This is a genomic window from Stenotrophomonas sp. NPDC077461 (assembly GCF_049545475.1).
Lineage (GTDB): Bacteria > Pseudomonadota > Gammaproteobacteria > Xanthomonadales > Xanthomonadaceae > Stenotrophomonas > Stenotrophomonas nematodicola.
On the sequence record NZ_JBMWDO010000003.1, the window covers coordinates 267,024 to 322,564 of the forward strand.

The window sequence follows — 55,541 nt, forward strand, 5'->3', positions numbered from 1 at the left end:
GGCGTCGGGTCCAGCGCGCTGATGCGCACCGACACGCAGTCGTAGATCTTCTCGATCTGGCGACGCAGTGTTTCCGGCGGTCGGGTGCTGTCCACCACCAGCTGCAGGTGCCAGCGGCCATCGTCGGCGGCATTGGGCGCACCGGCGATCGCGCGGGGCGCGAAGCCGCGCCGTTCGGCCATGCCGATCACGCGCAGCAGCGCGCCCTCGGCCGGCGTCAGCACCAGGTCAAGCCGGTATTGCATTGGGGGTCTCCTGGGTCTGGTGGGCCGGGTTGCTTTCCAGCATCGTGCTGTTGGCGTTGTTGGGCGGCACCAGCGGCCATACGTTGGCGCGCGCGTCGATGGCCACGTGCAGCAGCGCCGGGCCCGGCTGGGCCAGCAGTGCGGCCAGGCCGCCCTCGACGTCATCGCGGGCATCGATGCGCGTGGCCGGAATGCCGAACACCTGCGCCAGGGCCGCGAAATCGGGGTTGTCGGACAGGTCGATCTCGCTGTACCGCTCGGCGAAGAACAGTTCCTGCCACTGGCGAACCATGCCCAGCGAACTGTTGTCCAGCAGCACGATCTTCACCGGCAGGCGGCAGCGCCCGATGGTGGCCAGCTCCTGCACGTTCATCATGAAACTGCCATCGCCTGAAACCAGCACGACGGTGCGGTCGGGGCAGGCGAACTGCGCGCCCATCGCGGCCGGCAGGCCGAAGCCCATCGTGCCCAGCGCGCCGCTGGTCAGATGGTTGCGCGGGTGATTGAAGCGGCAGTGCTGGGCGACCCACATCTGGTGCTGGCCGACATCGCAGGCGATGATCGCGTCCGCCGGGGCCAGCTCGCTCAACCGCTTCAACAGCGCCGGTGCGTAGATGTGCCTGCCGGGTGCGTCATAGCGCGGCGCGAAGCGTTCGCGATGGCCGGCACAGCGCCGGCGCCACGCCTCCTGGGCCGGCACGGGTGCAGTCAGGGCGGCGGTCAGGGCGCGCATGGCAGTGCCGACGTTGCCGGGCACGGCGACATCGGCGGTGCGCAGCTTGGAGATCTCGTAGGCGTCGGCATCGATGTGGACGACCCGCGCGAACGGCGCGAACTCGTTCAACTTGCCGGTGGCGCGGTCATCGAAGCGCGCGCCCACCACCACCAGCAGGTCGCTCTCCTGTACCGCCATGTTGGCGGCGCGGGTACCGTGCATGCCCAGCATGCCCAGGTAATGTGGATGCTGTGGCGGCAGGGCACCCAGGCCGCGCAGGGTCAGCACGGTGGGAATCGCGGTGGCGTCGACAAAGGCACGGAAGTCCTCGACGGCATCGCCCAGCGCCACGCCACCGCCGGCATAGATCACCGGCTTTTCGGCCGAGGCGATGGCGGCGATGGCCTGTGCGATCACATCGGCCTGCGGTGCCGGCAGCGCCGGCACGGTGGCCGGCACGTGGGCGGGCAGGTGCGATGCATCGGCGACCTGGACATCCTTCGGCAGGTCGATCAGGACCGGGCCGGGGCGCCCCTCGCGGGCGATCCGGAACGCGTCGCGGACGACCTGCGGCAGGTCCTCGACCCGGCGCACCAGCCAGCTGTGCTTAACGATCGGCAGGGTCAGCCCGAACACGTCCAGTTCCTGGAATGCGTCGGTGCCCAGCAGCGGCGTGGCGACCTGGCCGGTGATGCAGACCATTGGTACCGAGTCCAGCATCGCATCGGCAATGCCGGTAACCAGATTGGAGGCGCCCGGGCCGGACGTGGCGACGCAGACGCCGACCTGGCCGCTGGCGCGCGCGTAGCCATTGGCCGCCAGGGCGGCGCCCTGCTCGTGGCGTACCAGGATGTGCTTCAGCCCGGAATCCACCAGGGCGTCGTAGAACGGCATGATGGTGCCGCCCGGATAGCCGAACAGCGTGTGCACGCCCTCGGCTTCCAGGGCCTGCGTCAACCAGCGTGCGCCGTTGCGGGGCGCGGTGCTGTGTGCGGAGGTGTTCATGCGGTGACCTTTGCGAAAGCGGTGGGAGAGCCGCGCGGTTACGCGGCTTGACTTTGCAGCCAGACCATCTTGGCGCGCAGTTCCTTGCCTACCTTCTCAATCGGGTGCTCCAGGTCGGCCTGCTTGAACCGGGTGTAGTTCGGCAGGCCTGCTTCGTACTCGGCGACCCAGTTCTTGGTGAAGGTGCCGTTCTGGATGTCGGTCAGTACGTCCTTCATGCGCGCCTTGGTGCCGGCATCGATCACCCGCGGGCCGCTGACGTAGTCGCCGTACTGCGCGGTCTCGGAGATGAATTCCAGCATGCGGGTGATGCCCCCTTCGTAGAACAGGTCCACGATCAGCTTCAGTTCGTGCAGCACTTCGTAGTAGGCGATTTCCGGCTGGTAGCCGGCTTCCACCAGCGTTTCGAAGCCGGCCTGCACCAGCGCCGAGGCACCGCCGCACAGCACGGCCTGCTCGCCGAACAGGTCGGTCTCGGTCTCTTCCTTGAACGTGGTCTGGATCAGGTTGGCACGTGCACCGCCCAGACCGGCCGCATAGGCGAGCGCGTACTCGGCGGCCTTGCCGCTGCGGTCCTGGTACACCGCCCAGATGCACGGCACACCACGGCCGATTTCATACTCGCGGCGCACCAGCGCGCCAGGACCCTTCGGCGCGACCAGCACCACATCCAGATCCTCGCGCGGGGTGATCATGTTGAAGTGCACGTTCAGGCCGTGCGCGAACAACAGCACCGCGCCCTGTTTCATGTTCGGCGCGAGCACGTCCTCGTAGAGCTTCTTCTGCACCATGTCCGGGGTCAGCACCGCCACCAGGTCGGCGTCTTTCACCGCATCGGCGGGCGCTTTCACGGTAAAGCCGTCGGCCTGTGCCTTGACCTCGGTCGGGCCACCCGGACGCAGCCCGATGACGACATCGAAACCGGATTCGCGCAGGTTCAGCGCGTGCGCGCGGCCCTGGCTGCCGTAGCCGACAACAGCGATCTTGATCTGGGGCAGGTCGTTGGTGCTCATGGGAGAGGTTCCTTGGAGGTAAGAAAAAAGACGGCCGGCGGTCTCAGGGACACGCCGGCCGGTCAGGGGAAGCGGCGGCACGCGCATCGCACCGCCCACACGTGCCCGCCGCGCAGGCGGTGGGCGTGAATCGGGCGGCGGCGGGATGGCGGGTCATGGCGGAAGGCGGCTCGGAAGGAGGAGGAGGAGGGAATCGAGGGGCTCTGAAACGAAAAAACCCGCACCTGGGCGGGTGCGGGTTTTTGATGGATACCTGGCAGTCTTGCTTACACGCCGGTCCGTCCCGCACCTGTTGGCTGGGTAATAAGTACGAGGACAAGGAGCGAACGGATCGAGGCCGCGCCGGGATCGGCGTGCTGGATGGATTCGCGAATGGGCGTGTGGCGCTGCAACATGTGATCGAGAAAACCACAGCGGTTTTGGCACTGTCAACCTTTGCGGCAACATTTCCAACGGTTTCGGCTGTATCCAGTGCAAAGCCCCGCCGCGCAAGGATGGTTGCGGTTGAAAGCGTTCTGGTGAACCGGAATTCACTATTTTGCGATGCGGATCTGCGCGGATTCGCCCCGCTTTCCACTGTCGTGCATGACCATTGTCGGATGTCCGCGCCGGGCATCTGCGGCGAGTATCGAGGCCGCTGCCACCCACCAGGAACTCCCGTGCCTTCAGCCCTTGCCCGCGGCGTGCTCACTGCCGCCCTCCTGTGCGCCCTGCCGGCGCTGTCCCCGGCGGCCGACCGTGTCACCGGCCATCCCTTTGCCACCCGCTCGGAAGTGATCGCCCCGCACGCGATGGCGGCCACCTCGCAGCCACTGGCCACCCAGGTGGCGCTGGATGTGATGAAGTCCGGTGGTTCGGCGGTGGATGCCGCCATCGCCGCCAATGCCGCGCTGGGGCTGATGGAGCCCACGGGCAACGGCATCGGCGGCGACCTGTTCGCCATCGTCTGGGACCCGAAGACGCAGAAGCTGTACGGCTACAACGGCTCGGGACGGTCGCCGAAGTCGCTGACCCTGGCCGAGTTCCAGCGCCGGGGACTGAAGGAGATTCCGGCGACCGGGCCGCTGCCGGTGTCGGTCCCGGGGGCGGTGGACGGCTGGTTCGCACTGCACGCGCGCTTCGGGCGCAAGCCGATGGCCGAGAACCTGGCGCCGGCCATCCGCTACGCGCGTGAGGGCCACCCGGTGGCCGAGGTGATCGCCTACTACTGGGACCGCTCGGTGCCGCGCCTGTCCAGGTATCCGGGCTTCAGCGAGCAGTTCACCATCGACGGCCACGCGCCGCGCAAGGGTCAGATGTGGCGGAACCCGAACCTGGCCAACACGCTGGAGAAGATCGCGCAGGGCGGTCGCGATGCCTTCTACAAGGGCGAGATCGCGCGGACTGTCGGCGACTACTTCAAGGCCAACGGTGGGTACCTCAGCTACGACGACCTGGCCAGCCATCACGGCGAGTGGGTGGAGCCGGTCAGCAGCAATTACCGGGGCTACGACGTATGGGAGCTGCCGCCCAACAGCCAGGGCATTGCGGCGCTGCAGATTCTCAATGTGCTGGAAGGCTACGATTTCTCGAAGATCGCCTTCGGCTCGCCCGAGCATGTGCACCTGTTCGTGGAGGCCAAGAAGCTGGCGTTCGCCGATCGCGCGCGCTTCTATACCGATCCGGCGTTCCATCCCGCGCCGGTGGACCGGCTGATCTCCAAGGGCTACGCGGCCGGGCGGCGCACGCTCATCTCGATGGACAAAGCGTCGCGTGAAGTGCAACCGGGCACGCCGAAGCAATTGGAGGAGGGCGACACGATCTACCTGACCGTGGCCGACGCCGACGGCATGATGGTGTCGCTGATCCAGTCCAACTACCGTGGCATGGGCAGCGGCATGGCGCCGCCGGGACTGGGCTTCATCCTGCAGGACCGCGGCGAGATGTTCGTGCTGCAGAAGGACCACCCCAATGGCTACGCGCCGGGCAAGCGCCCCTTCCAGACCATCATTCCGGCGTTCGTCACCAAGGACGGCAAGCCGTGGATGAGCTTCGGGGTGATGGGCGGGGCGATGCAGCCGCAGGGCCACGCACAGATCGTCATGAACATGGTTGATTTCGGCATGAACCTGCAGGAAGCCGGCGACGCGCCGCGCATCCAGCATGAAGGATCGACCGAGCCGACCGGGCAGGCGACGGCGATGAGCGATGGCGGCGAGGTCAACCTGGAGACGGGCTTCCCGTACGAAACGGTGCGCGCGCTGATGCGCAAGGGCCACCGGGTGGTGTTCGCCGATGGCCCCTATGGTGGCTACCAGGCGATCCTGCGCGATCCGGAGACGGGCGTGTACTACGGCGCTTCGGAAAGCCGCAAGGACGGGCAGGCGGCGGGGTACTGAGTCCCCGCAGGTGGCGCCGACTGTTGGTCGGCGGCTCCCGGTCGCGGCGCTGATACAGCCATCGTGCTGCAGCCGGGTAGAACCCGGCTCTACGGGTGATGCAGCCGGGTAGAACCCGGCTCTACGGGTGATGCAGCCGGGTAGAACCCGGCTCTACGGCGCGCGGGCGGCTTCGTCGCGGGTTTCTTCCTGCGCGGCGATCTCGCGTTCGATCCATTCGTCCATCATCCGCCGCGCCCGCTGCGCGCGGCGGCGCTGCAGCGCGTACTCCATGTCGAGCACGCGGTACAGCGACCACATCACCAGCAGCATCAGCACCGCGAACGGCAGCGCGGCGATGGTGATCATGCCCTGCAGCGCCTCCAGGCCGCCGGCCAGCAGCAGCACCCCGGCAATCAGCGCGATGGCCACGCCCCAGGTCATGCGCCGCGACAGCGGCGGGTCGCCGGCCTCATCGGTGGACATGCTGGCCAGCACCAGAACCGCCGAATCGGCCGAGGTCACGAAGAAGATGATCAGCAGCACCAGTGCCATCACCGACAGCACCGTGGGCAGCGGCAGGCTGTCGAACATGGTGAACAGCACGGTCTCGTAGCCATTGCCCAACGCCTGCGCCAGATCGACGTGGCCGAAGATCTGCGACCACAGCGCGGTGCCGCCGAACACCGAGAACCACAGGAAGCCCAGCACGCTCGGCGCGATCACCACGCCCAGCACGAACTCGCGGATGCTGCGTCCGCGCGACACGCGGGCGATGAACGAGCCCACGAACGGTGCCCAGGCGATCCACCACGCCCAGTAGAAAATCGTCCAGTCGGCCACCCAGGTGCTGCCCGAGAACGGCGACATGCGCAGGCTCATCGTCACCAGCTGGTTGAGGTAGGAGCCGATCGTGGTGGTGAAGGTGTCGAAGATGAAGCCGGTCGGCCCCAGCACCAGCACCAGCGCCAGCAGCAGCGCCGCAAGGGCCAGGTTGATGTTGGACAGCCACTTGATGCCACGGTGCACGCCGCTGGTGGTGGAGGCCATGTACATCACGAAGGCCACCGCGATGATGGTCAACTGCAGCGGAATCGAGGCGCGCAGACCGAATACGCGTTCCATCCCGGCGGCGATCTGGATGGTGCCGAAGCCCAGCGTGGTGGCCACGCCGATCGCGGTGGCGACCACGGCGGCCACGTTCACCACGGTCCCCATCCAGCCACGGTGGCGTGCGCCGATCAGCGGTTGCAGCAGGTCGCTGATCTGGCCACGTCCATTACGGTTGAACTGGAACCAGGCCATCGCCAGGCCGATCAGCGCATAGATCGCCCACGGATGCAGGCCCCAATGGAAGAACGCATAGCGCATCGACGCACGCGCCGCTTCCATGCTCTGCGGCGCCAGCCCCTCTGGTGGCTTGACGAAGTGCGAGATCGGCTCGGCCGCGCCCCAGAACACCAGCCCGATGCCCATGCCGGCCGCGAACAGCATCGACATCCAGCTCGCATTGGAGAAGTCCGGCTCGGCATCTTCGCCGCCGATGCGCAGCGACCCGAAGCGGCCGAACGCCAGATACATCAGGAACGATAGCGTGATGAACACCACCAGCAGGTACAGCCAGCCGGTGCTGCGCACGATGTTGGACAGGCCAAGCTGCACCACGTCGTTGAACGGGCCGGGCGCGATGCCGGCAGTCAGGACGAGCAGCGCGACCAGCGCGATGGAAATGCGAAACACCATGCAGGGGCTTCTCCAGGAAAAGGGCGCGAGCGGATGCTTGCAGTCTCCAGCGGCACGACGGCGACAACTGGGGCGAAGCCGGACGAAGGCCGGTCGGCGGGATGCCACGGCATCGGGTTCAGCCCGATGGTCCCCTGCGTGGGCGCAGCGCCAGGCGCCAGGCAGCACGTCACGGGGGTGGAGATCCTCGCGGGGCGATACTAACCGCGCTGACGTAATGAACCCGTTCACAGCGGTGGCAACGGCGGTGTCGATGCACGGGTCTTTGTGGTCTAATTCGCCTCGAAGCGGGGGTACCGAGGCCATGTGGCCGAGGTTGAGACAGTCCCTTCGAACCTGATCCGGTTGATACCGGCGTAGGGAAGCTTCGCATCCGCTGATGCATTGCGCCGTAGGGTCCCCACGCCCGCAGACCGCCCGCAGTGCGCCCGTCGTGCGCCGCCGTTTCGTCCCTTTCAACACGGATTTCCCGTCACGGACCGCCGGTCCGCGCCCGGGGTCCAAACAGGACGATGCCCGATGAACGCACCGCTTTCCACCCTGCAGCAGCAGGCCCAGCAGCTTTCCGGTTCGGTTACGCGACCGATCCCCGGTTCGCGCAAGATCCACGTGCAGGGCTCGCGCAGCGACCTGCAGGTTCCCATGCGCGAGATCGTGCTGACCCGCACGCCGACGTTGTTCGGCGGCGAAGAGAACGCGCCGGTCACCGTCTACGACACCTCCGGCCCGTACACCGATCCGGCCGCCAGCATCGACCTGTCGACCGGCCTGCCGGCACTGCGCGCGGCGTGGGTGGCCGAGCGGGGCGATACCGAAACGCTGGCAGCCCTGAGTTCGGCGTTCGGCCGGTCGCGCGACACCGATGCGCGCCTGGATGCGGTGCGCTTTCCGTCGCGCACGCTGCCGCGCCGCGCCGTCGCCGGCGCCAACGTCACCCAGATGCACTACGCGCGCCGCGGCATCATCACCCCGGAGATGGAGTTCGTGGCGATCCGCGAAAACCAGCGCCTGGAGGCGATCGCCGATGCGACGCTGCGGCGGCAGCATCCTGGGCAATCGTTCGGCGCGTCGATCCCGGCCATCATCACCCCCGAGTTCGTGCGCGACGAGATCGCGCGTGGCCGGGCCGTGCTGCCCAACAACATCAACCATCCGGAAAGCGAGCCGATGATCATCGGCCGCAACTTCCTGACCAAGATCAACGCCAACATCGGCAACAGCGCGGTGTCCTCCGGCATCGCCGAGGAAGTGGAGAAGCTGGTGTGGGCGATCCGCTGGGGCGGTGACACCGTGATGGACCTGTCTACCGGCAAGCACATCCATGAAACGCGCGAGTGGATCATCCGCAACTCGCCCGTGGCGATCGGTACCGTGCCGATCTACCAGGCGCTGGAGAAGGTGGACGGGCGCGCCGAGGAACTCACCTGGGAGATCTTCCGTGACACGCTGATCGAGCAGGCAGAGCAGGGCGTGGACTATTTCACCATCCATGCCGGCGTCCTGCTGCGCTACGTGCCGCTGACCGCCGGGCGCGTCACCGGCATTGTCTCGCGGGGAGGCTCGATCATGGCCAAGTGGTGTCTGGCCCATCACAAGGAGAACTTCCTCTACACGCATTTCGACGACATCTGCGAGATCATGAAGGCCTACGACGTGACCTTCTCGCTGGGCGACGGACTGCGCCCGGGCTGCATCGCCGATGCCAACGATGCCGCACAGTTCGGTGAGCTGGAGACGCTGGGCGAGTTGACCAGGATCGCGTGGAAACACGACGTGCAGACCATGATCGAAGGCCCCGGCCACGTGCCGATGCAGCTGATCAAGGAGAACATGGACAAGCAGCTGCGCGAATGCGGTGAGGCGCCTTTCTATACGCTGGGGCCGCTGACCACCGACATCGCCCCCGGTTACGACCACATCACCAGCGCGATCGGTGCGGCGATGATCGGCTGGTACGGCACCGCGATGCTCTGCTACGTCACCCCCAAGGAGCACCTGGGCCTGCCCAACCGCCAGGATGTGCGCGACGGCATCATGGCCTACCGGATCGCGGCGCATGCATCGGACCTGGCCAAGGGCCACCCGGGTGCGCAGGTGCGCGACAACGCGCTGAGCAAGGCGCGCTTCGAATTCCGCTGGGAAGACCAGTTCCACCTGGGCCTGGATCCGGAGAAGGCCAAGGAATTCCATGACGAAACCCTGCCGAAGGACGCGCACAAGCTGGCCCATTTCTGCTCGATGTGCGGCCCGCACTTCTGTTCGATGAAGATCACCCAGGACGTACGCGACTACGCGGCGGGGCAGGGGCTGGACGCACAGGCGGCGCTCGACGCCGGCATGGCCGAGAAGTCGCTGCAGTTCCGCGACCAGGGCGCCGAGGTCTACCGCCCGCAATGACGCGGCGGCCGGGGGGGCAGCTGCCCCCCCGGCATCCTCATGCGTTCGCCCCGGCAACCGCGCTAAGCTCGGCGCCGGACGGCCAGGGGCGGGAAACACGATGGCGATTGCGCGCAGGACCAAATGGCTGGCGATGGCACGCCGGCACCCCTCGGCGTGGTTGCTGGGCGTGCAGCTGCTCGGCGTGCTGCTGTACCCGGCGATGGACGAGGCCGGCGCCAGCCGCGCGCTGTTCGGCGCCTTCGGCATTGCGGTGCTCGGCCTTTCCCTGTGGGTGGTGCGGCGCAGCCCGCTCGGCATGTGGCTGGCGCTGGTACTGGCGATCCCCTCGGTGGTGTTTTCCATCGCCGGCGCGCTGCTGGAGCGCCCCGGGCTGATTACGACAGCGCAGCTGCTCGAATGCCTGCTGTACTTCTATACCGCCGGCAGCCTGACCGCCTACATGCTGCAGGATCACAAGGTGACCCGCGACGAACTGTTCGCGGCCGGTGCGACATTCACATTGCTGGCGTGGGCGTTCGCGTTCGCCTTCGCGGTGTGCCAGCAGTGGTTTCCGGGGAGTTTTCTCGCCACCAGCGAGAGCGAACTGCGCACGTGGATGGAGCTGCTTTATCTCAGCTTCAGCTTGCTGTCCGGGGTAGGGTTGAGCGATGTCGTGCCGGTGCACCCGCAGGCACGCGCGCTGGTCATGCTGGAGCAGTTTTCAGGCGTCATGTACGTGGCGCTGGTGGTGTCGCGGCTGGTGGGACTGACCATGCTCAGGCATGCACGAAACTGAATCCCACCTAAAAATATCGCGCCCGAAGGCGCGAATGCTGAATCAATTTATGGGAATTCGTCGGCGAGAGAGAGCCTGTTGTCGGCCACGCGCGTAGGCGCGGTTAACCGGCATAGGCTAGTATTCGCGCGCTTCGGTTTTTTTGCTGTTTGCGCTGATGCCTTGTGCGGAATCTGGCGGTTCGTTCGATCTTTCCTGTGGAGATGAATGCAACGCTGCCGTCGAGCCGGCATTCACCTGTGTCGCCTGGAATGATCAACAACGAAAGTGAGCCACCTTCCGCCGACGTGATGAAGATCGGCGACTGCACCGTCATTCTCTCTTCGCGGGAAGTCATGGTGGCAGGCGCACTTCGGCCACGACGCCTGACTCCCAAGGCACTGGGGGTGCTCAAGGCGCTCATGCGCGCTCCGGGCGCGGTGGTCACCCGTGATGAACTGTTTGCCGAGGTGTGGCCCGATACGCTGCCCACCAACGATGTGCTCACCCAGGCGGTGACGCAGCTGCGCAAGGCCTTTGCCAGCGACGACGACAGCGGCACCGCCTACATCGAAACCATCGCCAAGACCGGCTATCGCCTGCTGGTGCCGGTGAGCGTGGTCGAGACCCCGTTGCCGCCCCCGCCCGTAGAGGCCGAGGACAGCCAGGCCATGCCGGCGTCGGCCGCCGCGACCGACGCCGGGGGAACGCTGGCCGCGCCGGCTCCCATTGCGTTGCCACCGCGCCGCAGCCGACGCGTACGGCGCTACGTGCTGCTGGCCGTCGGTATCGCCATGCTGGTGGCGCTGCTGGTGATGGCCGCGCTGCTGGTGCAGCGCGAGCAGCCCCCCTCGGCACTGGACGCCGCCGTCGAGGACGGCACGCGCATTACCGGCAGCCCACAGCGCCCCTATCGCCTGATCACTGCAACCGCAGGGTTTGAGACCTATCCAACGCTGTCGCCGGACGGTTCCCAGGTGGCGTATGAAGCCGACATGGGCGTGCGTGAGGGCAGCACCATCAAGGTACAGACCGCCGGCAACACGCCGGCGCGCGCGCTGGTCGAGACCCCGACGGGCCAGTCCGACCGCTTCCCGAACTGGTCGCCGGACGGGCGCGACATCGCCTTTGCGCGCTTCGGTGCGGAAGGCAGCTGCGAGGTGCTCATCGCCAGCGCGACCGGTGGTGCGCTGCGCCATGTGACCCGCTGTGACGGCACCGAACTGCTCAGTTTCGACTGGACGCCGGACGGTCGCGGCCTGATCTTCGGCGCGCTCTCCGGCGCGCACGCCCACCGTGGCATCCGGGTGCTGGACATTGCCAGCGGCCGCTGGACCCCGCTGGCCTACGACACCGGCGAAGACGACTTCGACTATGCCCCGCGTTACTCGCCGGATGGTCGCTGGATCGCGTTCGTCCGCAATCCGCAGGTAGGCGACCTGTGGCGGATGCCGGCCAGCGGCGGCACGCCCGAGCAGCTTACTGACGATTCGGCCGAGATCCGTGGCTGGAGCTGGCGCGGCGACAGCCGCCACATCGTGTTCGGCCGACGCGTGGACAGCGAGGCGCGCCTGTACGAACTGGATACCGAGAGCCGGCTGTTGCGGGATGTCGGCCTGGATGACGCGCAGACGCCGGCGGTGTCGCGCAACAATCGCATGCTCGCGTTTGTGCACCGGCGCGCCCAGTTCGGGGTGTTCCGCGTGCCGGTGGGTGCCAACGGCCCGGGTACGCCCGAGCGCCTGTTCCCCTCCGGTGGGCGGGATGCGCAGCCGATGGTGTCGCCGGATGGCCGCCAGCTGGTGTTCTCCTCGGACCGTTCCGGCAGCTTCGCGCTGTGGTGGGCAGACTTGGAGCGTCCCGATTCGCTGCGCCCGATCGAGGGTCTGCGCCCCGAGGCACGCCAGGCACCGGACTGGTCCGGCGACAGCCATCGCCTGCTGGTGCTGGGGCGCGACGACCATGCCAATCCCTCGGTCTATGAAGTCAGTCCGCGCGATGAACAGGCACTGCGCCTGCCGTTGCCGGTCACGCAGCCGCTGCAGGCGTTGTACGGCGAAGACGATCAGCATGTGCTGGTGATCGAGCGCGACGGCCAGGAGCGGATGCGCCTGCTGCTGTTTGATCGCAGCACCACCGACTGGCGCCTGCTGGGCAGCATTGATGGCGTGTCGCAGGCGCGCTTCGACCGCAGCGGTCGGCGCGTGCTGTTCACCCGCCTGTCGGCCGGCGGACTCTGGTCGGCCGATGCGCGGTTGTCGGCCGGCAGCATCCGGCAGGTCAGCGAAGACCGGCCCACGCGCTGGCGCTACCGCACCTGGAGTGTGGCCGGCAATGGCAGCATCGATTACCTGTCCAGTCATCGTGACTGCGCCACGCTGTTCGCGCGGTTGAGTGCCGGAAGTGCCGGGGTCGAGCACTGTCTCGACCGTGCACGCCTGAGCGCGGGCAACGGTTTCAGCGCCAATGCCGGGGGCGATGCCGTTTACGTCGCGTTGGCGGTGGCCGATGGGGCCGATATCGGCGTCATGCCCCTGCCCAGACAGACCCCGTCGCTGTTCCCGGGGTTCTCCAGGTTGCTGTTTTTAAAGGGAAATGACCCTTCGTGATTTCTTCGTGTCAACGTCGTCGCGAATTCGGATGAATCTCGCCGGGAATTCCTGAGAACGCCGCCCGACTTGGCAAAACTGGTGGCCAATCAAGGCAAACTCCGGTGCAGTCATGCGTCAGCTCTCCTTGGCCGATCGTGGTCAATCGCTCTCCCTGGACAAGATCGTCGACGACGGCCCGCTGCCGACCTGCCTCGGCGTGGCGCGGCTGGGCAGCCTGCAGACCGCGGGCAACACGTTCACCGTATGGATGCAGCTGCGCGGCAGCGCCTGGGTCGAATCCAAGGAAGGCCGGTTCCGTCTTCGCCAGCGCGAGTGGATCGCCTTCGAGAAGGAATCGCGACCGATGGTGCAGGCCGGTCGCGATGGCCTGTGCATCGGCCTGAGCCTGGCGCCGGAAGCGCTGCGCGCGCTCGGCGAGCTGGCCGACTGCGGCCTGTACGCCGGCCGCGGCAGCATGAGCCGCGGCGAAGTGCGCGTGGCGTTGCGGTTGTGGCGCGATGCGCTGGCCAGCGGGCAGCCCGCGCAGGCGCTGCGCCCGGTCCTGCTGCACCTGGCCTCGCTTCAGCACGGCATGGCCACCGGGGTGCAGCGCTGCCCGGGACGTTCGCGCTCGCGCAAACGCCAGGTGTTCGGGCGCATGCAGCGCGCGCGGCTGTATCTGGAGGGCAACAGCCACCGCGTGGTGCGCATCGGTGAACTGGCCGAGCTGACCAATTTTTCCAGCTGGTACCTGTCCAAGACCTTCCAGAGCCTCTACGAGGAAAGCCCGCAGTCGCTGTCGGCCCGTCTGCGTCTGGAGCGCGCCGCTGATCTGCTGCGCGATACCGACATGATGGTGGGTGAAGTCGCGGCCGCCAGCGGATTCGACAACTGCTGCAGCTTCGCACGGGCCTTCCGCGCGCGTTACGGCCAGTCTGCGTCGCGCTACCGCGAAGCCATTGCGACCTTGCCGCCAGAATCGGCAAAGTCATCGGTTGTCTCACGCAAAAAATTCGCTGCAACGCAATCGTAACTTTCCGAGGCGTTTTAACACGCTACTAACGTACCTTGGAGAGATTAATGAATTTTCGTACTCCCGCAGTGCGGCTGGGCCTTCTGCCCGCCGGCATTGCGCTTGCCCTGACGCCGACCTTTGCATCGGCGCAGGAAGCGGGTGGCACGACCGATCTTGACCGCATCTCGGTCACCGGCTCGCGTATCCGCCAGGCCAGCATGGAAACCGCCCAGCCGGTGATCGCGCTGCAGCGCGCCGACATCGAGAAGCAGGGCTTCACCAGCGTTGCCGACATCGTCCAGAACCTGTCCGCCACCGGCTCCCCGGCGATCAGCCGCGCCGACGCGCTGTCCTCGGGCGAAGAAGTGGGCGGCCAGTACGTCAATCTGCGCAACCTCGGTCCGGAGCGCACCCTGGTGCTGCTGGACGGCAAGCGCATGGGCGTCAGCTCGGGCGGCTACACCGACCTCGCCTCGATCCCGACCTCGGTCGTGGAGCGCATCGAAGTCCTGACCGACGGCGCTTCGGCGATCTACGGTTCGGATGCCATCGCCGGCGTGATCAACATCATCACCCGCAAGAACTTCGACGGCCTCGAAGCCAGCGTCTACAAGGGCCAGTACGGCCAGGGCGACGGCGACAAGACCACCTACAACTTCGTCTACGGCCAGACCGGTGAACGCGGTTCGGTCACCTTCGGCGCCGAGTACAGCGAAGAAGAGCCGGTGCTTGCCAAGGACCGTCGCTTCAGCGCCTACGCCAACGGCTACCGTCATCCGAGCCCGACCGCCGATGACAGCAATGGCTGGAGCGCGATCACCGAGAAGGGCGTGCTGGTCACCCCGGGTGGCAACTACGTGCTCAACCCGGGTGGCGACTCGAGCGACTTCGGCGACTACCACGCGCTGACCAACGACGACCTGTCCAACCCGTCGCAGCAGATGTTCCTGTCGACCGGCATCAAGCGTCGTTCGGTGTTCACCAACGGCCAGTTCGATTTCACCGACAACATCCGCGGTACCGCCAGCGTCCTGTACACCGAACGCGAAGCGCTGCAGCAGATCGCCGGCTACCCGTACCGTTCCGGCGCGTACGACACCGCGATGTCGGCCAACAGCGTCTTCAACCCGCTGGATACCGACGTCGACTTCATGCGTCGTACCTGGGAAGTGCCGCGTCAGACCAAGTCCGAGCTGAACACCTTCCGCTTCAGCGGCGGTCTGGAAGGCTCGTTCGAGTTTGCCGACAAGTACTTCGACTGGGATGTGGGCTACGTCTACAACCGCAACAAGGGCGTCAAGACCGGCACCGGCAACCTGTTCATCCCGAACGTGCGCAATGCCGTCGGCGCGTCGTACATCGATGCCAACGGCGTGGCCCAGTGCGGCACCGCGGCGGCGCCGATTGCCGGCTGCACCCCGTGGAACCCGCTGCTGCCGTACGGCTCCACCGCCGATGGCTCGCTGTCGAACCCGGATCTGCAGAAGTACCTGTTCCTGCCGACCCACGACACCTCGGTCACCACCAGCAAGGTCTACAGCGCCAACCTGAGCGGCGCCATCGCGACCCTGCCGGCCGGCGACCTGTCCTTCGCCGCCGGTTACGAGCACCGCGAAGAAGACGCCGAGTACAACCCGGACGCGCTGCTGCAGTCGGGCCTGAGCACCGACCTGTCGGGTGCGCCGACCGCCGGCGGCTACAAGCTGGACGAGTTCTACCTGGAACTGAACGTGCCGATCCTCGCCGATCTGCCGTTCGCCAAGGAACTGTCGGTCGACATGGCCGGCCGTTACTCGGACTACAACACCTTCGGCGACACCGTGAACAGCAAGTTCGGCCTGAAGTGGAAGCCGACCGACGACCTGCTGGTGCGCGGCACCTACGCCACGGGCTTCCGTGCGCCGACCGTGGCCGACCTGTACGGCGGTACCTCGCAGACCTTCGACAAGTACACCGACCCGTGCGACACCCTGTTCGGTGCGGCCGTGCGCAACCCGGAAGTGGCTGCACGCTGCGGCGGCGCAGTGCCGGCCAACTTCCGTCAGGAAGCGTCGGGCGGCATCGATGCGACCGGCCCCGGCTCGCAGTCGAACTACGCGTACCTGTCCGGTTCCAATGACGCGCTGCTGCCGGAAACCTCCAAGACCTGGACGCTCGGCCTGGTCTACAGCCCGAACTTCGTGCAGGGCCTGGACGTCAGCCTGGACTGGTGGAAGATCCGCATCGACAACGTCATCGCGGCGGAGTCGGTCACCTCGATCCTCAACCAGTGCTACGTGCTGAACAACGCCAACGCCTGTGGCCGCGTCACCCGTGATGCGGATTCGGGCCAGGTGGTCGATGTGACCCGCAGCCTGATCAACGCCGGCTACCAGGAAACCGCAGGTTACGACCTGGGCGTCCGTTACCGTCTGCCGGAACTGGCGATCGGCAACTTCGTCATCGACTGGAAGACCACCTATGTGGACTACCTCGAGTACAAGCGCGACAACGAAGCTGAAACCGCCGTCGAGCAGCACAACGGCTGGGGCACCGGCGACTGGGGTGCCAACTTCCGCGTGCGTTCGAACCTGAACGTCGATTGGAGCTACGGCAACTTCGGCGTCAACTGGGGCGTGCGTTACTACTCCGGCCTGAAGGAAGAGTGCTCCTATGACCGCGATGGCGGTCCGGAGTGCAACAACCCGACGTACTCGTCGGATTACACGCTGGCCATCCCGGTGCGCAACACCGGTTCGAACACGTTCCACGACCTGCAGGTGCGTTACACGACCCCGTGGAATGCCACCGTTTCGGCCGGTGCGAACAACGTGTTCAACCACGAAGGTCCGCTGATGTACAGCCAGCCGAACTCGAGCTTCGCCTACTACGGCGGCTTCGATATCGGTCGCTTCTACTACCTGAAGTACACCCAGCGCTTCTGATCCATCGACGCACTGGTGCAGCACAGGGAGGGCGGACCGCAAGGTCCGCCCTCTTTCTTTTTGATCGCCTCATCCGCTTGAGGGTGACCCACTGAGCGCGCCGCAGACAAAAAAAGCGCGCCCCTGCGGACGCGCCTTCGGGTGCCTGCGTGCGGCGGCGCCTCAGGCGTCGGCGGCCACCAGCCCCATCAGAGCGTTGGCATGATCGCGCCACTGCGGCAGCTTGTTGAGTACGCCGGCGCGCTGCAGGTATTCCTCGTCGACCGGATCGCCGTTGATCAGCGCCAGTGCGACGTGCACCGCGCCGGTCACCCAGAAGCTCCGGGTGTTGGAGCGCTGCGGCTGCAGGTGGAAGGCGACCGCTTCGATGATCGGCATCGGCAGGCCCCACAGGCCCAGCAGATATGCACCGGCTTCGGCGTGGCCCGGGCGGTCGTCGCCGTCGGCCGCGTCCACCCGCTCGTTGCGCACGCCCGGCAGCAGCAGGCCGATGTCGGCGAGCAGGGCGGCCGTGGCGCCCAGTTCGGCGCTGGAGTCCGGCAGCAGCTTGGCGGCCAGGCGCGAGGCCAGCAGCGCGCGCTGCTGCAGCGAGTTGCGCTCGGCACCGGACAGCGGCTGGGCCGAGAAAACTTCGCTGGCCAGGACCAGGTCGCGCAGCGTCGACAACCCCAGCCGGGTCACTGCGGTACGCAGGTCGGAGATGATCCGGCCACTGTTGAAGAAGGCTGAGTTGGACAGCTGCAGCACCTTGGCCGCGATTGCCGGGTCGGCGGCGACCAGCTTGGCGACGTCGGCGGTGTCGGTGTCGTCATCGTGTTCCAGCGCCTGGGTCAGGCTCAGGTACAGATGCGGCGGCGAAGGCAGCTTCTCGATCCGGCCGATGGCACTGCGCAGGCGTTCGCTGTCAAGCAGCTCGCGCAGTTCTTCCAGGCTGGTCAGGGCTTCCAGCAGCACTTCCGGCGCCAGCGGCATCGGCAGGAAGCGGTGCGCCACCCCGATCAGGCGGGCCGGCGGCGGACGGGTGCCCACGCTGGCTTCCACCAGCGCGATACGGATGGTTTCCGGACGAAGCGTACGGATCTGCCCCAGCAGCGTGGTCGCGGTGAGATCCGGCAGAACCGGGCAGACAATCACCGCATCCACGGGCGAGCCGGCCACGATGCTCATCGCGCCCTGGCCATCGGCGGCGGTCAACGGTTGCCATTCTTCCCCAAGATCGGCAATGAACTCCAGCAGCTCAGCCGACAGGCTGGCCTGGTCCCCAACAAGCAGAATGCGCACGACACTGTCCCCTGGCTGACCACGGTGAAGCGCACCGTGGACGGTGTGAAGAGACGCAATGTACCCAATCCGGCACAAATAGTGATGTGCCGCATTCAAAAAACGTGATGCACATCGCTCCGGCGGCGAGTGCCGGAGCGATGTCGTTCAGCCTCAGGCGTTGCCGTTGAGGTAACGCTGATGGGCGTCGATCAGGATCTGCTTGGCCTCGGCGGCGCCGCCCCAGCCATCCAGCTTGACCCACTTGCCCTTCTCCAGGTCCTTGTAGTGCTCGAAGAAGTGGCCGATGCGCTCCAGCCAGTGGCTGGACACCTGCCCGATATCCTCGACATGGGCGTAGCCGCTGAAGATCTTGGCGATCGGCACGGCCAGGATCTTTTCGTCGCTGCCGGCCTCATCGCTCATCTTGAGCACGCCGACCGGACGGCAACGCACCACCGAACCCGGCACCAGCGGCAGCGGCAGCACCACCAGCACGTCGGCCGGATCGCCGTCGCCGCACAGGGTGCTCGGCACGTAGCCGTAGTTGCAGGGGTAGCGCATCGGGGTGGACAGGATGCGGTCGACGAAGATCGCGCCGGTTTCCTTGTCCACTTCGTACTTCACCGGCTCCGAGTCCTTCGGGATCTCGATGATGACGTTGATTTCTTCCGGCGGGTTCTTGCCGGGCGAGACGAGTTCCAGACCCATTGAGGTGTGCTCCGAGAGGGGGATGTTGGCGTACAGCCCCCCATTTTATGCCTTTGGCGGGCCGCGTGCAGGTCGGACGGTACCCACCGGACGTGGCGGGGCATTCCGACGCTGGCGCGCGGAGCGTGCTTATCGGCGGGATGAGGCTGAAGGCGCAGGGTAGGGCCATCCCCCTCTGGAGACCCCGATGGTCATTGCCTGCTTCCGCCTCCGCTGGCCGCGCCTCTGCCTTGTTGTCCTGCTCGGGCTGTGCCTGGCCGCCCCCCTGCAGGCCGCGGGCCCGCGCTTCATCGACCTGGCCGCGCGGGTCGGACCGGATGAATCCGCCGACGACACCGCCTACCACGAGCTCAACCGCTGGCTGATGCTGGAGTTCAACGATCTCTGCGAGGACTTCTTCTGCGAGGGCGCCCATGACAACTACCGGCCGTTGCGCCTGGCCTGCGTGGTGGATACCCGCGACGACACCCTGACGCAGTGCCGCTTCCCGGTATCGGCCAGCCGCGACCACATCGACCCGGACACCGGCGCGCTGCGGACCGAGGTACTGCACTGGCTCTGTCCGCTCCCCCTGCCGCGGCGGCTGCCGGTGGCGACCTTCCTGGCCGCGATGGACTGGCAACCCGACAGCTCCGGCCACCTGTTCAACCCCCTGCCAGGCACAGGTCGCTCGATGTTCGAGTTCCTGCGGGACTGCCTGCCTTGATGCCTGTCCTGCGGTGCCACGTCCCGGGCATCGCCATCCACGGAGTCGTTCGATGATCGCCAAGCCCCTGCTGCTGTTGTCCGTCCTGATGGCCGCCCCTGTCGCGCCGGCCGCTGCTGCCGCACCGCCAACCCATGTCGACCTGGTCGACTACCCACGCTCCCAGGCGAATTGGGACGCGTTCCACGACCTGCGCCGGCGGTTGATGGCCGGCTTCGACGATGTCTGCGCCGACACGTTCTGCGAGGGAGCGTACAGCGATTACGAAGCCTTCCAGCTGCGGTGCTCCGTGGCGGCCGGCACCGGCACCGTCAGTGACTGCCGCTGGGCCTTCGCGGCCAGCCAACTGGAGGTGGACGGCGCCACCGGCGCCATCCTGGCCGATCAACCCACCTGGCTGTGCAGCCTGCCCATTCCGCCGGGTACCACGGTGGAGACCTTCTTTGCGGCACTCGAAGGCCCGAGGGCGATCTTCCGCAGGCTGCCGGGTGCGCAGATGTCCATCTTCGAGTCGCTGGGTGACTGCCTGCGCTGACCGTGCCGGGGTGCAGCGCCCATGCGTCCTGGTTGCAGGGCAGGTAGCCTGTCGTCATGGATTCGCTCACTGCTGCCGCCGCGCGTGCCCTTGCCAGCGGCGACGCGCTTGCCGCCCTCAGGCACGTCGCCCTGCGGGAGGACCCGCCTGCGCTGGCGTTGCGCGGGGTGGCGCTGGCGCAGCTGCAGGACTGGCCTCGGGCGCGCGAGCTGCTGCAACGGGCCGCTCGCGCGTTCGGTCCGCAGGAAGCGCTGGCGCAGGCCCGTTGCGTGGTGGCCGATGCGGAGGTAGCGCTGGCCCTGCGCGAGCTCGGCGGATCGTCGCGGCCGCTGCGCGCGGCGGCCGCCACGCTGGCGGCACGCGGCGACGGCACCAACGCACTGCAGGCCTGGCTGGTGCTCGCGCGGCGCGAGGTGCTGCTCGGCCGGTTGGCCGATGCACGTGCCGCGCTGGACCAGCTGGACGGGCAGCCCTTGCCGGCCCCCCTGGCCGCGATGGCCGAGCTGACCCACGCCGAAGTGGCGCTGCGCACGCTTCAGGTCGCAGCGGCACGCGCGGCCCTTCAGCGCGCCGGCGAAGCGGCCGCGCATGCGCGCATCGCGGCCTTGCAGGGCGAGGTCGAACGCGCGTGGCACACCCTGGACACGCCGGCCGCGCGCTGCCGGCGCGGCGGCCAGTGGCAGGCGTTGACCCTGGACGGCGTAGCAGCGCTATGGGACGCCGATGCGCTGGTGGTGGATGCGTGCCGGCGCGGGGTGCATGCCGGTGCGACGGGCCGCTCGCTGGCACGCCGGCCGGTGCTGTTCGCGCTGCTGCGGGCGCTGGCCGAGGCGTGGCCGGGCGATGCCGGGCGTGACGCGCTCATCGGCCGTGCGTTCGGCATGCGCCATCCCGATGACACCCACCGCGCGCGGTTGCGCGTGGAGATCGGCAGGTTGCGCGCGCTGTTGCAGCCGTGGGCACGCGTGGATGCAACGGCGGCCGGCTTCGTGCTGCTGCCGGCGGCGGCGCGCGAGGTGGTGGTGCTGGCACCACCGCGCGACGATGCGCAGGACGCCCTGCTGGCGTTGCTCTCCGACGGGGCGGGTTGGGCCAGTTCGGCGCTGGCGCTGGCGCTGGGCACCAGCCAGCGCAGCGTGCAGCGCGCCCTGGCGGAGCTGGAGGGCGCCGGACGCGTGCGGGCGGTCGGGCAGGGCCGCACCCAGCGCTGGCTGGCGCCGCCGCTGACCGGATTCACGACGATCTTGTTACTCCCTGCCACGCTGCCGATTGACTAGGGTCGTGGTCAGGTCCCCCTCCCGTGCGGGCCAGGAGAACACCATGAACACGCACACCACGCTGTCCTCTGACACGCAGACCGTTCCCGTGGCCGAGGTACTGGCCGAATACGGACCATTTGCCGGCGCGTCCACCATCAACGGCGTGAGCCACGACGGGCGGCATGTCTGGGCGGCCACCGGCGAAGCGCTGGTGGCCTTCGATCCTGACACCGGCGCGGCGGTCCGGCAGTGGCCGCTGACCTGCGATGCCGGCACCGCGTTCGACGGCACCCACCTGTACCAGATTGCCGGCGCGCGTATCGACCGCATCGACCCGGCGACCGGCACCGTGCTCGGCTCCATTCCCGCCCCCGGCGATGGCACCGATTCGGGCATGGCCTGGGCCGAGGGCAGCCTGTGGGTGGGGCAGTACCGCGAACGTCGCATCCACCAGATCGACCCGCACACGGGGGCGATCCTGCGCACGATCCCGTCGGACCGCTTCGTTACTGGGGTCACCTGGGTGGACGATGCGCTGTGGCATGGCACCTGGGAAGATGGCCGCAGCGATCTGCGGCGGGTCGATCCGGCGACCGGCGCGGTGCTTGAGCGTCTGGACATGCCGGCTGGCAAGGAGGTCAGCGGGCTGGAATGGGACGGCGCCGGGCGCTTCTACTGCGGTGGCGGCAATACCGGGGTGGTGCGCGCGGTGCGGGTCCCCGGCCGCAGCTGAGGCGGGGCGGGCGGGCAGCGATCGGGCGGCCCGCCACAAACGTGACGCATTCTCATTTGCGGGGTAACATGCCGCGCCTCATGGCGGCCGGTGGCTGCCATGTTCCTGCCGTCCGATCGTTGCCGTGTCCGCCGCCATGTCCACCAACGCCTCCACCCTCACCGAGCTGCTGATCCGCGAACGCCCGGCGCTGCTGCGCCTGGTGCAACGCATCCTGGGCAGCGACGGGACCGCCGAAGACGTGATCCAGTCGGTATGGTTCAAGGCGCGCGGTGTGGACAGCGCGCAGCAGATCGACAACCCCCGGGCCTACCTCTACCGGTTGGCCACCAACCTGGCCACCGACCACGGGCGCGAGCGGACCCGCCGTACCCGGCTGCTGGCCGAGCACTATCTGTGGGGGCCCGATGAGGTGCTGTCCACCGAAGAGCAGGCGATGGCCCAGGACGAACTGCAGCGGGTGCTGCAGGCCGCCGAGCATCTGCCCGAGCCGACCCGCACCATCTTCCGCCTGCATCGGCTGCAGGGCATGACCCAGGCCGATGTGGCGCGCCGGCAGGGGGTCTCGGTGACGACCGTGGAGAACCATGTGCGCACGGCGCTCCAGCGTCTTGCCTGGGCCCGCGCCGGGCGCTGACACCGGGACCTGTACCCTGTCTTGGGGACGCGCCGCCCCCGTTCGTCTTGTTCCTGATGATGCCCGACGGTGTCGTCGCTTCATCCGCCCCCCGATCGCGCAGACCGCCAGCCATGAGCCCGCAGCAGCCCACCCCGCCGTTTTCCCCGCCCGCGCCCGTGGCGGAGCAGGCGCGCGCCTGGATCACGTGGTTGGCCTCGGGGGCGGCTGACGACCCTGTGCGCATGCAGGCCTTCGAGGATTGGCTGGCCGAGCCGGGCCACCGCCACGCGTTCGAGTACGAGCGCCAGCTCTGGCGCAGCGTTGGCCCACGTCCCGTGGCAACGGCACCGATCACAACGCGCGCACCGCGCCGTTCCCGTGGGCTGCGTCTGGGCGTGGCCGCAGCGGCCGTGCTGGCGCTGGCCTGGTGCGCGCCGGAAGCCTGGTTGCAGCTGCGCTCGGACCACCGCACCGGCATCGCCACCGAAACCGTGGCGCTGCCCGATGGCAGCCGCGCGGTACTCGACGCCGATTCGGCGATCGCGGTCCACTTCGATGGCAGCACCCGCACGATCGATCTGTTGCGCGGGCGGGCCTGGTTCGAGGTGGCGCCGGATCCGCAGCGGCGTTTTCTGGTGAACGCGCAGGGTGGGGTGGTCGAAGACATCTCCACCGCGTTCGTGGTCGACACCGCGCGCGCGCGCGTGGAAGCCCGGGTCGAACAGGGACGCGTGCGTGTGGCAGCCCGCGAGGGCGGCGGCTGGACCTATCTGCAGGCCGGGCAGCGCGCGACGTTCGTGCGCGACGGTCGCGTCGAGCGCGGGCCGGACATCGCGCTGGACCGCATTGCCCCGTGGCGACAGGGCGAACTGCTGCTGGACGCGGTCAACGTGCGCGACGCCGTCGCCGGCATCGGGCGTTACCGGTCCGGCCCGACCTTTGTGCGGGGCGATGTATCGCACCTGCCGGCGGTGAGCGCGGCGTTCCACATCGATCGGCCCGAGCAGGCGCTGGATGCGCTGGCAGGCACGGCCGGTCTGCGCGTGACCCGCCTGCCGCTGGGCGTGGCGATCGTGCGTGCCGGCGCGGCGCCAACGCCGGACTGACCGCACACCGCGCCAGGCCGATCCGATCCGTCCTGCATTTTCCCTTGGGGCTGGCGCCGCGCCGCGCGTCTAACACCCCGAACGTACCCGCCGCCGCCACGTACGTCCGCCGTGCCCGCACCTTGCGCGGGTCATCCGCCTTCGTGGCATTGCATTCCGACAGGTTCCTTCATGCGTACTCCCTCCCGTCCGGGTCTTCGCCCGCGTCCGTCCCGCCTGTGCGTCGCCCTGCTGGCCGCCGGCCTGGCATCCCTCACCGCACTGCCGGCCCTGGCCCAGTCCGCTGGCGATGCGGCCGCCGCCACGCACCGCTTCGACATTCCGGCCCAGCCGCTGGGTGAGGCACTGCGCAGCTTCATGCGCCAGTCCGGCATGCAGGTCGCCTATCCGGCCGCGTTGGCCAACGGCGTCACCTCTACCGCGGTGAGCGGTGAACTGGATGCGTCCTCGGCACTGGCACGCCTGCTGCAGGGCAGTGGCCTGGTGATGCGCCGGGTCGGCCCGGACGCGGTAACGCTGGAGCGGAGCGCGACCACCGCACGCGAAGACGGCGTCATCGTCACCGACGCCCTGCGCGTGGCCGGCGACCGCACCGACACCGGCGGCAGCGGCGGCGACCACACGCTGGATGCCTACCGCACCGCGGGGTCCAGCGTGTACGTCCCGCGCGCGACCCTCGAGCGCTTCCGCGGCACGTCCACGGCGGACATCGTCAAGGGCGTGGCCGGTGTCACGGCAGGCGACCCACGCACCGCCAACGCACTGGACCTCAACATCCGCGGCATCCAGGGGCAGAGCCGCATTCCGGTGATCATCGACGGCGGGCAGTCGACGATGGACACCTACCGCGGCTATGCCGGCCAGTCCCAGCGCACCTACCTGGACCCGGACCTGATTTCCAGCCTGACCATCACCAAGGGCCCCAGTCTGGGCGTGAACGCGTCCGGCGGCATCGGCGGCGTGGTGGAGATGGAGACGCTGAAGGTCGACGACGTGCTGCGCGACGGCCGCGACAGCGGTGTACGCATCCGCGGCGGCCTGGCCAACAACAGCGCCAACAATGTACCGGCCTACAGCGGCGTGCCGCGTACCGACCGCAACGCCACCGGCAGCCGGTTCTTCAACATCGCCGCGGCCAGGCACTGGGACAGCGTGGACCTGGTGGCCGCCTACGCGCGCCGCGACCAGGGCAACTACTTCGCGGGCAAGCACGGCTACGACGACTTTCCGCAGACCCGCCGCACGCTGGCGCCGCTGAATCCGCCGCGCACCGAGGTGTTCAACACGTCCTCCGAGTCCGAGTCGTTCCTGATCAAGGGCACCTGGCGCATCGACGAGAACCAGACGCTGGAAGGCGGCTACCGCCGCTATGAAGGCGAGCAGGGCGAGATCATGGCCTCGCAGATCATCCGCGTGGACCGCGACCGCGTGCCGCAGTGGGAACCGGGCCGCATCGACCTGGACGCGTACAACCTGCGGTACCGTTTCAATCCGGACAACGATCTGGTCGATCTGAAGGCCAACCTCTGGTACACCGACGCGCACAGCCTGATGTACAACGGCCTGACCGGCATCACGCCGTGGTACTTCGACCGCCGCACCGAGTGGTATGACGGCCCGACCTTCAACACCGACCCGGGCTACAAGAGCGCCTACCGCAACAGCATGCAGCAGACGCGGCTGGGCCTGGACGTGGGCAACACCACGCTCCTGGCCAACGATGCGGGCCTGTTCACGCTCAACTATGGCCTGTCCTACAGCGATGAGGACGTCGGCCCGGGTCGCAACGCGCCGATCATGCACGATGATCTGGTCAACAACCGTTTCCTGCGCAATGCCGGACGCAAGGAATACAGCGCCGTCGCATCGGTGAAGTGGGAGCCGGACGAGCACTGGGAGCTGATGCTGGGCGGGCGCTACAACCGCGTGGACGTGCATGACCGCAACCGCCTGGCCACGCCGGAAACCTACGGCGTGATCGGCCAGTACCGCTACACGCAGCTGCTCAACGGCAACCCGAACCTGCCGTCGTGGCGGGCCACGCGCATCGCGATGCTGAACTGGTATCCGGATGCCAACGGCCAGTTCACCCAGGCCTCGCTGCTGGCATCGCCGTACAAGCAGGGCACGGTGGCGGACATCGCCGGCTGGAACTTCTACGACGCCGACGATGCCGAGGACCTGAGCGTGCCGGTCAGCTGGACCTGGTCCAAGCCGATCCGTCGCCGCGACAGCGCGTTCATGCCGTCGGCCAGCGTGGCCTACCGCTTCACCGAAGACACGATGGTGTACGTGAAGTATGCCGAAGGCGTGAAGCTGCCGAGCCTGTTCGAGTCCACGCTGGGCCTGTTCACTGCGGCCAAGCCGGTCGGCGAGCTCAAGCCCGAGCGTGCCGGCACCTGGGAAGTGGGCGCGAGCACCGTGCAGCACGACCTGTTCGTTGACGGCGACCGTGCGGCGTTCAAGCTGGCCTACTTCGATACCCGCATCGACGACCTGATCACCCGCGACTACCGCACCCTGTCGGCCGGCTACATCCGCAACATCGACCGCTTCAAGGTCTCGGGCATGGAGTTCCAGTCCAACTACGATGCCGGCAAGGTGTTTGCCGATCTGTCGGCGCACTATTACTTCCAGGCCAAGACCTGCGCCCCGGACATCGCTGCCGAGCGTCGTGCCTACGGTGTGCAGCGCAGGATCGAGGAACTGAAGAACACGCCGGACTGCGTTGATGGCGGCTTCGAAGGCTCCTACAGCAATACCCAGAACCCGCCGCGCTATACGGTCAACATGACGCTGGGTTCGCGTCTGTTCGACGAACGGCTGACCTTCGGTACGCGCGTGATCCACAACGCCGGCCCGATCAGCAAGCTGGACAAGGAATGGAACGTGGGCCTGTCGGCCATCCAGCAGCTGTACCGTCCCAACACGCTGGTGGATCTGTTCGCCAGCTGGCGTGCCACCGAGCAGCTGGCGGTGGACGTCAACGTGGACAACCTGACCGACCGTTACTACCTGGACCCGCTGGCGCTGGGCATCATGCCGGCCCCGGGCCGCACCGTGCGGCTGGCGCTGACCTACCGCTACTGAGTCCGTGCAGAACAGGGGCCGGCCACGGCCGGCCCCACCGCGTCACCGGCTCAGAGGCCGGTAGCGCGCTTGACCGCCTGTTCGTGCAGGGCCTCGCCCAACTCGTCGACGACGATGGCCCAGTCGGCATCGGACTTGAGCTGCTCGGCGAGGAACTGGCGCTGGCCGTCGTTCCAGAACGGCGCATCGACCAGAGCCACCTCGGTGGGCAGTTGATGGCTGGCGATGAACGCGGCGATCGCCGCCGGGCTGGCGTCCAGGCCCAGCTGCAGGAACAGGTTGGTCATGCGGGGTTCGGTGGTGATCATCGAAAAGCCTTGGCGAAGTACGTGATCCGCATTATCGACGCAGGCCGGTGAAGCCGTCATCGCGGCCCGCACGACAATCGGGGTTGGGGAAGCGATCGTGCCAGTCGTCCAAGCAGGGACCCCGTACACGCCGAGCCCCATGATCGCCAACGACCTTCTTCCCGCCACCCGCAGCCAACGCCTGAAAGCGGCCACCCGCGACAGCCACGGTGCCCTCGACAAACGCATCATGGCCGGCGACATCTTCGCCAGCCGTGCGCAGTTCGCCCGCTTCCTGCGTGTGCAGTACCGCTTCCACCGCGATATCGATGCGCTGTACGCCAACATCGCGCTGGACGCGCTGCTGCCCGACCTGGACACCCGCCGCCGCCTGCCGCTGATCGCGCGTGACCTCGGCGACCTGGAACAGACCCTGCCGGGCCCGGTACCGATGCGCCTGGACCCGGACCTCCCGCTGCCGGCCGCGCTCGGCTGGCTGTACGTGGCCGAAGGCTCCAACCTCGGCGGCACCATCCTGTACAAAATGGCCGCCAAACTCGGGCTGGACGCCGGTTTCGGCGCGCGTCACCTGGCCGCCCATCCGGACGGAGCTGCGCGCCACTGGCGCGAGTTCACCGCTGCACTGGATGGCGTGACCCTGGACGATGCGCAGGAACAGCAGGTCATCGACGCCGCCGACGCTGCCTTCCGCAGCGTGCACGGCCACGTCGAGCTGGAATTCGCATGAGCCGCACGCGCGCCGTGCGGGGCCGTGCCGGACAGGCCTGATGCGCTGGCTCTGGTTCTGCCTGGGATGGCTGATGGTGGCGCTGGGGGGGATCGGCGTGCTGCTGCCGGTGATGCCCACCACCATTTTCCTGATCCTGGCGGTCGGCTGTTTCGCACGCAGTTCGCCACGTTTCGAGCGCCGCCTGCTCGACCACCCGCGCTACGGTCCGGCACTGCGGCTGTGGCGCGAGCAGGGCGCGGTCAGTGGCAAGGGCAAGGCGTTCGCCGCCGGCGGCATGGCGCTGGGCTTTGCGCTGTTCTGCTGGGGAGCGCAACCGTCGTGGCGCCTGCTGCTCGGCGTGGGACTGTTCTTCGCTGCGAGCGCGGCCTATGTCCTGTCGCGCCCGGCCCCTCGGCTGGATGCCGCCCCCCCTGTCGGTTCCCCCGGTCGCCGTCGCGCAGGATGCGCGCGCCACTGATGCACCTTCTCCCTACAAAGATCCAGACGATGACGCTTCCTGTTGATGTTCCCGCCGCTGCCGCGGCGCTGTCGCACGACCTCACGCCGTGGGGCATGTACCTGGCGGCCGATACGGTGGTCAAGGCGGTGATGCTGGCCCTGGCGGCCGCATCGGTGGCCACCTGGACGGTGCTGCTGGCCAAGGGCTGGGCCCTGTCGCGGCAGTCGCGCGGGCTGCGTGCCGCGCGGGCCCTGCTGCTCGACGCCGCACACCTGCCGGCCGCAGACGGCGCTGCCGGCGCGGTGCTGGGGCAGGGCGTGGCGCATGCACTGCTCGATGGCGCGCGCACCGAGCTGCGCCTGTCCGGCGACGGCGCCGATGCTGCCGGCATCAAGGAGCGCATCGGCTCGCGGCTGGAACGTATCGAACTGGCCTATGCACGGGACATGCGCAGCGGCGTGGGGGTGCTCGCGAGCATTGGCGCGATCGCTCCGTTCGTGGGGCTGTTCGGCACCGTGTGGGGCATCATGAACAGCTTCATCGGCATCGCTGATGCCAACACCACCCATCTGGCGGTGGTCGCCCCGGGCATCGCCGAGGCGCTGCTGGCCACCGCACTCGGTCTGGTGGCGGCGATTCCCGCCGTGGTGATCTACAACCACTTCGCGCGGGTGCTGGCCGGGCTGCGTGCGCTGGCCGGCGATGTCTCCGCAGGCGTGCAGCAGCTGGTGTCACGCGACCTCGACCGCCGCGGCATCGCCGTGGCGGCGCGCTGAGGCGGCCCGCATGGCCCTGCGTACCGCCCGCCACGACGAGGACGCGCTGGAGGAGACCCACGCGATCAACGTCACCCCGTTCATCGACGTCATGCTGGTGCTGCTGATCATCTTCATGGTGGCCGCACCGCTGGCGACGGTGGATCTGCCGGTGGACCTGCCGGCCAGCAATGCACGCCCGCAGCCACGCGACAGCGAGCCGGTGTACCTGACCGTGCAGGCCGACCTGCGCTGGAGCGTCAACGACACGGCGGTGGACGCCGGGGCGCTGAAGGCGGTCCTGGACCGGGCCGGCGACGGCACGCCAGCGCAGCGCATCTTCGTGCGCGCCGACAAGGGCGTGCCGTATGACGCGGTGATGCAGGCGCTCAACGCGCTGCGCAGCGCCGGCTACACCAAGGTGGCGCTGGTTGGCCTGGAACAGACGGCATCATGAGCCTGCGCAACGAGGCGCAGGTGCCCTGGGCGGCCAGCCTGGGCATCGTGGTGGCACTGTATGCGGCGGCGATCGGTGCGGTGGTGTGGTGGCACGCGCGGACCGCCGCGCCGCCCGTTGCGCTGCCGCAGGAGGCGATCGCGATCGAGCTGGCAGCCACCGCCGAAGCGCCGCCGGCGCCGGCCACCGAGATTCCGCCGGGGCCGGCACAGCAGGAGCAGCACCGCCCGCAGCCCACCCCGACACCGCCGCCACGCCTGGTGCTGCCGTCCGATCCGGACGCCGCGCTCAGCCAGGCACCGCAGCCGCAGAAACCTCGCGAGCGTGAGGACCCCTCCGACCTTGCCGAAGTGGACCAGACGCTGGCCCCGCCGGACGTGCAGGCGCAGGCATCGCAGCGCTATGCCGGGCAGCAGACCGTGTCCGGTCAACGCAGTCCCGCGCAGGTGACCTGGCAGGGGCTGCTGCTGGGCCACCTGGAGCAGCACCGCCGCTATCCGCGCCAGGCCGAACGTCTGCGCCAGCAGGGCGTGGCCTACGTGCGCTTCTCGGTGGACAGGCAGGGGCATGCGAGCAACATCCGACTGGGTACCAGCAGCGGCCACGCGCTGCTGGATGCCGAGACGCTGGACACCGTGCGCCGTGGCAACCCGATGCCGCCGCCACCGGCGGACCTCCCCGGCGATCCGGTGGAGGTCATGGTGCCGGTGGCGTTTTCCCTGCGCGGGCGCTGACTACAGCAGGGGCACGAGCAGCAGGGCGACGATGTTGATGATCTTGATCAGCGGATTGATCGCCGGGCCGGCGGTGTCCTTGTAGGGATCGCCGACGGTATCGCCGGTGACCGCGGCCTTGTGCGCTTCGCTGCCCTTGCCGCCGAAGTGGCCATCCTCGATGTACTTCTTGGCGTTGTCCCAGGCGCCGCCGCCGGTGGTCATCGAGATCGCCACGAACAGGCCGGTCACGATCGTGCCGATCAGCAGGCCGCCCAGCGCACGCGGCCCCAGCAGCAGGCCGACCACCACCGGCACCGCGACCGGCAACAGCGAGGGAACGATCATTTCGCGGATCGCCGAGCGGGTCAGCATGTCCACTGCCTTGTCGTACTGCGGCTTGCCGGTGCCCTGCATGATGCCGGGGATGTCGCGGAACTGGCGGCGCACTTCCTCCACCACCGCCCCGGCCGCACGGCCGACCGCCTCCATCGCCATCGCACCGAACAGGTAGGGGATCAGGCCGCCGATCAGCAGGCCGATGATCACGGTGTGGTCGGACAGGTCGAAGGCGAACACCTCGCCGGGATGGGCCGCCTGCAGGTTGTGCGTGTAGTCGGCAAACAGCACCAGCGCGGCCAGCGCCGCCGAGCCGATCGCATAGCCCTTGGTCACCGCCTTGGTGGTGTTGCCCACCGCGTCGAGCGGGTCGGTGATGCTGCGGATCTCCGGTGGCAGCTCGGCCATCTCGGCGATGCCGCCGGCGTTGTCGGTGATCGGCCCGTACGCATCCAGCGCCACGATCATGCCGGCCATCGACAGCATCGCGGTGGCGGCGATGGCGATGCCGTACAGGCCACCGAAGTAGTGCGCCAGCCAGATCGCCACGCACACGGCGATCACCGGCAGCGCGGTCGATTTCATCGACACACCGAGCCCGGCGATGATGTTGGTGCCGTGGCCGGTGGTGGAGGCCTGCGCGACATGCTGCACCGGCGTGTACTGGGTGCCGGTGTAGTACTCGGTGATCCACACGATCAGCCCGGTCAGCACCAGCCCGATCAACGCGCAGAAGTACAGATTCAATGCACCGTGCGCGTTGTCCGGCATCAGTTGCAGCGTGATCGGATAGAAGGCGATCGCCGCCAGCACCGCCGAGACGATCACGCCCTTGTACAGCGCGCCCATGATCGAACCGCCCGGCTTCACCTTGACGAACAGCGCGCCGATGATCGAGGCGATGATCGAGACCCCGCCCAGCACCAGCGGGTACAGGATCGCGTTGCGTCCGACTTCGGCGATCATCAGGCTGCCCAGCAGCATGGTGGCGATCACCGTCACCGCGTAGGTCTCGAACAGGTCGGCGGCCATGCCCGCGCAGTCGCCGACGTTGTCGCCGACGTTGTCGGCGATGACCGCAGGGTTGCGGGGATCGTCTTCGGGGATGCCGGCTTCGACCTTGCCGACCAGGTCGGCACCGACGTCGGCGCCCTTGGTGAAGATGCCGCCGCCGAGCCGCGCGAAGATCGAGATCAGCGACGAGCCGAACGCCAACCCGACCAGTGCGTGCAGCGCCTGCGCGGTATCCAGCCCCAGCCGCAGCAGCAGGGCGTAATAGCCGGCCACGCCCAGCAGCCCCAGTCCGACCACCAGCATGCCGGTGATCGCGCCGCCGCGGAACGCCACGTCCATCGCCGCGCCGAGACCCTTGCGTGCCGCTTCCGCGGTGCGCACATTGGCCCGCACCGACACGTTCATGCCGATGTAGCCGGCCGCACCGGACAGCACCGCACCGATCGCGAAGCCGGTCGCGGTGTACCAGCTGAGGAAGAACCCGACCAGCACGAACAGCACGATGCCGGCGACACCGATGGTGAGGTACTGACGGTTGAGATAGGCGCGCGCGCCTTCCTGGATGGCGGCGGCGATCTCCTGCATGCGGGCATTGCCAGCCGGTTGCCGGAGGATCCAGCGTGCCGACACGATGCCGTAGAGAATCGCGAGGATGGCGCAGATCAGCGCCAGGGTAAGCCCGTATCGTTCCAGCATGTCCCCTCCCGGGTGATGGATGGCATCCAGTCGACGGATGAACCTCACCACGCGGGGCACAACGGGCTGCAAGCTAAGGACCAACCCGTTCAGACCGTGCCCGGTCATCAAGCGTGTGGCTTTGTTCAGCAATCCTGGTGCCCCCCGAGTATGCCGGGAAAAGCGCGGAAACCGCCAGATGTGGATGCCGGTATGCGCTCCAGGTCGCATCCGGTGGCGCGGAAGGGCCATCACGGCAGGCACTGCCCGGTCCCGTGGTCGGTGCCGCCTTGCCACACCATTCATCTGCGCCAAGCGACCCTCTTCCCATTCCCAACGAGGCATCGCCATGTCCCCCCGTCACCTGTTCTGGCTGGCCCTGCTGCCTGCCGTGGCTGCGTCCGCCGCCGAGACCCCGGAGCTGCAGCGCGCCGCCGGTGCCCCACAGGCGGTGAATGCCGCCCACACGCTGCGCCAGATTCCCGAAGCCTGCGCGCGGCTGGAAGGCGTGTTCACCGGTGACGTCGCGCAGCCCTACCGGTTCAGCGTGGTGCGCACCAGCGAGCAATGCCAGCCGCGCGCGCGTTTCGTCGATTTCGACAAGGCGCAGCCGAGCGAGGCCAAGGGATGGAAACTCAATGACGTCATCCGCGTGCCGAGCGCGGCATGCCCGGCGCAGCAGGCGGTGGTACGCGTGTGGCGCATGCCGGTCGCGCAGAAGCCCGAACTCGATGGCCAGGGGCAGTCGCGGATCTACCTGGAGGAGGCCAGGAAGCAGGCGGCGGCCGGCAGGATCGCGCCGGTGCCGATGTTCGCCGCGCAGATGACGGTGGAAGGCAACGGCTGCCGTTGATGGCGTGACGTGGCGGGGTGCCGGTTACAGGCCATGAAAAAGCCCGGACGGCAGGGCCGGTCCGGGCTCGGGTATCACGCCGGGTTGCGCGGGCTCAGTTGCCCTTGCAGTCCTTCAGCCACAGCACGCGCCCGATCTGGTCGTAGCGGTCGACCACGCCGACCAGCGTGACCTTTTCCCGCGGGCGGAGCGCCAGCGCGAAGGCTGCCTGGCTCGGGGCAAACGCGCAGGTGATGGCCACGCTTTCGAAGTCGATGCCCGAGGTGCTGCTGGGAATGTCGAAGCCGGTGTTGTAAGTGCCACCGCTCTTGAGCACGCCGTTGACGCGGCCGGTGATCGAATAGATCTTGCCCTGGTAGCGCGGTTCGATCGCGGCCGGGTTGTCCTTGTGCTGGGTACGCAGCTGGAAGCCGAAATCGGAAGCGGAAATGTTCACCGTCGAGGCCTTCGGGGTGGACGCGGCGAACTGTTCGCCGGCCTTGCCGGGCTTGACCTGGGTCAGCATCTTGCACATCTCGGCGCGGATCGCGTCGGCCTTGGCAAAGGCGCCCGGGTTGAGCTTGACCGTCATCGCCACCGTGCCGGTGCGGCCTTCGCTGGTGGCGCTGATGATGATCGGAATGGTCTTGTGCATGGCCGACTGCGGATCTTCGATCAGCATCGCGCCGTTCTCTGCGTCCGCGCTCAGCACGTCCATGTTGTTGCCCTTGGCGATCACGTTCATCTGACCGATCGCGCTCTTGACGGTCAGGTCGGGCACGGTCACCGAGGCGGTGTAGGTGGTGCCGGAAAGCGGGTTGCCCTTCTTCTGGAAGCTGCTTTCGCAGGTGTCGGCGAACGCAGGGGCTGCCACGGCGAGCAGCAGTACGGCAAACAGGGGATGGCGCATCATCGGTACAGTCCTTGTCATCGTCCGCGGTGCGCGGAGGGTGGGTCGCTAGGGCGAGATCCAGCAGACCTTGCTGGCGGGGCGGATTGTAGGGTCCGCCCCCCCGGTGTCGCAAATGCCCGGTCGGCGCCGGGCGGCAGGATCAGCCTTCCTGCCAGGGCGCCAGCTTCTTCCGGACCGCCACGTTTTTCAGCGTCACGTACTTCGGCAGGCCATCGGCACCATAGGGCAGGGGGGCCTCGCCCCTGATCAGGGGCGACAGGTAGGCGCGCGCCTTGGCGGTGATGCCGAAACCGTCCCTGCGGATGAAGCTGGCCGGCATCTTCTTCTCGTGGTTGGCCACCTTGTGCAGCGGGGCCGCCTCGATTTTCCAGCGGTAGGGGCTGTCACTGCTGCGCACGATCACCGGCATCACTGCGTTCTGGCCTTTCAGTGCGAACTGCACGGCGGCCTTGCCGACCGCCTGCGCCTGTTCCCAGTCGGTTCTGGAGGCGATATGGCGGGCCGAACGCTGCAGGTAGTCGGGCAGGGTCCAGTGCACCTTGTAGCCCAGTGCATCCTTGACCCGCGCTGCCAGCTGCGAGGCCACGCCACCGAGCTGAGTGTGCCCGAAGGAATCCTTGCCGCCGCCGGCATCGGCCACGAAGCGGCCATCGGCGGTCTGGATGCCTTCGGAGGCCACCACCACGCAGTGGCCCACGCGTTCGACCACCGCCTTGACCTTGGCCAGGAACGCGGCCTCGTCATAGGCGCGCTCGGGCAGCAGGATGATGTGCGGGGCATCGTCGGGGCCCTCGCCGGCCAATCCCGCCGCGGCGGCAAGCCAGCCGGCATGACGGCCCATCGCCTCGTAGACGAATACCTTGGTGGAGGTCTCGGCCATCGCCGCGACGTCCAACGCGGCCTCGCGCACCGACACCGCGGTGTACTTGGCGGCCGACCCGAAGCCGGGGCAGGTGTCGGTCACCGCCAGATCGTTGTCGATGGTCTTGGGCACCCCGATGCAGGTCAGGTCGTAGTCGAATGCCTTGGCCAGCTGGGACACCTTCCAGGCGGTGTCGGCCGAATCGTTGCCGCCGTTGTAGAGGAACCAGCGCACGTCGTGGGCGCGCAGGACCTCGAGCAGGCGTTCGTACCGGGCCCGGTCGGCCTCCAGCGACTTCAGCTTGTAGCGGCACGAGCCGAAGGCCCCGCCCGGGGTATGGGCCAGCGCGGCGATGGCGGCGGCGGTTTCCTTCGAGGTGTCGATCAGTTCCTCGCGCAGTGCGCCAAGGATGCCGTTGCGCGCGGCCAACACCTTGATTCCCTTGGCCCGGGCGGTGCTGATGACCGCCGAGGCGGTCGCGTTGATGACGGCGGTGACGCCGCCCGACTGGGCATACAGCAGGGTACCTTTTGACATGGGTCGACCTTGGTCTGGGGGAAGGACATTGCAGGGACATTACCCGGATGGGGTAAAGTGCGCGTATTGCGGTGCAGCGTGATTGTGGACATTCCCGGGGCGCGCGCCCTTCCTATTTCTTACCAAGTTGGAGTCAGGTTGATGCGATTGGTTCTGTTGGGACCGCCCGGTTCGGGCAAGGGGACACAGGCGACGCGCCTGAAGGAACAGCTGGCGATTGCGCACATTTCCACCGGCGATCTGCTGCGTGCCGAAGTGGCCGCCGGTACCGAGCTGGGCAGGCAGGCCAAGGCCGTGATGGACGCCGGCAACCTGGTGTCCGACGACATCCTGCTGGGCATGCTGGAATCGCGCCTGGGCCAGGCCGACGTCGCCAACGGATTCATCCTGGACGGCTACCCGCGCAACGTGGCCCAGGCCAACGCGCTGGATACCCTGCTGGCCAAGATCGGCCAGCCGCTGGACGCGGTGGTGCAGCTGGACGTGCCGACCGAACTGCTGGTCGAGCGCATTGCCGGCCGTGCCGCCGAACAGGGCCGCGCCGACGACAATCCCGAGTCGGTGCGCCAGCGCCTGCAGGTCTACAACGACCAGACCGCGCCGGTGGTGGATTTCTATGCCGGCCGCGGCACGCTGGCCCGCGTCGATGGCGTGGGTGAGCTGGACGACGTGGAAGCGCGCATCCGCGCGGCGATCCAGCGCTGACCTCCCGGGCGCTGCTTCGGCAGCGCCTGCGGTCGGGGATCGGTGCAGCCGGCCCCGAAAACAGGCACGCCCGGTCCCCGAAGGGACCAGGCGTGTCTGTTCTTAAGGCGCCAGCTGGCGGGCTTGCTCAGGGCCCCGCAGCATGAGCCCCCCTGGGGATGGCCTCTTGGGGAGTAGGACCAATGGGGTGCTACGGCTGGCAACCTGAATTGTGTCCGTGTTCACACTAGTTGGCTATCGGGAATTCCCCGACATGGGTGTGGATTTTTCTCACAGTCTTTGTAGGACTTGTCTGACGACGCGCACACGCATCGACAGTGATCGGCGACAATCGAGCGCATGAGCACGATACATATCCTGGGCATTGCAGGCACTTTCATGGGCGGCGTAGCCGCGTTGGCACGCGAACAGGGCCTGACGGTCCGTGGCAGTGACCAGGCGATCTATCCGCCGATGTCCACCCAGCTCGAACAGCTGGGCATCACCCTCGACCCCGGCTATCGCGCCGACAGCGTCGGCCCCGACTGCGACGCGGTGGTGGTCGGCAACGCCCTGTCGCGCGGCAATCCGGCGGTGGAAGCGGTCCTCGACGCCGGCCAGCGCTACATCTCCGGGGCGCAGTGGCTGGCCGAGCAGGTGCTGCCGGGCCGCGACACGCTGGCCGTGGCCGGTACCCACGGCAAGACCACCACCACCACCATCCTGACCTGGCTGCTGCAGGCCGCCGGCCGTGAGCCGGGGTTCCTGATCGGGGGCGTGGCCGAAGACTTCGGCGTGTCCGCGCGGCTGGGCAGTGGTCGTGAGTTCGTGGTGGAAGCCGACGAATACGACACCGCCTTTTTCGACAAGCGCAGCAAATTCGTCCACTACCGGCCGCTGGTGGCGATCCTCAACAACCTTGAATTCGACCATGCCGACATCTTCCCCGACGTCGCCGCGATCCAGCGCCAGTTCCACCATCTGGTGCGCACGGTGCCGGCGCGCGGGCGGCTGATCGTCAACGGCGAGGACGCGCGTCTGGCCGAGGTGCTGGCGATGGGCTGCTGGACGCCGGTGGAGCGGTTCGGCTTCGATCCGGCGCTGGAGTGGAGCGCCGCGCTGGTGCACGCCGACGGCAGCCGCTTCCGCGTCTCCCATCGGGGCGTGGACGTGGGTGAGGTGCAGTGGTCGCTGCTGGGTCGCCACAACGTGCTCAACGGGCTGGCCGCACTGGCCGCCGCGCATGCGGTGGGCGTCGACCCGGCGCAGGTGATCCCGGCGCTGGCGAGCTTCCGCAGCGTCAAGCGCCGCATGGAAGTCATCGGCAGCGCCGATGGCGTGACCATCTACGATGATTTCGCGCACCATCCCACCGCCATCCACACCACCCTCGACGGCCTGCGCGCCAAGGTGGGCGATGCCCGCATCGTGGTGGCGATGGAGCCGCGCAGCAATTCGATGCGCCTGGGCGCGCACGCGCAGGCGCTGGCGCCGTCGCTGGACCTGGCCGATGCAGTGGTGTTCCTGCACCGTCCCGAGCTGGCCTGGGATGCGTCGGCGGTGATCGCTGCGGTACGCGGCGATGCGTACGCAGTGCCCGATACCGATGCGCTGCTGGCCCAGCTGGGTCGTGTGGTGGCACCGGGCGACCACGTGGTGTTCATGTCCAACGGCGGTTTCGACGGCGCGCCGCGCCGCTTTCTGGCGCAGTTGCAGGCATCGTAACGGCCATGACCGAGACTGCGTCCCTGCCGCTGTTTCCCCTGCACGCCGTGCTGCTGCCCGGCGCCGCGCTCGGCCTGCGGGTGTTCGAGCGCCGCTACCTGGACATGCTGCGCGAGTGCGGCCGGCAGGATTCCACCTTTGGCGTGTGCCTGATCCTGGACGGCGACGAGGTCGGTGGCCCGGCCCTGCCGGCGGCCTACGGCGTGGAAGCGCGCATCGAGGATTTCGACGTCGGTGCCGATGGCGTGCTGGTGCTGCGCCTGCGCGGCCAGCGCCGCTTCCATGTGCTGCGCACGCGCGTGCGTGACAATGGCCTGGTGCTGGCCGACGTGCAGTGGAGTCCACCCGATCACGATGACGAGCTGCGCCCCGAACACGCGCTGCTGGCCACCGTGCTGGAACACATCATCGAACAGGCGGGCGCGGCATTCGCCCCGGTGCACCCGGGGCAGCTCGACCAGGCCGCATGGGTGGGCTGGCGGCTCGCCGAGCTGCTGCCGCTGGAGGAACCGCAGCGGCTGCAGCTGCTGCAGCAGGATGATCCGCACCAGCGGCTGCAGGACCTGCTGCGCTGGATACCCGCGTGAGCGTGGGCTCCGCTGCCGGGTAGAGCCCGGCGTTACGGGGTGGTCTTGACCCGCAGTACCGGCATCTGTGTGTCCGGATGGGTGGAGACCTGCTGCGGCAGGCCGTCCAGCGCCTCACGCACGGCGTTCAGCGACGGGTCGATGCCGCGCATCGGCCGCCACATGCCAATCAGGCTGAAATGCCGCTGGTAGTGCAGGGTCTGCGCGCTGCCCAGCCACAGCGGCTGGTCGCCGGGCTGCAGGCGGGCCGGCGCCGGCCACAGGCGGAGCGCGAAGACCTCGTCGGGCGCATTGCCCGCGCGCAGCATCAGCAGCGATTCCACCTGGGTGTCCAGCGTGGCCGGCAGCACCGGGATTTCGTCCTGGCCGGCCGACTTGTCCAGCATCAGCAGCGCCTGTTCCCAGCCGGCCTGCGGCTGCACGCGCCAGCCCTGGCTTTCCAGGCGCTTCTGCAACGGTGCCAGCGGCCCGGCCACCTGCACGTCCAGCGGCCAGCGCTGGTCGTCGTCGAACTCGTTGCGCCGCGCCGGCAGCTGCTGCCACGCCTGCTGCCACCACGCGGCCGAGGCGATATCCACCGGTGCCGGCTGCGCCGGCTCGAACCGTGCCAGCTTCACCGGGATGTTGCGCGGCGCGTACCACAGCGCGGCCACCGCGAAGGTGCCGTAGAACAGCCATGCCACCGGCTTGACCCAGAACGAGCGGTTGAAGCGGCGGCGGTAGGCGATGCCCAGCACCAGCAGCCAGAAAATGCCGAACAGCATCCCGCCGATCACGTCGCTGAGCCAATGCGCGCCCAGGTACAGGCGGGCAAAGCCGATCACGCTGACGATGACACCGGACAGCAGGTACGGCCACACGCGGGTGCGACCGGGCAGCTCGCGCGCGATCAGCACCGCGAAGAAGCCGAAGGTGATGGTGGCCATCGTCACCGACACCGACGGGAAGCCGAACCCGCTGCTGGCATCGGGCGGGCGTACCACGTGCACGGTGGCGCCGAGCAGCTTGGTCAGGGCCAGGCCGAAGGCCAGTGCCGCCAGCCAGTGGCCGGCGGCCATCCAGCGCCGGCGCCAGATCAGGTACCCCATGCCGGCGGCCGTGGCCGGTGCCAGTACCGGCCAGGCGCCCAGCGAGGCCAGTGCGGCCATCGGGTAGTCGGCCAGCGGATTGCGCAGGGCCAGCATGGCTTGGTGCACGGCCAGGTCCAGCGCGAGCGGCTCGCCATGCGCGACCACTGCCATCAGCAGCGCGAACCAGCACCAGCCCAGCAGCAGCAGCATCAGCGCCAGCATCGCCAGCGGCACCGATTCGCGGCGCTGCGGGTCCAGCACCGACACCGAATAGCGGCCCAGCGCGGGGTGGCGCTGCGACCAGCGCAGCAGGGCGGCCAGCCAGCTGTCCATGCGCGCGGCCGACCAGCGGTAGCCGTACAGCACGATCGCCCATACCAGGCCCAGGATCACGCCCAGCAGGGCAAGCACCATCACCAGCCGCCCGGCGACCGCAGCGACGGCATCATAGGCTTCGCCAAGCACCCAACCCGGCGCCAGGAACAGCACCGCCCAGGACAGACTGGCAATGCCGCTGGCCTGGATGTAGCGCGACAGCGGCATCTTCAACATGCCGGCGATGGCGGGCACGAACGGGCGGATCGCGCCGACGTAGCGTGCCACCAGGATGCTCTTGAAGGCATTGCGGCGGAACATCGTCTCGCCACGGTCCAGCAGCTGCGGGTATTTGCTGAACGGCCAGAAGCCGCGCAGGCGATCGCCCCAGCGACGCCCGATCCAGTAGCTGATCCCGTCACCCGCAAACGCACCGAGGGCCGCGCACGCCACCGCATACGGTCCGGAAATCTGCCCCAGGCCGATGAAGACGCCCACGGCGAACAGCAGCGGGAGGGCGGGCACGATCGCGCCCAGCACGATGACCGCATCGCAGAAGGCGATAAGGAAAATGACCGCGCCGGCAAGCACGGGGTGAGCTGCGATCCACGCAAGCGTGGCATCGATCCATGACGAGTCCATGCGGGGATTATAGGGCTGTGAAAGTGACTGATTGCCGGCCAGCAGCAGGGAAATGCCGTGATCTGCCGCGTATCGACGTGAATGGGTCGCTGGCATGCCTAGAATGACGCAGTGAATACGTCCCCTTCCCAGCAGGCGCTCAAGTCCGACACCTTCGGCCGTATCCTGCTGGTCGAGCAGGGCGGGCACCGTTTCATCCGTCGTGATCTGCGTGCCGGCCCGTGGTGGCTGCGCGGGATCGCACGCGGCCTGGCGCGGCGCGAAGCGCGCGCGCTGCGGCAGCTGGACGGGCTGGCGGCGACGCCGCAGCTGCTGGCGTCCAACCGCCAGCAGCTGGACCGCAGCTACATGCCGGGCCAGGCGATGTACCAGCGTCCGCCGCGCGGCGACCTGGCGTACTTCCGTGCGGCGCGCGCGCTGCTGCAGCAGGTCCATCGGCGTGGCGTCGCACACAACGACCTGGCCAAGGAAGCCAACTGGCTGGTGCGCGAGGACGGCTCGCCGGCGGTCATCGACTTCCAGCTGGCGGTGATCGGCAATCCGCGCTCGCGCTGGATGCGGCTGCTGGCGCGCGAAGACCTGCGCCACCTGCTCAAGCACAAGCGCATGTACTGCGGCACGTCGCTGACGCCGGTGGAACGACGCGTGCTCGCGCGACCCTCGTGGGTACGCGATCTGTGGTTCCGCACCGGCAAGCCGGTGTACCGCTTCGTCACCCGCCGGATCCTGCACTGGGAAGACAACGAAGGGCAGGGCCCCAAACCCTGACGCGGCCTTCCGCAGGTCGCCAGGCGGCGCGCGCGGCATAATGCCGGTCCACGCAACCGCTTCGAGGACGTCCGCATGGCCAGTCTGCAAGGCAAGACCCTGTTCATCACCGGCGCCTCGCGCGGCATCGGCCTGGCCATCGCTCTGCGCGCAGCGCGCGACGGCGCCAACGTGGCCATCGCAGCCAAGTCGGCGGTGCCCAATCCGAAACTGCCCGGCACCATCCACAGCGCCGCTGACGCCGTGACCGCTGCCGGCGGCCAGGCCCTGGCCCTGCAGTGCGACATCCGCGAGGAAGACCAGGTGCGCGCAGCCGTGGCCGCCACCGTCGACACGTTCGGCGGCATCGACATCCTCGTCAACAATGCCAGCGCGATCTGGCTGCGCGGCACGCTGGAGACGCCGATGAAGCGGTTCGACCTGATGCAGCAGGTCAATTCGCGCGGCAGCTTCCTGTGCGCGCAGGCCTGCCTGCCGCACCTGCTGCAGGCACCCAATCCGCACATCCTGACCCTGGCCCCGCCGCCCAGCCTCGACCCGAAATGGTGGGGACCGCATACCGGTTACACGCTGGCCAAGATGGGCATGAGCTTCGTCACGCTGGGACTGGCCGCCGAGTTCGGGCCGCAGGGCGTGGCGGTGAATGCACTGTGGCCGCGCACGATCATTGCCACCGATGCGATCAACATGATTCCCGGCGTGGACAGTGCCGGCTGCCGCACGCCGGAGATCCTGGCCGACGCCGCGCACGCCGTGCTGACCCGCCAGGCGGCCGGATTCAGCGGGCAGTTCCTGCTCGATGACGAGGTGCTGGCCCAGGCCGGCATCACCGACCTGGGCCGTTACGCGGTGGACCCCTCACGGCCGCTGCTGCCGGACCTGTTCCTGGACTGACCGCTACTGGTTGAACGTCTCCGGCAACACGTGCCCGCAACGCCGGCAATGCCGCGCATCGGGCTCGTGTCCTTCCAGCCCGCACTGCGGGCAGCCACGCGCGTCACGGCGTGCGGCAAGCTCCGCGTCGCGCATGGTGCTGGCCAGTTCGGCGGTGTAGATGCCGGTGGGCACGGCGATGATGCTGTAGCCGATGAGGATCAGTACCGAGGTGACGAAGCGGCCGAGCACGGTCTGCGGCACGATGTCGCCAAAGCCCACCGTGGCCATCGTCACCACCGCCCAGTACATGCTGCTGGGGATGCTGGTGAAGCCGTGGTTGGGCCCTTCGATCACGTACATCAGGGTGCCGGCGATGATGGTGATGGTCACCACCGTGAACAGAAACAGCAGGATCTTGCGCCGGCTGCGCCACAGCGACTGCATCAGGATGCCGCTTTCCTCGATGTAGCGGGTCAGCTTGAGGATGCGGAACACCCGCAGAATGCGCAGCGCGCGCACCACCAGCAGGCTCTGCGCGCCGGGGATGAACAGCGACAGATAGGTGGGCAGGATCGAGGCCAGGTCGATGACGCCCCAGACGCTCACCGCATAGCGCAGCGGTCGTTTCACCACCACCAGTCGCAGTACGTACTCGGCGGTGAACAGGAGGGTGAAGCCCCATTCGACCACGTACAGCCAGTCGGCGTGGGCAACGTGGAAGCGCTGCACGCTGTCGAACATCACCACCAGTACGCTGGCGATGATGGCGTAGACCAGCAGCAGGTCGAAGTTGCGCGACGGCCGGGTGTCGTGGCGGTAGATGATGTCGAACCAGCGACGGCGCCAGCCGGTCTCGGTGGCGGGATTGAGCTGGGGGGCGCTGAACGGTCGCATGGGCCGCATTGTGCCTGAGCCGGCGGAAGCGCGAGAATGGGACTTTCCCGACGCCCCTGACTGCCATGACCGCCGCCGCCCCCGATCCGCTGTTGTCCCTGTCGCATTACTACCTGCCGGTGTACAAGCCGCGCCAGGTGGTGCTCGAGCGCGGCCAGGGCGCGCGCGTGTGGGATACCCAGGGGCGCGAGTTCATCGACCTGGCCGCCGGCATCGCCGTGTGCGGGCTGGGCCACAACGACCCGGACCTGACCGCCGCGCTGATCGAGCAGGCCGGCAAGCTCTGGCACACCAGCAACGTGTTCTACAGCGAACCGCCGCTGCGCCTGGCCGAGGAACTGGTCACCGCCTCGCGTTTCGCCGAGCGCGTGTTCCTGTGCAATTCCGGCGCCGAAGCCAATGAAGTGGCGATCAAGCTGGTGCGCAAGTGGGCGTCCTCGCAGGGCCGCCCGGCCCACCAGCGCGTCATCGTCACTTTCCGCGGCAGCTTCCACGGCCGCACCCTGGCGGCGGTGACCGCCACCGCCCAGCCGAAGTACCAGGAAGGCTACGAGCCGTTGCCGGGTGGCTTCCGCTATGTCGATTTCAACGACGAGGTGCAGCTGGAGACCGCGATGGCCGCCGGTGACGTGGCGGCGGTGATGCTGGAGCCGATCCAGGGCGAGGGCGGTGTGATGCCGGCCAAGCCGGGCTTCATGCAGCGCATCCGTGATCTCTGCGACCAGCATGGCGCGCTGATGGTGCTGGACGAGATCCAGGTCGGCATGGGCCGCACCGGGACGCTGTTCGCGCACTGGCAGGACGGCATCAAGCCGGACATCGTGACCCTGGCCAAGGCGCTGGGCGGCGGGTTCCCGATCGGTGCGATGCTGGCCGGCCCGAAAGTTGCCGAGGTCATGCAGTTCGGCGCGCACGGCACCACCTTCGGCGGCAACCCGCTGGCGGCGGCGGTCGCACGCGTGGCGTTGCGCAAGCTGTCCTCGCCGGAGATCGGCCACAACGTGAGCCGCCAGTCGCAGGCGCTGCGCGACGGCCTGGGCCGGATCAACGACGAGTTCAAGGTGTTCAGCCAGGTGCGTGGCCGGGGCCTGATGCTGGGCGCGGTGCTGGACCGCGACTTTGCCGGCCAGGCCGGCGCGATTCTGGACCATGCCGCCGACAAGGGGCTGCTGACGCTGCAGGCCGGCCCGGACGTACTGCGCTTCGTGCCGTCGCTGAACATCACCGATGAGGAAATCGCCGAAGGCCTCAAGCGCCTGCGGGCGGCCATCCAGTCGTACATCGCCTCGCGCTGAGCCGCCATCCTTCGTGCCCCCGGCCTGCCCGGGGGCGCGTACGCGCTCCCGCTCAGCCGCTCAGCCGCTCAGCCCGTAGCGCTTCATGACCTTGCCGAAGGTACGGCTGTCGGCCGCGGTTTCGGCCTGCAGGCCGGCCACGCGCGCGCCGCGCACGTTGGTGAACAGATCGTCCACGAACAGCGTCCGTTCCGGTCGCAGGCCGAGCAGCGCCGTGGCCTGCAGGAACACCGCCGGATCGGGTTTGCGCCCGCCCAATGCGCCGCTGCACAGGATACGTCCGCGCAGTGCGTCGGCCAGGGTCGGCAGCAGGCGCGGAATCGTATCGGCCATCATGGCCCCGTTGTTGGTCAGCACCGCGATCGGCAGATGCCGCGCGATGCGCTGCACGCGCTCGATCACCCCGGCCTGTGGCATGGAGGCGGCAATGCGCGCGGCCTGCCACTGCGCCGCGCTGACCGGCGTGCCCAACGCCTGGCCCAGGCGTGCCAGATACACGGCGCTGTCCAGCCCGCTGTCATGCTCGCGGTCGAGTCCGCTGTCGAACAGGGCGGCGTGCACCGCCGCCGCGCTGCAACCGCAGGCGGCGGCGAGGTGGCGTACGCGCAGGTGCCGCGCATAGCGCACCAGCACGCCATCGACATCCAGCAGCAGGCAGTCCACGGCCATCGGCATCGGGCACTCTCGTCCAGGTCCAATGCTGACCGTACCCCAGCGACGGGGCGCGCTGCGACATCGCGTCGCAGGTCGTGCGCGTACGCGGCCCCTAGAATCGCGGGGACCGTTGACTGGAGATTGTCTTGAAACTGCTTGTTCCCGTGTTGCTCGCCGGCCTGGTGCTGGCCCCGTCTGCCCACGCCCGCGTCTGCGCGGTCGCTCTGGACAGCACCGATCAGATGAGCTTCAGCCAGAAGGAGATCAAGGTCGCGGCGGACTGCAGCCAGGTCAAGCTGACCCTGCGCCACACCGGTAAGCTGGCCGCCACCACGATGGGCCACAACTGGGTGCTGACCCGCAGTGCGGACTACCAGCCGGTGGCGATGGCCGGCATGCGCATGAAGCTGGCCGACAGCTATCTGCCGAAGGGCGACGCGCGCGTGCTGGCGCACACGCCGGTGATCGGGGGGGGACAGAGCACCAGCGTCACCTTCTCCACCGCCAGGCTCACCAAGGGCGGCGACTACACTTTCTTCTGCTCGTTCCCGGGCCACTTCGCGATGATGAAAGGCCGGTTTGTATTCGGGTGAGTCCCGAACACCAACCGGCCGGCAGCTACCGACCGCGGGTCGGTAGCCCCGTACCCTTCCCGCTGGATCAGCCGTTGACGACCTTGAACGCGTCGCGCGCTGCGGCGATCGTTGCGTCGATCACGCTGTCGTCGTGGGCGCTGGACAGGAAGCCGGCCTCGTAGGCCGAGGGTGCCAGGAACACGCCGCGCTCGAGCATGGCGTGGAAGAAGCGGTTGAACGCGCCGATGTCGCAGGCAACGGCCTGCGCATAGGTGTCCACTTTCTGGTCGGTGAAGAACAGGCCGAACATCGCCCCCACCTGCGTGGTGGTAACGGCCACGCCGGCCGCCGCGGCCGCATCCTCGAGGCCGGCGCACAGGCGGGCGCTCGCAGCGCTCAGGCGGTCGTGGAAGCCCGGTTCCTGCACCAGCTCGAGCATCGCCAGGCCAGCGGCCATCGCCACCGGGTTGCCGCTCAGGGTGCCCGCCTGGTAGATCGGGCCGGCGGGCGCGATCTGCGACATCAGCTCGCGACGCCCGCCGTAGGCCCCCACCGGCATGCCGCCTCCGATGATCTTGCCGAACGTGGTCAGGTCGGGGGTGATGCCGTAGTGTGCCTGCGCGCCGCCGAGGGCGACGCGGAAGCCGGTCATCACTTCGTCGAAGATCAGCAGCGTGCCGTACTGCGTGCACAGCGCACGCAGGTGCTGCAGGTAGCCTTCGCGCGGCGGAATGCAGTTGGCGTTGCCCACCACCGGTTCGATGATCAGGCCGGCGATGTGCTCGCCCTGTTCGGCGAACAGCGCGGTGGCCGCGTCGAAATCGTTGTAGGGCAGGGTCAGTGTCAGTTCGCTCAGGCCCGCCGGCACGCCCGGCGAGGTGGGCACGCCCAGCGTCAGCATGCCGCTGCCGGCCTTGACCAGGAACGAATCGCCGTGACCGTGGTAGCAGCCTTCGAACTTGACGATGCGGCTGCGGCCGGTGGCACCCCGCGCCAGGCGGATCGCCGACAGCGTGGCTTCGGTACCGGAGTTGACCATGCGCACCATCTCGCACGACGGCACCAGCCGGGTGAGCGTCTCGGCCATCACCACTTCGGCCTCGCACGGTGCGCCGAAGGACAGGCCGTTGTCGATGGCGCGCTTGACCGCCTGGCGCACGGCCGGGTGGTTGTGGCCGACGATCATCGGGCCCCACGACCCGACGTAGTCGATGTAGCGGTTGCCGTCCACGTCGTACAGGTACGGGCCATCGGCGCGCTGCACGAAGAACGGTTCACCGCCAACCGACTTGAACGCGCGCACCGGCGAGTTGACGCCGCCGGGCAGCAGCGCCTGTGCGCGGGTGAACAGGGCGTGGGACTGGTCGTGGTTCATGGGGTGTCCTGGTGAGGCGGGAACTGGGCGAGGAAGGCGCGCTGGGTGGCGACCGGATCGTCGGCGGCGAATACGCTGCTGACCACGGCCACCAGATCGGCGCCGGCCGCGATGACGGGACCGACATTGTCCGGGGTCAGCCCGCCGATCGCCACCCGCGGCACGCCCAGTGCGGCGCTTTGCCGCAGCAGGTCGGGGGTGGCGCGGCTGCGGGTGACCTTGGTGGTGGTGGGGAAGAACGCACCGAAGGCCACATAGCTGGCGCCGGCGGCGACCGCATGCTCGGCGTTGGCCAGCTGGTCGTAGCAGGACGCGCCGATGATGGCCGCCGCGCCCAGCAGGGCGCGCGCGGCGCCGATGTCCCCATCGGTGCCGCCCAGGTGGACGCCGGCGGCGCCCACGCGGTGGGCGAGGTGCGGGTCGTCGTTGATGATCAGCGGCACCCCGTGCTGCGCGCACAGTGCCTGCAGCACGGTGGCCTGCGCCTGCTTCAGGGCGGCGTCGGCGGTCTTGTTGCGGTACTGCAGCCAGGTGGCGCCGCCAGCCAGCAGCGGCGCGGTGCGCGCCAGCAGGCGGGCGGTATCGGCCTCGTCGGGGGTGATCAGGTAAACGCCACGGTGGCGTGGGGAAAGGCGGGACGCAGAAGTCATCGGTGGCTACCGGTAGCACGACGGGAGTGGGACAATGGGCGCTGCCCGTTCCTGTCCCGCCGTGATTATCCAATGACCGATGCCACCGCCACCACTTTCCGCACCTGGATGTGCGTTGTCTGCGGCTTTCTGTACAAGGAAGAAGACGGTCTGCCGGAAGAGGGGATCGCGCCGGGCACCCGCTGGGAAGACATTCCCGATACCTGGACGTGCCCGGACTGCGGCGTGACCAAGGACGATTTCGAGATGGTCGAGGTGGACTGATCCGCCTGGCGGGTCAATCGCGGCTTGCGGTGTTCAGTGCAGCCGCGGCGTGCGCCCGCCCAGCGCCACCAGTTTCTCGCGCACCCACTGGGCGTCGCTGGCCTGGCCATTGCGCTGCAGGTACTGGGCCAGGTCGCGGTGCGCGCCGGCTTGGTAATCCAGCTGCAGGTAGGCCAGTCCGCGGTCGCGCAATGCGTCGTCCTGCTCGGGGGCCAGTTTCAGCAGGCGGTCCGCACAGCGTGCGGCGCGGTCCCATTCGCCGCGCTCGGCATACACCCCGTGCAGATTGCGCAGCATGCGCATCAGGATCGCGCGTGCCGGCGCCGGATCGAGGATCTGCGCCAGCACGTCGTCATCGGGAACCTCGCCGCCCAGGTGCGAGCGGGCGCGCTCGCGCAGTTCTTCCACGTCCAGTGGGCGACCGCCGTTGAAGGGGTCCATCACCAGGACGCCGTCGTTGACCGGCAGGCGCACCAGGAAATGGCCGGGGAAGGACACTCCGTCCAGCGGAATGCCCAGCCGGCGCGAGACTTCCATCTGCACCAGGGCCAGCGAGATCGGGTTGCCCAGGCGGCGTTCGAACACCTGGTTGAGGTAGCTGTTGCGCGGGTCGTAGTACTCGCCGTGGTCGCCGCTGTAGCCCAGTTCGTCGAACAGGTGGCGGTTGACGGCCGCGATCTTCATCGGCCACATCTCGATCGTGCCGACCTCCGTGCGCAGGTGCTCGACATGGCTCTGGATGAGCGCGTCGTAGACCTTCGGGTCCAGGTCGGGGTACTCATCGCGGGCGATCAGCAGCGCGGTGGGCAACAGAGGCAGCGCCTCGTCGTCCAGGTCGGCCAGCGAATCCCACTCCGGTAATGTCATCTGCCCCTGCATGGGACAAGACTGGCGACAAATGCCTCGCGATTCAAGCGGGGCCATGTGAAAGACCGCCAGCCGTGGCCGGCGGTCACTCCCTTATCGGGCGTCGTCGATGCCGGGGCCGAACACCAGCTCGGTGCCATCGGCCAGGCCCAGTTTTTCGGCCTGGCCGGCGTTGAGCTCGAGCACATACCGTGCCGGGCCGCTGCTGGGGTAGGGCGGGCAACGGTCGCCGGCCGAGCACGGCGGAACGTCGCGCGACTGGCTGACCAGCCGGCGCTGCGCATCGAAGTACAGGATGTCCAGCGCGATCTTGGTGTTCTTCATCCAGTACGCCTGCAGCTCCTCGCGTTCGTGGATGAACAGCATGCCGTGGTCGTCGGGCATGTGGTCGCGGAACATCAGCCCGCGTGCGCGGGTTTCATCGCTGGTCGCCAGTTCGACCTTGTACCGCGTACCGCCCAGTTCGACCCAGTGGCGGGCGCCGGTGCTGGCGCACCCGGTCAGGGCGAGCAGCAACAGCAGCGGCAGCAGACGCTTGAGAATCATCGTTCACCTCGACGGTAGGGCCGGCGCCGGGCGCCGGCCAGGGGATCAGAACACCTGCGGCGGTTCGCCACCGACGATCACCACGTCGGCCGGGCGCCGCGCGAACAGGCCCACGCAGACCACGCCGGGCAGCTGGTTGAGCTCGCGCTCCAGCTTCACCGGGTCGGTGATTTCCAGATGGTGGATGTCCAGAATGACGTTGCCGTTGTCGGTGATCACGCCTTCGCGCCACGCCGGCTGGCCGCCGGTCATTTCCAGGATCCGGCGCGCCACCAGGCTGCGCGCCATCGGGATGACTTCCACCGGCAGCGGGAAGCGGCCCAGCACCTTGACCTGCTTGCTCGGGTCGACGATGCAGACGAAGCGCTCGCTGGCCTCGGCAATGATCTTTTCGCGGGTCAGGGCAGCGCCACCGCCCTTGATCAGGCACTTGTTGCCGTCGCATTCGTCGGCGCCGTCCACGTACAGCGAGAGCGTGCCGGTGTGGTTCAGTTCCATCACCTCGATGCCGTGCTCGCGCAGGCGCGCGGTGCTCTGCTCGGAGCTGGACACGGTGCCCTTGATGCGGTGCTTGATGCGGGCCAGACCGTCGATGAAGTAGGCAACGGTGGACCCGGTGCCGACACCGACGATCATGCCGTCTTCGACGTATTCCAGGGCTTTTTCGGCGGCCAGGCGCTTGGCTTCGGACATGGCGGAGAACTCTTGGTGACGAGGAGGAAAGAAAAGGGTCAGTGCTTTTCCAGCGACAGCAGCGTTTTCCATTGCGCTGCTGTCACCGGCAGGATAGACAGGCGGTTGCCGCGCGCGATGAGCGGGAACCCCTCGCCCAGCGCATCGGCATGCAGCTTGATCTCGTCCAGCGAAATCGTGTTGCGCAGTTTGCGCTCGAAGGCCACGTCCACCAGCAGCCAGCGCGGTTCTTCGCGGGTGGCCTTGGGATCGTAATAGTCCGACCCGGCGTCGAACTGGGTCTCGTCCGGGTAGGCGTCGCTGGCCACGGTGGCCAGCCCGACGATGCCGGGGACCTTGGTGTTGGAGTGGTAGAACAGCACGCCATCGCCGACCTTCATGCCATCGCGCATGAAGTTGCGCGCCTGGTAGTTGCGCACGCCGTTCCAAGGCTCGCGACCGACGCGCTGCAGATCGTCGATGGAAAAGGCGTCCGGTTCGGACTTCATCAGCCAGTAGCGCTTGCGTGCGGTCATGCCATCTCTATCGCGGTGGGTGCCGATCGTGGACCGGCGCGGGAACAAGGGTGGACAGTTCGGTGCAGATCGCATCGACCGGGACATCCCAGGGCGCGACCGGAAGGGCGTCCACCTGCTGGATCGAGAATCCGACGCCGACCAGCCACGGCGGGGCCTGGCGCGCCTGCCGGAATGCGAAGCTGCGATCATACCAGCCGCCTCCCATGCCCAGTCGCCGGCACTGGCTGTCGAATCCGACCAGCGGTGCCACCACCAGCGCCATCTCCTCGGGCGCCAGGGTCTGCGCGATCGGCATGTCCGGCTCGGGAATGCCGAACCGGTTGGCGGTCAGCGGCTGCCCGGGGCGCCAAGGCGCGAAGCGCAGCGTCTGCGCATGCAGTACCGGCAGGCAATAGACCACGTTGTCGGGCAACTGCATCTGCCAGCGGTGCAGGGCGATCTCGCCATCCATCGCCCAGTAACCGGCGACATGGCCTGCGGTGGGGGCGAACGGCAACGACAGCAGCGCATCGGCCAGGGTGTCGGCAGCGGCCAGGCGGTGCGCGGCGGGGAGGTCTCGACGGGCGTGGCGCAACTGCTGGCGCAGGGCCAGGCGCGGGTCGGTCATGCCGGGGTCCAGGTCATGGAAGGAGAGCGGCGGATAAAACAAGAGCGACGCTCCAGGGGAACGTCGCTCTTGCCGGAATATTGCATTCTCCGCGGTGACGATGCGTGCGAAACGACCTTGAACCCGGGGTTCAAGTGGGTACGCTGGGGTTCCTTCGGGCTTCCCGCTACAAGGCGGACCTGCACTCCCGGCGCCGTCGCGCACCCGTGGTCGTAATTAAGGGACAAGGCGAATGTTTGCACACGCCGTCGTTCACAGCAGAGAACGCGTCGCCATTATAGCCAAGCGCGCGCCGGGGGATAGGCCGTTCGTCGGTTGGATTGCAGGAGAATTCAGATCGATGACAGGCGCGTGTTCATCGCCGCACGCGTGGCGATGTTCCACGCGCGGTCAGGCGCCGTCGATGGCGCGGTCCAGACGCCGGTTCAGGTCGGCCAGCGTCTGCTGCAGCGCCACCGCCTGGCGGGCATGGTCGTCGCGCAGCTGCTGCAGCTCATGGGCGAGGTTGAGCGCGGCCAGCACCGCCACCCGGTCCACCGCAGCCATGCGGTTGCTGCCGCGGATCTCGCGCATCTTGGCGTCCAGCAGCCTGGCCGCCGCCGTGAGGCTTTCGCGTTCCTCGGCGCCCACGCCCACCGTGTACTCGCGGTCCAGGATGCGGACACTGACCGGTTCGGTCTGGCTCATGTGTGCTGCTCCAGGGACTTGAGGCGGGTGATCATCGCTTCGACCCGGGAGCGGGCCTGCTCGTTCTTGGCCAGAAGCTGGGACCGCTCGGCCACCAGCTGTTCCTGCTGGTGGCGGAGACTGCGGTTCTCCTCGGCCAGGCGCTGGTTGCGCTCAAGCAACGCCTCCACGCGTGCGGCGAAGGCCTGCAACTGGGCGATGGCGTCGGCGGGTTCCATGAGCGGCACGATAGGCAAGGGCGTACAGGGCGGTCAAGCGAATAATGACGGGGGCGTGCGGCGGTCCGGGCCGGGGTCTGTCGCGGGCAGCCCGGACGCACGGCAACGACCCGGGGAAGACGGCCGGATTGCTACACTGTCGCGCTCACAAACCGTGGTGATCGGCTGCGGTGGCACCTTTTTCTGATCGAGCCCCAAGATGACCGAACTTCCGAGTGTCGACGACGTAAACCAGGCCAGCCAGGCCCTGGGCCTGGGCGCCAGCGCCGCTGAACTCCACGGCGGCCTGTGCGGTTGGCTGTCCGCCGGTGGTGCGCCGGTGCGCGAATGGCCGGCGCGGGTGCTGGCCGACGACGCCCTGCCGGTGCCGGCAGAGGGCGACGCGCTGTCGCGTCTGCTGGAGGCCAGTGTGGCCCAGCTGGAAGACCGTGATTTCGCCTTCGAGCTGCTGCTGTCCGATGCCGGCGACACTGCCGCGCAGGCCGACGCCCTGTTCACTTGGGCGCGCGCGTTCCTGGGCGGCTTCGGGCTGGGCGCGGGTGGTCGCCGCCCGACGCTGTCCGAGGAAGGCGAAGAGGCGCTCAACGACCTGGCCAAGCTGGCCCAGGCGTCGAGCGAGGATTTTGAAAGCGGCAACGACGATGACGACGATGCGCTGGCCGAAATCGAGGAGTTCATCCGCGTGGCGGTGCTGCTGCTGCACGGGGACTGCGTCATGGCCGCGCGCCATCGGCAGCGCCTGAACTGAGATGGATATCCGGCAGCTGACCGGCATCTCCGCCGCCGAATACACCCGTCGCCGCCGCCAGTTGATGGAAATGGCCGGCGACGACGCGATCCTGGTGCTGCCGGCCGCCGCCGAGCGCGTGCGCAGCCTGGATACCCACTATCCGTTCCGCCAGGACTCGGATTTCTGGTACCTGTCCGGCTTTCCCGAGCCGGAAGCGGTGCTGGTGCTGATCCCCGGACGCCGCCACGGCGAGGTGATCCTGTTCTGCCGCGAGCGCGATGCCGACCGCGAGGCCTGGGATGGCGCACGCGCCGGCCAGGAGGGCGCGGTGTCGCGCTACGGCATGGACGATGCGTACCCCATCGACGATCTGGACGACATCCTGCCGGGCCTGCTCGAGGGCCGTTCGCGGGTGTATTACCACTTCGGCCGTGATGCGGAGTTCGACCTCAAGCTGATCGGCTGGGTCAACCGCGTGCGCTCCCAGGTCCGTCATGGCGCCCAGCCGCCGCACGAGTTCCTGGAGCTGGGCCACCTGCTGCATGAGCAGCGCCTGTTCAAGTCTGCGGCCGAGATCGCCTTGATGCAGCGCGCGGCGGACATCAGCGTGCAGGCGCATCGCGTCGCGATGCGGGTGGCGCGGCCAGGCATCCACGAGTACGAGCTGCAGGCCGACCTGGAACGCCAGTTCCGCGCCAACGATGCCTGGGCCGCGTACGGCAGCATTGTCGGGGCCGGCGCCAACGCCTGCATCCTGCATTACCGCGACAACACTGCCTGCAGCCGCGACGGTGATCTGGTCCTGATCGACGCCGGCGCCGAGTACCGCGGGTATGCCAGCGACATCACGCGGACTTTCCCGGTCAACGGCCGTTTCACGCCCGAACAGCGTGCGCTGCACGATCTGGTGGGCGCGGCGCAGGCGGCCGCGTTGGCCCAGGCGCGCCCGGGCCAGGCGTACGAGGCCGGGCACCTGGCGGCGGTGGAAACGCTCACCGAAGGCCTGCTGCGGCTGGGACTGCTGAAGGGCAGCCTGGAAGAGAACATCGCCGAGGGTCATTACCAGCGCTTTTACCGGCACAAGACCGGCCATTGGCTGGGGCTGGATGTACATGATGTCGGCGATTACCGCCTGGCTGGCGACTCGCGGATGCTGGAACCGGGCATGGTGTTCACCATCGAGCCGGGTCTGTATGTCTCGGTCGATGATCGCACCGTGGAGGCGCGCTGGCGCGGCATCGGCATCCGCACCGAGGACGATGTGCTGATCACCGACAACGGCCACCAGGTGCTGACCGCCGCCTTGGCGCGCAGCGCGGACGAGATCGAAGCGGAGATGGCCGCGCGCTGAGCCGGCCCGGGGCGCGGCGTTGCCGATCAACGCCGCATCGCCCCGCACAGCCGACCTCTGGTCGGCTGCTCTCCGCGCCGGCATCGCGACACCCCGCGCTGCGCGCGATAGCCGACCAGCGGTCGGCTCTACCCGCGGCTGGTCAATCCGCGGCGGCGAAGGCAGGGCGGGTGAGGTTGTCGGCGTCGCCGTCGGTGCACAGCACCTCGTCTTCGATACGGATGCCGCCATACGGGCGGAAGAAGTCCACGCGGCCCCAGTCGATGCTGTCGGCGTTGCCGGCCTGCTTCACTTCGTCCAGCAGCATGTCGATGAAGTAGAGGCCCGGCTCGATGGTGACCACCATGCCCGGCTCCAGCACGCGGGTCAGGCGCAGGTAGGGGTGGCCCTGCGGGCGTTCGACGCGGCCGCCGCGGTCGCTGGCGGCGAAGCCGGCGACATCGTGCACCTGCAGGCCGATCAGATGACCCAGGCCGTGCGGGAAGAACGCGGCGCTGACGCCGGTGGCCAGGGCGGCCTCGGCAGAGACCTTGAGCACGCCGACGTCCTTGAGGATGCCCATCAGCGACAGGTGCGCGTCGATGTGCAGCTGCTTGTAGTCCACCCCCGCACGCACCCCGGCGCACATGACCTGCTGCGCGGTGTCGACCGCGTCGATCATCGCCTGGAACTCGTCGTGGCCGGCGGCCGCATAGGTGCGGGTGATGTCGCTGGCATAACCGTGCGCGCTGGCGCCGGCATCGATCAGGAAGCTGCGCAGCGGCTGCGGTGCGGTGCGCCCCAGGTCGGTGTAATGCAGTACCGCGGCGTGTTCGTTGAGACCGATGATGTTGCCGTAGGGCAGTTCATTGGCGTCCTGGCCGACCGCACGGCAGTACGCCATGTGGATCTCGAACTCGCTGGCGCCGGCGCGGAAGGCGGCTTCGGCAGCGCGGTGGCCGCGCACGCCGAGGCGCTGGGCCTGGCGCATCAACGCGATTTCATACGGCGTCTTGCTGGCGCGGTGCCAGTCCAGGTAGCTCAATACCGGCTCGGGGTTGTTCGGCACCACGGTACCCAGCGCGCTCTGCGGCTCACCGAGGATCGCGCAGCGCGCGATGTCCCTGGGCAGCAGCGTCAGCGCTTCCTCGGGGGTGCGGATGATCGCGATGTCCACATGCTCCACCCACCAGCCGTTGGGCGCGTCGGGCACCACGTGCCAGTAGTCGAACGGCTGGTGGAAAATCACCGTGGGGCGCTTGCCCGGGGTGTACACCAGCCAGCTGTTGGGGACCTTGGTCAGCGGCAGCCAGGCTTTGAAGTTCGGGTTGACCGCATACGGATAGTCGCGGTCGTCGAACGCCTGGTAGTGCTGGGTGCCGCTGGGAATCACCAGGTGGTCGAAACCGCCGCGCGCCAGCGCTTCATCCGCGCGCCGGCACAGCACGCCGATGTGGTGGGAATACAGGGCGCCGAGGTCTGGCTGGTTCATCACGGGGGCTCGTTCGACAGTGCGGAGTGCAGCCCCTGATTCTGCCGCAATCGCGCCGGCGGCGCTGTGCCGGAACCGGCACTCACACTGCCGAAGATTCCTGCGCGATCCAGTCGCGCAGCTG

General features: G+C 68.2%; 53 protein-coding genes, 1 other RNA gene and 1 riboswitch (2 of these 55 cut by a window edge). Of the genes, 29 read left to right on the forward strand and 25 right to left on the reverse strand.

Annotation, left to right across the window (positions count from 1 at the left end; genetic code table 11):
• The 3 genes in view from ACPEH8_RS07795 to ilvC are tightly spaced (at most 38 nt apart) and all read right to left on the reverse strand, a layout consistent with a single transcriptional unit that may run on beyond the window.
• Window positions 1-245: the 5' portion of an ACT domain-containing protein gene (locus tag ACPEH8_RS07795; protein ID WP_153164740.1), read on the reverse strand. The gene continues 16 nt to the left of window position 1, outside the view; only the first 245 of its 261 coding nucleotides appear in the window; it begins with the start codon at window positions 243-245; the stop codon falls past the left edge of the window.
• Window positions 229-1,965: an acetolactate synthase 2 catalytic subunit gene (ilvG, locus tag ACPEH8_RS07800; RefSeq protein WP_313160416.1), complete on the reverse strand. Its 1,737-nt coding sequence runs from the start codon at window positions 1,963-1,965 to the stop codon at window positions 229-231. The genes ACPEH8_RS07795 and ilvG overlap by 17 nt, the downstream gene beginning before the upstream one ends.
• 38 nt (window positions 1,966-2,003) lie before the next feature.
• Window positions 2,004-2,978 (reverse strand): ketol-acid reductoisomerase, encoded by a 975-nt coding sequence (gene ilvC, locus ACPEH8_RS07805; RefSeq protein WP_017356279.1) that lies wholly within the window; start codon window positions 2,976-2,978, stop codon window positions 2,004-2,006.
• Between the two features lie 659 nt (window positions 2,979-3,637).
• Here ilvC and ggt point away from each other — a divergent pair.
• Window positions 3,638-5,356 carry a gamma-glutamyltransferase gene (gene ggt / locus ACPEH8_RS07810; RefSeq protein ID WP_313160417.1) on the forward strand — a complete coding sequence of 573 codons (1,719 nt, stop codon included), beginning with the start codon at window positions 3,638-3,640 and terminating at the stop codon, window positions 5,354-5,356.
• A gap of 153 nt (window positions 5,357-5,509) precedes the next feature.
• Here the strand turns inward: ggt and ACPEH8_RS07815 are convergent, their stop codons facing one another.
• Entirely contained in the window at window positions 5,510-7,078 is a 1,569-nt protein-coding gene (locus ACPEH8_RS07815; RefSeq protein ID WP_423666458.1) for a BCCT family transporter, read from the reverse strand.
• Between the two features lie 279 nt (window positions 7,079-7,357).
• A riboswitch (TPP riboswitch) is annotated at window positions 7,358-7,459 on the forward strand.
• A gap of 138 nt (window positions 7,460-7,597) precedes the next feature.
• On the opposite strand from ACPEH8_RS07815, the gene thiC reads away from it, so the two are divergent.
• The 5 genes from thiC (at window position 7,598) to ACPEH8_RS07840 (ending at window position 16,762) form a co-directional block, all read left to right on the forward strand.
• Entirely contained in the window at window positions 7,598-9,475 is a 1,878-nt protein-coding gene (gene thiC / locus ACPEH8_RS07820) for a phosphomethylpyrimidine synthase ThiC (protein WP_153164738.1), read from the forward strand.
• Window positions 9,476-9,575: 100 nt separating this feature from the next.
• On the forward strand, window positions 9,576-10,253 hold the full coding sequence (locus tag ACPEH8_RS07825; RefSeq protein ID WP_017355111.1) for an ion channel: 678 nt from the start codon (window positions 9,576-9,578) through the stop codon (window positions 10,251-10,253).
• Window positions 10,254-10,504: 251 nt separating this feature from the next.
• Entirely contained in the window at window positions 10,505-12,841 is a 2,337-nt protein-coding gene (locus ACPEH8_RS07830) for a winged helix-turn-helix domain-containing protein (protein ID WP_423666460.1), read from the forward strand.
• A gap of 112 nt (window positions 12,842-12,953) precedes the next feature.
• The gene (locus ACPEH8_RS07835) at window positions 12,954-13,856 is read left to right on the forward strand and encodes a helix-turn-helix transcriptional regulator (RefSeq protein ID WP_423666462.1); all 903 of its coding nucleotides are present in this window, start codon (window positions 12,954-12,956) and stop codon (window positions 13,854-13,856) included.
• A gap of 47 nt (window positions 13,857-13,903) precedes the next feature.
• Window positions 13,904-16,762, forward strand: a complete 2,859-nt coding sequence (locus tag ACPEH8_RS07840; RefSeq protein WP_026070634.1) for a TonB-dependent receptor domain-containing protein — start codon at window positions 13,904-13,906, stop codon at window positions 16,760-16,762.
• Between the two features lie 162 nt (window positions 16,763-16,924).
• Here the strand turns inward: ACPEH8_RS07840 and ACPEH8_RS07845 are convergent, their stop codons facing one another.
• Window positions 16,925-18,043 carry an HDOD domain-containing protein gene (locus ACPEH8_RS07845; protein WP_136002946.1) on the reverse strand — a complete coding sequence of 373 codons (1,119 nt, stop codon included), beginning with the start codon at window positions 18,041-18,043 and terminating at the stop codon, window positions 16,925-16,927.
• A gap of 153 nt (window positions 18,044-18,196) precedes the next feature.
• On the reverse strand, window positions 18,197-18,733 hold the full coding sequence (ppa, locus tag ACPEH8_RS07850; protein ID WP_017355116.1) for an inorganic diphosphatase: 537 nt from the start codon (window positions 18,731-18,733) through the stop codon (window positions 18,197-18,199).
• 187 nt (window positions 18,734-18,920) lie between these two features.
• On the opposite strand from ppa, the gene ACPEH8_RS07855 reads away from it, so the two are divergent.
• From ACPEH8_RS07855 to ACPEH8_RS07885, 7 genes are all read left to right on the forward strand, one after another.
• Window positions 18,921-19,439 (forward strand): hypothetical protein, encoded by a 519-nt coding sequence (locus tag ACPEH8_RS07855; protein ID WP_136002947.1) that lies wholly within the window; start codon window positions 18,921-18,923, stop codon window positions 19,437-19,439.
• Window positions 19,440-19,491: 52 nt separating this feature from the next.
• Window positions 19,492-19,974: a hypothetical protein gene (locus ACPEH8_RS07860; RefSeq protein WP_136002948.1), complete on the forward strand. Its 483-nt coding sequence runs from the start codon at window positions 19,492-19,494 to the stop codon at window positions 19,972-19,974.
• Window positions 19,975-20,030: 56 nt separating this feature from the next.
• On the forward strand, window positions 20,031-21,251 hold the full coding sequence (locus tag ACPEH8_RS07865) for a helix-turn-helix domain-containing protein (protein WP_313217269.1): 1,221 nt from the start codon (window positions 20,031-20,033) through the stop codon (window positions 21,249-21,251).
• 43 nt (window positions 21,252-21,294) lie between these two features.
• Entirely contained in the window at window positions 21,295-21,966 is a 672-nt protein-coding gene (locus ACPEH8_RS07870; RefSeq protein WP_262071775.1) for a glutamine cyclotransferase, read from the forward strand.
• Between the two features lie 136 nt (window positions 21,967-22,102).
• Entirely contained in the window at window positions 22,103-22,603 is a 501-nt protein-coding gene (locus ACPEH8_RS07875; protein ID WP_017354291.1) for an RNA polymerase sigma factor, read from the forward strand.
• Between the two features lie 113 nt (window positions 22,604-22,716).
• Window positions 22,717-23,691, forward strand: a complete 975-nt coding sequence (locus tag ACPEH8_RS07880) for a FecR family protein (RefSeq protein WP_153164733.1) — start codon at window positions 22,717-22,719, stop codon at window positions 23,689-23,691.
• A 171-nt stretch (window positions 23,692-23,862) separates the two neighbouring features.
• Complete coding sequence (locus tag ACPEH8_RS07885) at window positions 23,863-26,781, forward strand: TonB-dependent receptor (protein ID WP_153164732.1); 2,919 nt, start codon at window positions 23,863-23,865, stop codon at window positions 26,779-26,781.
• A gap of 50 nt (window positions 26,782-26,831) precedes the next feature.
• On the opposite strand, the gene ACPEH8_RS07890 is transcribed toward ACPEH8_RS07885, so the two are convergent.
• Window positions 26,832-27,089: a DUF2789 domain-containing protein gene (locus ACPEH8_RS07890; protein ID WP_017354294.1), complete on the reverse strand. Its 258-nt coding sequence runs from the start codon at window positions 27,087-27,089 to the stop codon at window positions 26,832-26,834.
• Window positions 27,090-27,228: 139 nt separating this feature from the next.
• Here ACPEH8_RS07890 and ACPEH8_RS07895 point away from each other — a divergent pair, with 139 nt between their 5' ends.
• Genes ACPEH8_RS07895 through ACPEH8_RS07915 form a run of 5 tightly spaced genes read left to right on the forward strand, consistent with a single transcriptional unit; the run spans window position 27,229 to window position 30,204 of the window.
• Window positions 27,229-27,816, forward strand: coding sequence for a biliverdin-producing heme oxygenase (locus ACPEH8_RS07895; protein WP_313273159.1), 588 nt, complete (start codon window positions 27,229-27,231; stop codon window positions 27,814-27,816).
• Between the two features lie 40 nt (window positions 27,817-27,856).
• The gene (locus tag ACPEH8_RS07900) at window positions 27,857-28,276 is read left to right on the forward strand and encodes a YbaN family protein (RefSeq protein WP_423666464.1); all 420 of its coding nucleotides are present in this window, start codon (window positions 27,857-27,859) and stop codon (window positions 28,274-28,276) included.
• A 29-nt stretch (window positions 28,277-28,305) separates the two neighbouring features.
• A complete protein-coding gene (gene exbB / locus ACPEH8_RS07905) occupies window positions 28,306-29,034 on the forward strand; it encodes a tonB-system energizer ExbB (RefSeq protein WP_262071778.1) in 729 nt (242 codons plus the stop codon).
• Window positions 29,035-29,044: 10 nt separating this feature from the next.
• Window positions 29,045-29,470, forward strand: a complete 426-nt coding sequence (gene exbD, locus ACPEH8_RS07910) for a TonB system transport protein ExbD (RefSeq protein WP_136002954.1) — start codon at window positions 29,045-29,047, stop codon at window positions 29,468-29,470.
• The gene (locus tag ACPEH8_RS07915; protein WP_313242598.1) at window positions 29,467-30,204 is read left to right on the forward strand and encodes a TonB family protein; all 738 of its coding nucleotides are present in this window, start codon (window positions 29,467-29,469) and stop codon (window positions 30,202-30,204) included. The genes exbD and ACPEH8_RS07915 overlap by 4 nt, the downstream gene beginning before the upstream one ends.
• On the opposite strand, the gene ACPEH8_RS07920 is transcribed toward ACPEH8_RS07915, so the two are convergent.
• Window positions 30,205-32,232 (reverse strand): sodium-translocating pyrophosphatase, encoded by a 2,028-nt coding sequence (locus ACPEH8_RS07920; protein ID WP_423666466.1) that lies wholly within the window; start codon window positions 32,230-32,232, stop codon window positions 30,205-30,207. It lies immediately after the preceding gene.
• A 328-nt stretch (window positions 32,233-32,560) separates the two neighbouring features.
• On the opposite strand from ACPEH8_RS07920, the gene ACPEH8_RS07925 reads away from it, so the two are divergent.
• Entirely contained in the window at window positions 32,561-33,064 is a 504-nt protein-coding gene (locus ACPEH8_RS07925) for a hypothetical protein (RefSeq protein WP_423666468.1), read from the forward strand.
• Between the two features lie 94 nt (window positions 33,065-33,158).
• Here ACPEH8_RS07925 and ACPEH8_RS07930 read toward each other — a convergent pair whose 3' ends face one another.
• Together ACPEH8_RS07930 and ACPEH8_RS07935 are read right to left on the reverse strand one after the other, a co-directional pair.
• A complete protein-coding gene (locus ACPEH8_RS07930; RefSeq protein WP_017357026.1) occupies window positions 33,159-33,956 on the reverse strand; it encodes an OB-fold protein in 798 nt (265 codons plus the stop codon).
• Between the two features lie 139 nt (window positions 33,957-34,095).
• A complete protein-coding gene (locus ACPEH8_RS07935) occupies window positions 34,096-35,355 on the reverse strand; it encodes a 6-phosphofructokinase (protein WP_017357027.1) in 1,260 nt (419 codons plus the stop codon).
• 141 nt (window positions 35,356-35,496) lie between these two features.
• On the opposite strand from ACPEH8_RS07935, the gene ACPEH8_RS07940 reads away from it, so the two are divergent.
• From ACPEH8_RS07940 to ACPEH8_RS07950, 3 genes are all read left to right on the forward strand, one after another.
• Window positions 35,497-36,060 (forward strand): adenylate kinase, encoded by a 564-nt coding sequence (locus ACPEH8_RS07940; RefSeq protein WP_136002959.1) that lies wholly within the window; start codon window positions 35,497-35,499, stop codon window positions 36,058-36,060.
• A 339-nt stretch (window positions 36,061-36,399) separates the two neighbouring features.
• A complete protein-coding gene (gene mpl, locus ACPEH8_RS07945; protein ID WP_017357029.1) occupies window positions 36,400-37,764 on the forward strand; it encodes a UDP-N-acetylmuramate:L-alanyl-gamma-D-glutamyl-meso-diaminopimelate ligase in 1,365 nt (454 codons plus the stop codon).
• Window positions 37,765-37,769: 5 nt separating this feature from the next.
• Window positions 37,770-38,351: an LON peptidase substrate-binding domain-containing protein gene (locus tag ACPEH8_RS07950; RefSeq protein WP_017357030.1), complete on the forward strand. Its 582-nt coding sequence runs from the start codon at window positions 37,770-37,772 to the stop codon at window positions 38,349-38,351.
• A gap of 32 nt (window positions 38,352-38,383) precedes the next feature.
• On the opposite strand, the gene ACPEH8_RS07955 is transcribed toward ACPEH8_RS07950, so the two are convergent.
• Window positions 38,384-40,378 (reverse strand): bifunctional DedA family/phosphatase PAP2 family protein, encoded by a 1,995-nt coding sequence (locus tag ACPEH8_RS07955; RefSeq protein ID WP_017357031.1) that lies wholly within the window; start codon window positions 40,376-40,378, stop codon window positions 38,384-38,386.
• 111 nt (window positions 40,379-40,489) lie between these two features.
• Here ACPEH8_RS07955 and ACPEH8_RS07960 point away from each other — a divergent pair, with 111 nt between their 5' ends.
• The gene (locus ACPEH8_RS07960) at window positions 40,490-41,146 is read left to right on the forward strand and encodes a phosphotransferase (protein WP_136002961.1); all 657 of its coding nucleotides are present in this window, start codon (window positions 40,490-40,492) and stop codon (window positions 41,144-41,146) included.
• Window positions 41,147-41,221: 75 nt separating this feature from the next.
• Window positions 41,222-42,040: an SDR family oxidoreductase gene (locus ACPEH8_RS07965; protein ID WP_017356530.1), complete on the forward strand. Its 819-nt coding sequence runs from the start codon at window positions 41,222-41,224 to the stop codon at window positions 42,038-42,040.
• 3 nt (window positions 42,041-42,043) lie between these two features.
• Here the strand turns inward: ACPEH8_RS07965 and ACPEH8_RS07970 are convergent, their stop codons facing one another.
• The gene (locus ACPEH8_RS07970; protein WP_017356529.1) at window positions 42,044-42,916 is read right to left on the reverse strand and encodes an ion transporter; all 873 of its coding nucleotides are present in this window, start codon (window positions 42,914-42,916) and stop codon (window positions 42,044-42,046) included.
• A gap of 65 nt (window positions 42,917-42,981) precedes the next feature.
• Between ACPEH8_RS07970 and ACPEH8_RS07975 the strand changes: the two genes are divergently transcribed.
• Window positions 42,982-44,211 (forward strand): acetylornithine transaminase, encoded by a 1,230-nt coding sequence (locus ACPEH8_RS07975; protein WP_136003178.1) that lies wholly within the window; start codon window positions 42,982-42,984, stop codon window positions 44,209-44,211.
• A 60-nt stretch (window positions 44,212-44,271) separates the two neighbouring features.
• Here the strand turns inward: ACPEH8_RS07975 and ACPEH8_RS07980 are convergent, their stop codons facing one another.
• Window positions 44,272-44,880 carry an HAD-IA family hydrolase gene (locus tag ACPEH8_RS07980; protein WP_153164865.1) on the reverse strand — a complete coding sequence of 203 codons (609 nt, stop codon included), beginning with the start codon at window positions 44,878-44,880 and terminating at the stop codon, window positions 44,272-44,274.
• Window positions 44,881-45,011: 131 nt separating this feature from the next.
• Between ACPEH8_RS07980 and azu the strand changes: the two genes are divergently transcribed.
• Window positions 45,012-45,458: an azurin gene (gene azu, locus ACPEH8_RS07985; RefSeq protein WP_136002962.1), complete on the forward strand. Its 447-nt coding sequence runs from the start codon at window positions 45,012-45,014 to the stop codon at window positions 45,456-45,458.
• 67 nt (window positions 45,459-45,525) lie between these two features.
• Here the strand turns inward: azu and hemL are convergent, their stop codons facing one another.
• Complete coding sequence (hemL, locus tag ACPEH8_RS07990) at window positions 45,526-46,815, reverse strand: glutamate-1-semialdehyde 2,1-aminomutase (RefSeq protein WP_017356525.1); 1,290 nt, start codon at window positions 46,813-46,815, stop codon at window positions 45,526-45,528.
• Complete coding sequence (gene thiE, locus ACPEH8_RS07995) at window positions 46,812-47,465, reverse strand: thiamine phosphate synthase (protein WP_313218227.1); 654 nt, start codon at window positions 47,463-47,465, stop codon at window positions 46,812-46,814. Before thiE ends, hemL begins: the two co-directional genes overlap by 4 nt.
• Before the next feature lie 72 nt (window positions 47,466-47,537).
• Between thiE and ACPEH8_RS08000 the strand changes: the two genes are divergently transcribed.
• The gene (locus tag ACPEH8_RS08000; protein ID WP_136002964.1) at window positions 47,538-47,729 is read left to right on the forward strand and encodes a rubredoxin; all 192 of its coding nucleotides are present in this window, start codon (window positions 47,538-47,540) and stop codon (window positions 47,727-47,729) included.
• Window positions 47,730-47,762: 33 nt separating this feature from the next.
• Here ACPEH8_RS08000 and ACPEH8_RS08005 read toward each other — a convergent pair whose 3' ends face one another.
• The 8 genes from ACPEH8_RS08005 to ACPEH8_RS08040 all read right to left on the reverse strand — a co-directional run bounded on the left by ACPEH8_RS08005 (window position 47,763) and on the right by ACPEH8_RS08040 (window position 51,865).
• Entirely contained in the window at window positions 47,763-48,608 is an 846-nt protein-coding gene (locus tag ACPEH8_RS08005; RefSeq protein ID WP_136002965.1) for a SirB1 family protein, read from the reverse strand.
• Window positions 48,609-48,689: 81 nt separating this feature from the next.
• Complete coding sequence (locus ACPEH8_RS08010; protein WP_136002966.1) at window positions 48,690-49,142, reverse strand: DUF192 domain-containing protein; 453 nt, start codon at window positions 49,140-49,142, stop codon at window positions 48,690-48,692.
• Window positions 49,143-49,187: 45 nt separating this feature from the next.
• Window positions 49,188-49,835 carry a ribose-5-phosphate isomerase RpiA gene (gene rpiA, locus ACPEH8_RS08015; protein WP_017355841.1) on the reverse strand — a complete coding sequence of 216 codons (648 nt, stop codon included), beginning with the start codon at window positions 49,833-49,835 and terminating at the stop codon, window positions 49,188-49,190.
• A gap of 38 nt (window positions 49,836-49,873) precedes the next feature.
• The gene (locus ACPEH8_RS08020; protein ID WP_017355840.1) at window positions 49,874-50,350 is read right to left on the reverse strand and encodes an EVE domain-containing protein; all 477 of its coding nucleotides are present in this window, start codon (window positions 50,348-50,350) and stop codon (window positions 49,874-49,876) included.
• A 7-nt stretch (window positions 50,351-50,357) separates the two neighbouring features.
• Window positions 50,358-50,960 (reverse strand): 5-formyltetrahydrofolate cyclo-ligase, encoded by a 603-nt coding sequence (locus ACPEH8_RS08025; RefSeq protein WP_136003180.1) that lies wholly within the window; start codon window positions 50,958-50,960, stop codon window positions 50,358-50,360.
• Window positions 50,961-51,042: 82 nt separating this feature from the next.
• A non-coding RNA gene (gene ssrS / locus ACPEH8_RS08030) (6S RNA) lies at window positions 51,043-51,227 on the reverse strand.
• 123 nt (window positions 51,228-51,350) lie between these two features.
• Window positions 51,351-51,647 (reverse strand): cell division protein ZapA, encoded by a 297-nt coding sequence (locus tag ACPEH8_RS08035; protein WP_017355838.1) that lies wholly within the window; start codon window positions 51,645-51,647, stop codon window positions 51,351-51,353.
• Window positions 51,644-51,865 (reverse strand): TIGR02449 family protein, encoded by a 222-nt coding sequence (locus tag ACPEH8_RS08040; RefSeq protein WP_017355837.1) that lies wholly within the window; start codon window positions 51,863-51,865, stop codon window positions 51,644-51,646. The genes ACPEH8_RS08035 and ACPEH8_RS08040 overlap by 4 nt, the downstream gene beginning before the upstream one ends.
• Window positions 51,866-52,064: 199 nt before the next feature.
• On the opposite strand from ACPEH8_RS08040, the gene ACPEH8_RS08045 reads away from it, so the two are divergent.
• Together ACPEH8_RS08045 and ACPEH8_RS08050 are read left to right on the forward strand one after the other, a co-directional pair.
• Window positions 52,065-52,613, forward strand: a complete 549-nt coding sequence (locus tag ACPEH8_RS08045) for a UPF0149 family protein (protein ID WP_017355836.1) — start codon at window positions 52,065-52,067, stop codon at window positions 52,611-52,613.
• A gap of 7 nt (window positions 52,614-52,620) precedes the next feature.
• Entirely contained in the window at window positions 52,621-53,946 is a 1,326-nt protein-coding gene (locus ACPEH8_RS08050) for an aminopeptidase P N-terminal domain-containing protein (protein WP_165699792.1), read from the forward strand.
• A 142-nt stretch (window positions 53,947-54,088) separates the two neighbouring features.
• Here the strand turns inward: ACPEH8_RS08050 and pepQ are convergent, their stop codons facing one another.
• Together pepQ and ACPEH8_RS08060 are read right to left on the reverse strand one after the other, a co-directional pair.
• A complete protein-coding gene (pepQ, locus tag ACPEH8_RS08055) occupies window positions 54,089-55,417 on the reverse strand; it encodes a Xaa-Pro dipeptidase (protein WP_153164724.1) in 1,329 nt (442 codons plus the stop codon).
• Between the two features lie 82 nt (window positions 55,418-55,499).
• Window positions 55,500-55,541: the 3' end of a PilZ domain-containing protein gene (locus ACPEH8_RS08060; protein WP_153164723.1), read on the reverse strand. The gene runs 309 nt beyond the window's last position; the window shows 42 of its 351 coding nt (coding positions 310-351); its start codon lies off the right edge, out of view; its stop codon occupies window positions 55,500-55,502.

Excerpts from the sequence above, each read along its gene's own strand:
- ilvG (WP_313160416.1), bottom strand. The coding sequence starts at position 1,965 with ATGAACACCTCCGCACACAGCACCGCGCCCCGCAACGGCGCACGCTGG.
- ilvC (WP_017356279.1), bottom strand. The coding sequence starts at position 2,978 with ATGAGCACCAACGACCTGCCCCAGATCAAGATCGCTGTTGTCGGCTAC.
- ACPEH8_RS07815 (WP_423666458.1), bottom strand. The coding sequence starts at position 7,078 with ATGGTGTTTCGCATTTCCATCGCGCTGGTCGCGCTGCTCGTCCTGACT.
- thiC (WP_153164738.1), top strand. The coding sequence starts at position 7,598 with ATGAACGCACCGCTTTCCACCCTGCAGCAGCAGGCCCAGCAGCTTTCC.
- ACPEH8_RS07825 (WP_017355111.1), top strand. The coding sequence starts at position 9,576 with ATGGCGATTGCGCGCAGGACCAAATGGCTGGCGATGGCACGCCGGCAC.
- ACPEH8_RS07830 (WP_423666460.1), top strand. The coding sequence starts at position 10,505 with ATGATCAACAACGAAAGTGAGCCACCTTCCGCCGACGTGATGAAGATC.
- ACPEH8_RS07835 (WP_423666462.1), top strand. The coding sequence starts at position 12,954 with ATGCGTCAGCTCTCCTTGGCCGATCGTGGTCAATCGCTCTCCCTGGAC.
- ACPEH8_RS07840 (WP_026070634.1), top strand. The coding sequence starts at position 13,904 with ATGAATTTTCGTACTCCCGCAGTGCGGCTGGGCCTTCTGCCCGCCGGC.
- ppa (WP_017355116.1), bottom strand. The coding sequence starts at position 18,733 with ATGGGTCTGGAACTCGTCTCGCCCGGCAAGAACCCGCCGGAAGAAATC.
- ACPEH8_RS07855 (WP_136002947.1), top strand. The coding sequence starts at position 18,921 with ATGGTCATTGCCTGCTTCCGCCTCCGCTGGCCGCGCCTCTGCCTTGTT.
- ACPEH8_RS07860 (WP_136002948.1), top strand. The coding sequence starts at position 19,492 with ATGATCGCCAAGCCCCTGCTGCTGTTGTCCGTCCTGATGGCCGCCCCT.
- ACPEH8_RS07865 (WP_313217269.1), top strand. The coding sequence starts at position 20,031 with ATGGATTCGCTCACTGCTGCCGCCGCGCGTGCCCTTGCCAGCGGCGAC.
- ACPEH8_RS07870 (WP_262071775.1), top strand. The coding sequence starts at position 21,295 with ATGAACACGCACACCACGCTGTCCTCTGACACGCAGACCGTTCCCGTG.
- ACPEH8_RS07875 (WP_017354291.1), top strand. The coding sequence starts at position 22,103 with ATGTCCACCAACGCCTCCACCCTCACCGAGCTGCTGATCCGCGAACGC.
- ACPEH8_RS07880 (WP_153164733.1), top strand. The coding sequence starts at position 22,717 with ATGAGCCCGCAGCAGCCCACCCCGCCGTTTTCCCCGCCCGCGCCCGTG.
- ACPEH8_RS07885 (WP_153164732.1), top strand. The coding sequence starts at position 23,863 with ATGCGTACTCCCTCCCGTCCGGGTCTTCGCCCGCGTCCGTCCCGCCTG.
- ACPEH8_RS07890 (WP_017354294.1), bottom strand. The coding sequence starts at position 27,089 with ATGATCACCACCGAACCCCGCATGACCAACCTGTTCCTGCAGCTGGGC.
- ACPEH8_RS07895 (WP_313273159.1), top strand. The coding sequence starts at position 27,229 with ATGATCGCCAACGACCTTCTTCCCGCCACCCGCAGCCAACGCCTGAAA.
- ACPEH8_RS07900 (WP_423666464.1), top strand. The coding sequence starts at position 27,857 with ATGCGCTGGCTCTGGTTCTGCCTGGGATGGCTGATGGTGGCGCTGGGG.
- exbB (WP_262071778.1), top strand. The coding sequence starts at position 28,306 with ATGACGCTTCCTGTTGATGTTCCCGCCGCTGCCGCGGCGCTGTCGCAC.
- exbD (WP_136002954.1), top strand. The coding sequence starts at position 29,045 with ATGGCCCTGCGTACCGCCCGCCACGACGAGGACGCGCTGGAGGAGACC.
- ACPEH8_RS07915 (WP_313242598.1), top strand. The coding sequence starts at position 29,467 with ATGAGCCTGCGCAACGAGGCGCAGGTGCCCTGGGCGGCCAGCCTGGGC.
- ACPEH8_RS07920 (WP_423666466.1), bottom strand. The coding sequence starts at position 32,232 with ATGCTGGAACGATACGGGCTTACCCTGGCGCTGATCTGCGCCATCCTC.
- ACPEH8_RS07925 (WP_423666468.1), top strand. The coding sequence starts at position 32,561 with ATGTCCCCCCGTCACCTGTTCTGGCTGGCCCTGCTGCCTGCCGTGGCT.
- ACPEH8_RS07930 (WP_017357026.1), bottom strand. The coding sequence starts at position 33,956 with ATGATGCGCCATCCCCTGTTTGCCGTACTGCTGCTCGCCGTGGCAGCC.
- ACPEH8_RS07935 (WP_017357027.1), bottom strand. The coding sequence starts at position 35,355 with ATGTCAAAAGGTACCCTGCTGTATGCCCAGTCGGGCGGCGTCACCGCC.
- ACPEH8_RS07940 (WP_136002959.1), top strand. The coding sequence starts at position 35,497 with ATGCGATTGGTTCTGTTGGGACCGCCCGGTTCGGGCAAGGGGACACAG.
- mpl (WP_017357029.1), top strand. The coding sequence starts at position 36,400 with ATGAGCACGATACATATCCTGGGCATTGCAGGCACTTTCATGGGCGGC.
- ACPEH8_RS07950 (WP_017357030.1), top strand. The coding sequence starts at position 37,770 with ATGACCGAGACTGCGTCCCTGCCGCTGTTTCCCCTGCACGCCGTGCTG.
- ACPEH8_RS07955 (WP_017357031.1), bottom strand. The coding sequence starts at position 40,378 with ATGGACTCGTCATGGATCGATGCCACGCTTGCGTGGATCGCAGCTCAC.
- ACPEH8_RS07965 (WP_017356530.1), top strand. The coding sequence starts at position 41,222 with ATGGCCAGTCTGCAAGGCAAGACCCTGTTCATCACCGGCGCCTCGCGC.
- ACPEH8_RS07970 (WP_017356529.1), bottom strand. The coding sequence starts at position 42,916 with ATGCGACCGTTCAGCGCCCCCCAGCTCAATCCCGCCACCGAGACCGGC.
- ACPEH8_RS07975 (WP_136003178.1), top strand. The coding sequence starts at position 42,982 with ATGACCGCCGCCGCCCCCGATCCGCTGTTGTCCCTGTCGCATTACTAC.
- ACPEH8_RS07980 (WP_153164865.1), bottom strand. The coding sequence starts at position 44,880 with ATGGCCGTGGACTGCCTGCTGCTGGATGTCGATGGCGTGCTGGTGCGC.
- hemL (WP_017356525.1), bottom strand. The coding sequence starts at position 46,815 with ATGAACCACGACCAGTCCCACGCCCTGTTCACCCGCGCACAGGCGCTG.
- thiE (WP_313218227.1), bottom strand. The coding sequence starts at position 47,465 with ATGACTTCTGCGTCCCGCCTTTCCCCACGCCACCGTGGCGTTTACCTG.
- ACPEH8_RS08000 (WP_136002964.1), top strand. The coding sequence starts at position 47,538 with ATGACCGATGCCACCGCCACCACTTTCCGCACCTGGATGTGCGTTGTC.
- ACPEH8_RS08005 (WP_136002965.1), bottom strand. The coding sequence starts at position 48,608 with ATGCAGGGGCAGATGACATTACCGGAGTGGGATTCGCTGGCCGACCTG.
- ACPEH8_RS08010 (WP_136002966.1), bottom strand. The coding sequence starts at position 49,142 with ATGATTCTCAAGCGTCTGCTGCCGCTGCTGTTGCTGCTCGCCCTGACC.
- rpiA (WP_017355841.1), bottom strand. The coding sequence starts at position 49,835 with ATGTCCGAAGCCAAGCGCCTGGCCGCCGAAAAAGCCCTGGAATACGTC.
- ACPEH8_RS08020 (WP_017355840.1), bottom strand. The coding sequence starts at position 50,350 with ATGACCGCACGCAAGCGCTACTGGCTGATGAAGTCCGAACCGGACGCC.
- ACPEH8_RS08025 (WP_136003180.1), bottom strand. The coding sequence starts at position 50,960 with ATGACCGACCCGCGCCTGGCCCTGCGCCAGCAGTTGCGCCACGCCCGT.
- ACPEH8_RS08035 (WP_017355838.1), bottom strand. The coding sequence starts at position 51,647 with ATGAGCCAGACCGAACCGGTCAGTGTCCGCATCCTGGACCGCGAGTAC.
- ACPEH8_RS08040 (WP_017355837.1), bottom strand. The coding sequence starts at position 51,865 with ATGGAACCCGCCGACGCCATCGCCCAGTTGCAGGCCTTCGCCGCACGC.
- ACPEH8_RS08045 (WP_017355836.1), top strand. The coding sequence starts at position 52,065 with ATGACCGAACTTCCGAGTGTCGACGACGTAAACCAGGCCAGCCAGGCC.
- pepQ (WP_153164724.1), bottom strand. The coding sequence starts at position 55,417 with ATGAACCAGCCAGACCTCGGCGCCCTGTATTCCCACCACATCGGCGTG.